At 62.9% G+C, this 55176-nt stretch carries 54 protein-coding genes and 1 pseudogene (1 of these 55 only partly in view); 30 read left to right on the top strand and 25 right to left on the bottom strand.

The genetic code is table 11. From position 1 onward, the window contains the following. The 4 genes and pseudogenes from coaBC to argB all read left to right on the top strand — a co-directional run. On the top strand, positions 1-359 hold the final stretch of the coding sequence (gene coaBC, locus CAG18_RS18205) for a bifunctional phosphopantothenoylcysteine decarboxylase/phosphopantothenate--cysteine ligase CoaBC (RefSeq protein ID WP_085721318.1). It extends 853 nt beyond the left edge of the window; the window shows 359 of its 1212 coding nt (coding positions 854-1212); the start codon falls outside the window, past its left edge; the stop codon is at positions 357-359. A 5-nt stretch (positions 360-364) separates the two neighbouring features. Beyond that, positions 365-820 (top strand): dUTP diphosphatase, encoded by a 456-nt coding sequence (gene dut, locus CAG18_RS18200; protein WP_015272329.1) that lies wholly within the window; start codon positions 365-367, stop codon positions 818-820. 144 nt (positions 821-964) lie between these two features. After that, positions 965-2332: pseudogene (locus tag CAG18_RS18195) on the top strand (phosphomannomutase/phosphoglucomutase); the annotation flags it as partial. Between the two features lie 30 nt (positions 2333-2362). Beyond that, positions 2363-3268 carry an acetylglutamate kinase gene (gene argB / locus CAG18_RS18190; RefSeq protein ID WP_003258198.1) on the top strand — a complete coding sequence of 302 codons (906 nt, stop codon included), beginning with the start codon at positions 2363-2365 and terminating at the stop codon, positions 3266-3268. 180 nt (positions 3269-3448) lie between these two features. Here argB and pyrE read toward each other — a convergent pair whose 3' ends face one another. Next, a complete protein-coding gene (gene pyrE / locus CAG18_RS18185; protein ID WP_003253405.1) occupies positions 3449-4090 on the bottom strand; it encodes an orotate phosphoribosyltransferase in 642 nt (213 codons plus the stop codon). Positions 4091-4170: 80 nt separating this feature from the next. On the opposite strand from pyrE, the gene CAG18_RS18180 reads away from it, so the two are divergent. Further along, on the top strand, positions 4171-4950 hold the full coding sequence (locus CAG18_RS18180; protein ID WP_003253401.1) for an exodeoxyribonuclease III: 780 nt from the start codon (positions 4171-4173) through the stop codon (positions 4948-4950). Positions 4951-5065: 115 nt separating this feature from the next. Here CAG18_RS18180 and CAG18_RS18175 read toward each other — a convergent pair whose 3' ends face one another. Then, complete coding sequence (locus CAG18_RS18175) at positions 5066-5434, bottom strand: DUF4870 domain-containing protein (protein ID WP_003258195.1); 369 nt, start codon at positions 5432-5434, stop codon at positions 5066-5068. A 23-nt stretch (positions 5435-5457) separates the two neighbouring features. Next, complete coding sequence (rph, locus tag CAG18_RS18170; protein WP_085721317.1) at positions 5458-6180, bottom strand: ribonuclease PH; 723 nt, start codon at positions 6178-6180, stop codon at positions 5458-5460. Between the two features lie 228 nt (positions 6181-6408). On the opposite strand from rph, the gene CAG18_RS18165 reads away from it, so the two are divergent. After that, entirely contained in the window at positions 6409-7272 is an 864-nt protein-coding gene (locus CAG18_RS18165) for a YicC/YloC family endoribonuclease (RefSeq protein WP_015272331.1), read from the top strand. Between the two features lie 13 nt (positions 7273-7285). Then, positions 7286-7906, top strand: coding sequence for a guanylate kinase (gene gmk, locus CAG18_RS18160; protein ID WP_024087917.1), 621 nt, complete (start codon positions 7286-7288; stop codon positions 7904-7906). Positions 7907-8030: 124 nt separating this feature from the next. Here gmk and CAG18_RS18155 read toward each other — a convergent pair whose 3' ends face one another. The 3 genes from CAG18_RS18155 to CAG18_RS18145 all read right to left on the bottom strand — a co-directional run bounded on the left by CAG18_RS18155 (position 8031) and on the right by CAG18_RS18145 (position 11846). Further along, positions 8031-9572 (bottom strand): APC family permease, encoded by a 1542-nt coding sequence (locus tag CAG18_RS18155; protein WP_013974795.1) that lies wholly within the window; start codon positions 9570-9572, stop codon positions 8031-8033. Positions 9573-9685: 113 nt separating this feature from the next. Next, entirely contained in the window at positions 9686-10459 is a 774-nt protein-coding gene (locus CAG18_RS18150; RefSeq protein WP_085721316.1) for a gamma-glutamyl-gamma-aminobutyrate hydrolase family protein, read from the bottom strand. A gap of 4 nt (positions 10460-10463) precedes the next feature. Beyond that, positions 10464-11846, bottom strand: coding sequence for a glutamine synthetase family protein (locus CAG18_RS18145; RefSeq protein WP_015272334.1), 1383 nt, complete (start codon positions 11844-11846; stop codon positions 10464-10466). A gap of 207 nt (positions 11847-12053) precedes the next feature. On the opposite strand from CAG18_RS18145, the gene CAG18_RS18140 reads away from it, so the two are divergent. The 5 genes from CAG18_RS18140 (at position 12054) to CAG18_RS18120 (ending at position 16814) form a co-directional block, all read left to right on the top strand. Then, positions 12054-12926 carry a LysR family transcriptional regulator gene (locus tag CAG18_RS18140; protein ID WP_013974798.1) on the top strand — a complete coding sequence of 291 codons (873 nt, stop codon included), beginning with the start codon at positions 12054-12056 and terminating at the stop codon, positions 12924-12926. Between the two features lie 261 nt (positions 12927-13187). After that, a complete protein-coding gene (rpoZ, locus tag CAG18_RS18135) occupies positions 13188-13451 on the top strand; it encodes a DNA-directed RNA polymerase subunit omega (RefSeq protein ID WP_003253383.1) in 264 nt (87 codons plus the stop codon). Positions 13452-13510: 59 nt separating this feature from the next. Then, entirely contained in the window at positions 13511-15619 is a 2109-nt protein-coding gene (gene spoT, locus CAG18_RS18130; protein WP_015272335.1) for a bifunctional GTP diphosphokinase/guanosine-3',5'-bis pyrophosphate 3'-pyrophosphohydrolase, read from the top strand. A gap of 23 nt (positions 15620-15642) precedes the next feature. Then, complete coding sequence (locus CAG18_RS18125; protein ID WP_009684531.1) at positions 15643-16023, top strand: RidA family protein; 381 nt, start codon at positions 15643-15645, stop codon at positions 16021-16023. A 59-nt stretch (positions 16024-16082) separates the two neighbouring features. Next, positions 16083-16814 carry a hypothetical protein gene (locus tag CAG18_RS18120; RefSeq protein ID WP_015272336.1) on the top strand — a complete coding sequence of 244 codons (732 nt, stop codon included), beginning with the start codon at positions 16083-16085 and terminating at the stop codon, positions 16812-16814. A gap of 141 nt (positions 16815-16955) precedes the next feature. Here CAG18_RS18120 and CAG18_RS18115 read toward each other — a convergent pair whose 3' ends face one another. Beyond that, on the bottom strand, positions 16956-17825 hold the full coding sequence (locus CAG18_RS18115; protein ID WP_015272337.1) for an NAD-dependent epimerase/dehydratase family protein: 870 nt from the start codon (positions 17823-17825) through the stop codon (positions 16956-16958). Positions 17826-18015: 190 nt separating this feature from the next. On the opposite strand from CAG18_RS18115, the gene exbB reads away from it, so the two are divergent. The 6 genes from exbB to CAG18_RS18085 all read left to right on the top strand — a co-directional run bounded on the left by exbB (position 18016) and on the right by CAG18_RS18085 (position 24735). Continuing rightward, on the top strand, positions 18016-18990 hold the full coding sequence (gene exbB, locus CAG18_RS18110; protein ID WP_085721315.1) for a tonB-system energizer ExbB: 975 nt from the start codon (positions 18016-18018) through the stop codon (positions 18988-18990). 3 nt (positions 18991-18993) lie between these two features. Continuing rightward, positions 18994-19422: a TonB system transport protein ExbD gene (gene exbD / locus CAG18_RS18105; RefSeq protein WP_013974803.1), complete on the top strand. Its 429-nt coding sequence runs from the start codon at positions 18994-18996 to the stop codon at positions 19420-19422. Next, complete coding sequence (locus CAG18_RS18100; RefSeq protein WP_015272339.1) at positions 19419-20150, top strand: energy transducer TonB; 732 nt, start codon at positions 19419-19421, stop codon at positions 20148-20150. The genes exbD and CAG18_RS18100 overlap by 4 nt, the downstream gene beginning before the upstream one ends. Before the next feature lie 94 nt (positions 20151-20244). Beyond that, positions 20245-21171 (top strand): hydrogen peroxide-inducible genes activator, encoded by a 927-nt coding sequence (locus CAG18_RS18095; RefSeq protein WP_013974805.1) that lies wholly within the window; start codon positions 20245-20247, stop codon positions 21169-21171. A 3-nt stretch (positions 21172-21174) separates the two neighbouring features. Continuing rightward, the gene (gene recG, locus CAG18_RS18090; RefSeq protein ID WP_015272340.1) at positions 21175-23253 is read left to right on the top strand and encodes an ATP-dependent DNA helicase RecG; all 2079 of its coding nucleotides are present in this window, start codon (positions 21175-21177) and stop codon (positions 23251-23253) included. A gap of 78 nt (positions 23254-23331) precedes the next feature. Continuing rightward, entirely contained in the window at positions 23332-24735 is a 1404-nt protein-coding gene (locus CAG18_RS18085; protein ID WP_015272341.1) for an aminoacyl-tRNA deacylase and HDOD domain-containing protein, read from the top strand. A 134-nt stretch (positions 24736-24869) separates the two neighbouring features. On the opposite strand, the gene CAG18_RS18080 is transcribed toward CAG18_RS18085, so the two are convergent. From CAG18_RS18080 to CAG18_RS18065, 4 genes are all read right to left on the bottom strand, one after another. Beyond that, positions 24870-25244, bottom strand: a complete 375-nt coding sequence (locus tag CAG18_RS18080) for a hypothetical protein (protein WP_015272342.1) — start codon at positions 25242-25244, stop codon at positions 24870-24872. A 148-nt stretch (positions 25245-25392) separates the two neighbouring features. Further along, positions 25393-25692, bottom strand: a complete 300-nt coding sequence (locus tag CAG18_RS18075; RefSeq protein WP_013974808.1) for an HU family DNA-binding protein — start codon at positions 25690-25692, stop codon at positions 25393-25395. A 186-nt stretch (positions 25693-25878) separates the two neighbouring features. Beyond that, positions 25879-27027, bottom strand: coding sequence for an NAD(P)/FAD-dependent oxidoreductase (locus CAG18_RS18070; protein ID WP_085721314.1), 1149 nt, complete (start codon positions 27025-27027; stop codon positions 25879-25881). Positions 27028-27043: 16 nt separating this feature from the next. Next, the gene (locus tag CAG18_RS18065; RefSeq protein WP_003253349.1) at positions 27044-27211 is read right to left on the bottom strand and encodes a rubredoxin; all 168 of its coding nucleotides are present in this window, start codon (positions 27209-27211) and stop codon (positions 27044-27046) included. 227 nt (positions 27212-27438) lie between these two features. Here CAG18_RS18065 and CAG18_RS18060 point away from each other — a divergent pair, with 227 nt between their 5' ends. After that, positions 27439-27996: a chorismate lyase gene (locus CAG18_RS18060; RefSeq protein ID WP_015272344.1), complete on the top strand. Its 558-nt coding sequence runs from the start codon at positions 27439-27441 to the stop codon at positions 27994-27996. Next, positions 27996-28886 (top strand): 4-hydroxybenzoate octaprenyltransferase, encoded by an 891-nt coding sequence (ubiA, locus tag CAG18_RS18055; RefSeq protein ID WP_085721313.1) that lies wholly within the window; start codon positions 27996-27998, stop codon positions 28884-28886. The genes CAG18_RS18060 and ubiA overlap by 1 nt, the downstream gene beginning before the upstream one ends. A gap of 113 nt (positions 28887-28999) precedes the next feature. On the opposite strand, the gene CAG18_RS18050 is transcribed toward ubiA, so the two are convergent. Then, positions 29000-29371: a hypothetical protein gene (locus CAG18_RS18050; RefSeq protein ID WP_024087921.1), complete on the bottom strand. Its 372-nt coding sequence runs from the start codon at positions 29369-29371 to the stop codon at positions 29000-29002. Positions 29372-29543: 172 nt separating this feature from the next. Here CAG18_RS18050 and phoB point away from each other — a divergent pair, with 172 nt between their 5' ends. From phoB to CAG18_RS18035, 3 genes are all read left to right on the top strand, one after another. Next, positions 29544-30233 carry a phosphate regulon transcriptional regulator PhoB gene (gene phoB / locus CAG18_RS18045; protein ID WP_003253341.1) on the top strand — a complete coding sequence of 230 codons (690 nt, stop codon included), beginning with the start codon at positions 29544-29546 and terminating at the stop codon, positions 30231-30233. A 48-nt stretch (positions 30234-30281) separates the two neighbouring features. Beyond that, a complete protein-coding gene (gene phoR, locus CAG18_RS18040) occupies positions 30282-31589 on the top strand; it encodes a phosphate regulon sensor histidine kinase PhoR (RefSeq protein ID WP_015272347.1) in 1308 nt (435 codons plus the stop codon). A gap of 229 nt (positions 31590-31818) precedes the next feature. After that, on the top strand, positions 31819-33159 hold the full coding sequence (locus CAG18_RS18035; RefSeq protein WP_013974815.1) for a hemolysin family protein: 1341 nt from the start codon (positions 31819-31821) through the stop codon (positions 33157-33159). A 32-nt stretch (positions 33160-33191) separates the two neighbouring features. Here the strand turns inward: CAG18_RS18035 and CAG18_RS18030 are convergent, their stop codons facing one another. The 8 genes from CAG18_RS18030 to CAG18_RS17995 form a co-directional block, all read right to left on the bottom strand. Next, on the bottom strand, positions 33192-34088 hold the full coding sequence (locus CAG18_RS18030) for a M23 family metallopeptidase (RefSeq protein WP_013974816.1): 897 nt from the start codon (positions 34086-34088) through the stop codon (positions 33192-33194). A 239-nt stretch (positions 34089-34327) separates the two neighbouring features. After that, positions 34328-35230 (bottom strand): response regulator, encoded by a 903-nt coding sequence (locus CAG18_RS18025; RefSeq protein ID WP_085721312.1) that lies wholly within the window; start codon positions 35228-35230, stop codon positions 34328-34330. Positions 35231-35394: 164 nt separating this feature from the next. Continuing rightward, a complete protein-coding gene (phoU, locus tag CAG18_RS18020; protein WP_013974818.1) occupies positions 35395-36165 on the bottom strand; it encodes a phosphate signaling complex protein PhoU in 771 nt (256 codons plus the stop codon). A 63-nt stretch (positions 36166-36228) separates the two neighbouring features. After that, positions 36229-37062 carry a phosphate ABC transporter ATP-binding protein PstB gene (pstB, locus tag CAG18_RS18015; protein WP_003258171.1) on the bottom strand — a complete coding sequence of 278 codons (834 nt, stop codon included), beginning with the start codon at positions 37060-37062 and terminating at the stop codon, positions 36229-36231. Positions 37063-37134: 72 nt separating this feature from the next. Continuing rightward, positions 37135-38751 carry a phosphate ABC transporter permease PstA gene (pstA, locus tag CAG18_RS18010; protein WP_170977512.1) on the bottom strand — a complete coding sequence of 539 codons (1617 nt, stop codon included), beginning with the start codon at positions 38749-38751 and terminating at the stop codon, positions 37135-37137. Between the two features lie 71 nt (positions 38752-38822). Next, entirely contained in the window at positions 38823-41111 is a 2289-nt protein-coding gene (locus CAG18_RS18005) for an ABC transporter permease subunit (protein ID WP_085721311.1), read from the bottom strand. 139 nt (positions 41112-41250) lie between these two features. Further along, complete coding sequence (locus CAG18_RS18000) at positions 41251-42249, bottom strand: phosphate ABC transporter substrate-binding protein PstS (protein ID WP_013974822.1); 999 nt, start codon at positions 42247-42249, stop codon at positions 41251-41253. A gap of 224 nt (positions 42250-42473) precedes the next feature. After that, entirely contained in the window at positions 42474-43763 is a 1290-nt protein-coding gene (locus CAG18_RS17995) for an MFS transporter (protein WP_003258167.1), read from the bottom strand. 361 nt (positions 43764-44124) lie between these two features. Between CAG18_RS17995 and CAG18_RS17990 the strand changes: the two genes are divergently transcribed. Together CAG18_RS17990 and CAG18_RS17985 are read left to right on the top strand one after the other, a co-directional pair. Next, positions 44125-44523, top strand: coding sequence for an acyl-CoA thioesterase (locus tag CAG18_RS17990; protein WP_003253317.1), 399 nt, complete (start codon positions 44125-44127; stop codon positions 44521-44523). Positions 44524-44594: 71 nt separating this feature from the next. Continuing rightward, entirely contained in the window at positions 44595-45491 is an 897-nt protein-coding gene (locus tag CAG18_RS17985; RefSeq protein ID WP_085721310.1) for a D-hexose-6-phosphate mutarotase, read from the top strand. Between the two features lie 61 nt (positions 45492-45552). Here the strand turns inward: CAG18_RS17985 and CAG18_RS17980 are convergent, their stop codons facing one another. The 4 genes from CAG18_RS17980 to purE all read right to left on the bottom strand — a co-directional run bounded on the left by CAG18_RS17980 (position 45553) and on the right by purE (position 48061). Further along, a complete protein-coding gene (locus CAG18_RS17980; RefSeq protein ID WP_371807315.1) occupies positions 45553-46086 on the bottom strand; it encodes a DUF3299 domain-containing protein in 534 nt (177 codons plus the stop codon). A 48-nt stretch (positions 46087-46134) separates the two neighbouring features. Further along, positions 46135-46380, bottom strand: coding sequence for a GlsB/YeaQ/YmgE family stress response membrane protein (locus CAG18_RS17975; protein WP_003260079.1), 246 nt, complete (start codon positions 46378-46380; stop codon positions 46135-46137). 96 nt (positions 46381-46476) lie between these two features. Further along, a complete protein-coding gene (locus CAG18_RS17970) occupies positions 46477-47559 on the bottom strand; it encodes a 5-(carboxyamino)imidazole ribonucleotide synthase (protein WP_085721308.1) in 1083 nt (360 codons plus the stop codon). A 10-nt stretch (positions 47560-47569) separates the two neighbouring features. Then, on the bottom strand, positions 47570-48061 hold the full coding sequence (gene purE, locus CAG18_RS17965; protein ID WP_003253304.1) for a 5-(carboxyamino)imidazole ribonucleotide mutase: 492 nt from the start codon (positions 48059-48061) through the stop codon (positions 47570-47572). Positions 48062-48331: 270 nt separating this feature from the next. On the opposite strand from purE, the gene CAG18_RS17960 reads away from it, so the two are divergent. After that, entirely contained in the window at positions 48332-48958 is a 627-nt protein-coding gene (locus tag CAG18_RS17960) for a hypothetical protein (RefSeq protein WP_085721307.1), read from the top strand. On the opposite strand, the gene CAG18_RS17955 is transcribed toward CAG18_RS17960, so the two are convergent. Then, a complete protein-coding gene (locus CAG18_RS17955; RefSeq protein ID WP_013974829.1) occupies positions 48950-49867 on the bottom strand; it encodes a LysR substrate-binding domain-containing protein in 918 nt (305 codons plus the stop codon). The two genes, CAG18_RS17960 and CAG18_RS17955, sit on opposite strands and share 9 nt — an antisense overlap. A gap of 182 nt (positions 49868-50049) precedes the next feature. Here CAG18_RS17955 and aspA point away from each other — a divergent pair, with 182 nt between their 5' ends. The 4 genes from aspA to CAG18_RS17935 all read left to right on the top strand — a co-directional run bounded on the left by aspA (position 50050) and on the right by CAG18_RS17935 (position 55022). Then, on the top strand, positions 50050-51474 hold the full coding sequence (gene aspA, locus CAG18_RS17950; RefSeq protein WP_003260072.1) for an aspartate ammonia-lyase: 1425 nt from the start codon (positions 50050-50052) through the stop codon (positions 51472-51474). Between the two features lie 183 nt (positions 51475-51657). Next, on the top strand, positions 51658-52650 hold the full coding sequence (locus tag CAG18_RS17945; protein WP_085721306.1) for an AraC family transcriptional regulator: 993 nt from the start codon (positions 51658-51660) through the stop codon (positions 52648-52650). Between the two features lie 225 nt (positions 52651-52875). Continuing rightward, positions 52876-53919: a histone deacetylase family protein gene (locus CAG18_RS17940; RefSeq protein WP_085721305.1), complete on the top strand. Its 1044-nt coding sequence runs from the start codon at positions 52876-52878 to the stop codon at positions 53917-53919. Next, positions 53919-55022: a polyamine ABC transporter substrate-binding protein gene (locus CAG18_RS17935; protein WP_061304774.1), complete on the top strand. Its 1104-nt coding sequence runs from the start codon at positions 53919-53921 to the stop codon at positions 55020-55022. Before CAG18_RS17940 ends, CAG18_RS17935 begins: the two co-directional genes overlap by 1 nt. The last annotated feature ends 154 nt before the right edge of the window (positions 55023-55176 follow it).

Genomic DNA, 55176 nt, shown 5'->3' with positions numbered 1-55176 from the left:
CCACGCAAAAACTGAAGAAAGATCCTACGACCGGCGACGGCATGCTGCTGCAGATGGTGCGCAATCCCGATATCCTTGCCACCATCGCTGGCCGCGCCGACCGCCCGTTCAGCGTCGGTTTCGCCGCCGAGACCGAGCACTTGCTCGATTACGCCACGCGCAAGCTAAAGGACAAGAACCTCGACCTGATCGTCGCCAATGATGTGGCCAACCCCAGCATCGGCTTCAACAGCGAGGAAAACGCCTTGACCGTGATCGACCGCCAGCAGCACCAGACCCTCTTCGCGCAGACCAGCAAGGGCAAGATTGCCCGGCAACTGGTCGCCTTCATCGCCGAACGACTCAATCAGGTTCAATAAGTTACATGCACGCTCTTCAAGCCAAGATCCTCGACCCACGCCTGGGCACCGAATTCCCCCTGCCGCAGTACGCCACCCCCGGCTCCGCCGGCCTGGACCTGCGCGCCCTGCTCAAGGAAGACACCGTCCTCGAGCCAGGCCAGACCCTGCTGATCCCCACCGGCCTGTCGATCTACATCGGCGACCCTGGCCTGGCGGCGGTGATCTTGCCGCGCTCGGGCCTGGGCCATAAGCACGGCATCGTGCTGGGCAACCTGGTCGGGCTGATCGACTCGGACTACCAGGGCGAGTTGATGGTGTCGTGCTGGAACCGCGGCAACACACCGTTCACCATCGCCGTTGGCGAGCGCATTGCCCAGCTGGTGCTGGTACCGGTGGTACAGGCCCATTTCGACATCGTCGAAGCGTTCGATGAAAGCCAGCGCGGCGCTGGCGGCTTCGGCCATTCCGGCAGCCACTGAGCCGAGAAATGACCGTTCAGGCCAAGGATGGCGAACTCTCTGGCGAAACCACCGTCCAAGCGTTCAGTTTGCGCCTGCCCAGAAAGCCTTTGACTAATGGAGCTTCCAGAGATGAACGACATGGCCCACCTGGTCCCCGCCGCACTGCCAGACAGCATTTTCCGCGCGTATGACATTCGCGGCGTGGTCGGCAAAACCCTTCACGCCGAAACCGCCTACTGGATCGGCCGCGCCATCGGCGCGCAGAGCCTGGCCCAGGGCGAACCGCAGGTTTCGGTCGGCCGCGATGGCCGCCTGTCCGGCCCGATGCTGGTCGAACAGCTGATCAAGGGCCTGGTCGATGCCGGCTGCCAGGTCAGCGACGTCGGTCTGGTGCCCACCCCCGCCCTGTATTACGCAGCCAACGTGCTGGCCGGCAAGTCCGGCGTGATGCTGACCGGTAGCCACAACCCGTCTGACTACAACGGCTTCAAGATCGTCATCGCTGGCGATACCCTGGCCAACGAACAGATCCAGGCCCTGCTGACCCGATTGAAAACCAACGACCTGACCCTCGCCGAAGGCCGCGTGGAAAAGGTCGAGATCCTTGACCGCTACTTCCAGCAGATCGTCGAGGACGTGAAGCTGGCCAAGAAGCTCAAGGTGGTCGTGGACTGCGGCAACGGTGCCGCCGGCGTGGTCGCGCCGCAACTGATCGAAGCCCTGGGCTGCGAAGTGATCCCGCTGTTCTGCGAAGTCGACGGCAACTTCCCCAACCACCACCCGGACCCGGGCAAGCCGGAGAACCTCGAAGACCTGATCGCCAAGGTCAAGGAAACCGGTGCCGACATCGGCCTGGCCTTCGACGGTGACGGCGACCGCGTCGGCGTGGTGACCAACACCGGCAGCATCGTCTACCCCGATCGCCTGCTGATGCTGTTTGCCCAGGACGTACTGTCGCGCAACCCGGGTGCCGAGATCATTTTCGACGTGAAGTGCACCCGTCGCCTGACCCCGCTGATCGAGCAGCACGGCGGCCGCGCACTGATGTGGAAGACCGGCCACTCGCTGATCAAGAAGAAAATGAAGCAGACCGGCTCGCTGCTGGCCGGCGAGATGAGCGGTCACATCTTCATCAAGGAACGCTGGTACGGTTTCGACGACGGCATCTACAGCGCCGCGCGCCTGCTGGAGATCCTCAGCAAGGCCGGGAAGAGTGCCGAAAACCTGTTCGCCGCGTTCCCGAACGATATTTCCACGCCGGAAATCAATATTGATGTGACCGACGAGGGTAAATTCAGCATCATTGATGCACTGCAACGCGACGCCGACTGGGGCGAAGCCAACCTGACCACCATCGACGGTGTGCGGGTGGACTACGCCCACGGCTGGGGCCTGGTTCGCGCCTCCAACACCACCCCGGTGCTGGTGCTGCGCTTCGAGGCTGACAGCGACGCCGAATTGCAACGTATCAAGGATGTTTTCCGTACCCAGTTGCTGCGGGTTGAGCCTGAGCTGCAACTGCCGTTCTGACCGACTATCTGTTCCTTACAGGAGCCCTGCATGACCCTCGATCGCGATGCCGCTTCCCATGTAGCCGAGGTTTTGTCCGAAGCACTGCCTTACATCCGCCGCTTTGTCGGCAAGACCCTGGTGATCAAGTACGGCGGCAACGCGATGGAGAGCGAGGAGCTCAAGACCGGCTTCGCCCGTGACATCGTGCTGATGAAGGCTGTGGGCATCAACCCGGTGGTGGTCCACGGTGGTGGCCCGCAGATCGGCGACCTGCTCAAGCGCCTGTCGATCGAAAGCCACTTCATCGACGGCATGCGCGTCACCGACTCGGCGACCATGGACGTGGTGGAGATGGTGCTGGGTGGCCAGGTCAACAAGGACATCGTCAACCTGATCAACCGCCACGGCGGCAGCGCCATCGGCCTGACCGGCAAGGACGCGGAGCTGATCCGCGCCCGCAAGCTGACCGTCAGCCGCCAGACGCCCGAGATGACCACCCCGGAAATCATCGACATCGGCCACGTGGGCGAAGTGGTGAGTGTGAACACCGACCTGCTGAACATGCTGGTGAAGGGCGACTTCATCCCGGTGATCGCGCCGATCGGCGTGGGTGCCAACGGTGAGTCGTACAACATCAACGCCGACCTGGTGGCGGGCAAGGTAGCCGAGGCGCTGAAGGCCGAGAAGCTGATGCTGCTGACCAACATTGCCGGCCTGATGGACAAGCAGGGCGAGGTACTGACCGGCCTGACCACCGAGCAGGTCAATGAACTGATCGCCGACGGCACCATCTACGGCGGCATGCTGCCGAAGATCAAGTGCGCGCTGGATGCCGTGCAGGGCGGTGTGAATAGCTCCCACATCATCGACGGCCGCGTGCCGAATGCGGTGCTGCTGGAGATCTTCACCGACAGCGGCGTGGGTACCCTGATTACCAACCGCAAGCAGCGCTGATTGGTTGGTTAGCCTGCACTGGCCCTATCGCCGGCAAGCCAGCTCCCACAGAGATCCCACAAGATATGAAACCTGTGGGGTATTTGTGGGAGCGGGCATGCCCGCGAAGAGGCCGGAACAGGCGACACAAAAAAAGGCGACCTTCACAAGAAGGTCGCCTTTTTCATTTCCAGGCCCGAATCAGATACCGTACTGCGCCCGGTAAGCCTCGACCGCCGGCAGATGCTGCTTCAGCTGCGGGTCATCGGCCAGGAACTCCAGCACCTGGGTCAGCGAAACGATGCTGACCACCGGAATACCGAAGTCGCGTTCCACTTCCTGGATCGCCGACAGCTCGCCATTGCCACGCTCTTCGCGGTTCAGCGCGATCAGCACGCCAGCGGCCTTGGCCTGCTGGGCATTGATGATTTGCATGACCTCACGAATGGCGGTACCGGCGGTGATCACGTCGTCGATGATCAGTACGTCACCGGCCAGCGGTGCACCGACCAGGCTGCCACCTTCACCGTGGTCCTTGGCTTCCTTGCGGTTGAAGCACCATGGCACATCGAGCTGATGCTGATCGGCAAGGGCCACGGCAGTTGTCGCTGCGAGCGGGATACCCTTGTAGGCCGGGCCGAACAGCACATCGAACGGGATCTTGCTGTCGACGATGGCTGCGGCATAGCAACGGCCCAGTTCGGCCAGGGCGGAACCGGTGTTGAACAGGCCGGCATTGAAGAAATACGGGCTGGTACGCCCCGATTTCAGGGTGAATTCACCGAAACGCAGTACCCCGCGATCGATGGCAAAACGGATGAAGTCGCGCTGATACGGCTGCATGGATAGTCCCGGACACCACGGATTTAGCTAAATGGGTTGAGCTCGGGTATCATACACGCACGAGATTTTTGGGGCCATTTATGCGGATCATCAGTGTGAACGTAAATGGCATTCAGGCTGCGGCCGAGCGTGGTTTGCTCAGCTGGCTGCAAGCCCAGAATGCCGACGTCATCTGCCTTCAGGATACCCGCGCCTCGGCCTTTGAACTCGATGACCCAGCTTTCCAGCTCGATGGCTATTTCCTTTATGCCTGCGACGCGGAGGTGCCTGCCCAAGGTGGTGTGGCCCTGTATTCGCGCATGCAGCCCAAGGCAGTCATCACCGGCCTGGGCTTCGAGACAGCCGACCGCTACGGGCGTTACCTGCAAGCAGATTTCGACAAAGTCAGTATTGCCAGCCTGCTGCTGCCTTCGGGTATGAACGGCGACGAAGACTTGAACCAGAAGTTCAAGTTGATGGACGACTTCGCCAAGTACCTGGACAAACAGCGTCGCAAGCGTCGCGAATACATCTACTGCGGCTCGTTCTACGTGGCGCAGCAGAAGCTCGACATCAAGAACTGGCGTGACAGCCAGCAGTCGCCGGGCTTCCTGGCGCCGGAGCGTGCCTGGATGGATGCGATCACCGGCGAGATGGGTTACGTCGACGCCCTGCGCGAAGTCAGCCGTGAAGGCGACCAGTACAGCTGGTGGCCGGACAACGAGCAGGCCGAGATGCTCAACCTGGGCTACCGGTTCGACTACCAGATCCTCACTCCAGGGCTGCGCCGCTTCGTGCGCAATGCCCGCCTGCCGCGTCAGCCGCGCTTCTCCCAGCATGCGCCGCTGATCGTCGACTATGACTGGACGTTGACCATCTGAAGGCATGGGGCCGCTTTGCGGCCCTATCGCGACACAAGGCCGCTCCCACAGGGGAATGCATATCCCTTGTAGGAGCGGCCTTGTGTCGCGATAGGGCTGCAAAGCAGCCCCAGCATTATTTGATCGGCCGCCAGATCATCGGGTAGCGATACGGCTTGCCCTCATTCGCCCGCACAGCCGCAATGATGATCAGGATCATCACCGCGACCATCAGCATGGCGAACAGCACCAGCCCGATGAACACGAACATCAGCAGGAAGCAGATGAACCCGGCAATGGTCACGCTGATCTGAAAATTCAGCGCCTCTTTGCCCTGGGCGTCGATGAAAGGGTCTTGCTCGCGCTTGAGGTGCCAAAGCACCAGCGGGCCCAGCAAGTGCCCGAGCGGCACCACCAGGCCCAGCAGCGCGGAGAGGTGGCAGAACATCGCCCACTGCCGGATTTCGGCATTGGGCGGGGTGATCGACAGGTTCGATTCGCTCATGCCCCGCACCTCCCTGGCTGGGTTCAGTCGGCCAGTGCCGCCTGCTGCAGTTCGAAGATCTCGCTCATGCCCTTCTGCGCCAGGGCGAGCATGGCGTTGAAGTCTTCAGGCTGGAACGGCGCACCTTCGGCAGTACCCTGCACTTCGATGAAACCACCGGCGCTGGTCATGACCACGTTCAGGTCGGTTTCGGCGGCGGAGTCTTCCAGGTAGTCCAGGTCGAGCACCGCTTCGCCCTGATACATGCCCACCGACACTGCGGCGATCATGTGCTTGAGCGGGTTGCCGGCTTTCAGGCCACCGCGCTTCTTGATCACCGCCAAGGCATCGCACAGAGCGACCATTGCACCGGTGATGGACGCGGTACGGGTGCCACCATCGGCCTGGATCACGTCGCAGTCGAGGTACAGGGTGATATCACCGAGCTTGCTCATGTCCAGCGCGGCGCGCAGCGAACGGCCGATCAGACGCTGGATTTCCAGCGTGCGGCCACCCTGCTTGCCACGGCTGGCTTCACGCTGGTTACGCTCGCCGGTGGAGCGCGGCAGCATGCCGTACTCGGCAGTCAGCCAGCCTTGGCCCTGGCCTTTGAGAAAGCGCGGCACACCGTTTTCCACGCTGACCGTGCAGATGACCTTGGTGTCACCGAACTCGACCAGTACCGACCCTTCGGCGTGCTTGGTGTAGTTGCGGGTAATGCGGATCGAGCGGAGCTGATCGGCGGCGCGACCACTTGGACGTTTCATCTGGGATACCTGTACTGGGACTTTGAATCTGCCGAGCATTATAGAGCCCATGGCCCGGGGAAGACATGCCTATTGTCGCGCCCGGCACAGCCCGTCGCCTTTTCCTACCGGCCAGGCCACCCGTCGGTAACATGGGTGGATTGGGCGCCGAGGCCCCACTGCGCTACAATCCTGCGCCTTGCAGCCGAGAGGCTCCCACCGTTCATTCATATACGCGAGGTACTCCCCATGGTGCACAGCATGACCGCTTTTGCTCGTGTCGAGCGCGCCGGCAGCCAAGGCACCCTGGTCTGGGAGCTGCGTTCGGTCAACCACCGTTACCTGGAGCCGCACCTGCGCCTGCCCGAGGCCCTGCGCGACCTCGAAGGCGCCGTGCGTGAAGGGCTGCGCCAAGGCCTGTCGCGGGGCAAGGTAGAATGCACCTTGCGCCTCAACGAAGACAGCAACGGCAAACCGCTGAAGGTGGACCGCGAGCGCGCCGCGCAGCTGGTTGCCGCCGCCGAGGAAGTGGCCGGCCTGATCAAGCAGCCGGCACCACTGAACCCGCTGGAGGTGCTGTCCTGGCCAGGCGTGTTGGTGGCCGACGCCAACGATCCGCAGGCATTGAATACCGAAGCCATGGCGTTGTTCGATGAGGCGCTGGCCGAGCTCAAGGCCGGGCGTCAGCGTGAAGGCCTGGAACTGGCCCGGCTGATCAACGAACGCCTGGACAACATGGCCAGCGAAGTCACCACCCTGCGCGCCCTGGTGCCGCAGATGCTGGCAGCACAGCGGCAGAAGATCCTCGACCGCTTCGGCGATATGCAGGCCGAACTCGACCCGCAACGTCTGGAGCAGGAGATGGTGCTACTGGCCCAGAAGAGCGACGTGGCCGAGGAGCTCGACCGCCTCAGCACCCACGTCACCGAAGTACGCCGGGTGCTCAAGGGTGGCGGTGCCGCCGGCCGGCGCCTGGACTTCCTGATGCAGGAACTCAACCGCGAGGCCAATACCCTCGGCTCCAAGGCCTTCGACCCACGCAGCACGCAAGCGGCGGTCAACCTGAAGGTATTGATCGAACAGATGCGTGAACAAGTACAGAACATCGAGTAAGGCCACCCCGACCATGAAGCACAGCAGCGGCACTCTCTACATCGTTTCGGCCCCTTCGGGCGCCGGCAAGACCAGCCTGGTCACCGCCCTTACCCAGGACGACTCGCAAATCCGCGTCTCGGTCTCGCACACCACCCGCGCCATGCGCCCGGGCGAGCAGCACGGGGTGAACTACCACTTCGTCGTCCACGAGGAATTCAAGGCTCTGATCGACCAAGGCGACTTCCTGGAGCATGCCGAGGTGTTCGGCAACTTCTACGGCACCTCGCGCAGCGCCATGCAGCAGACCCTGAACCAGGGTTACGACCTGATCCTGGAAATCGACTGGCAAGGCGCCCAGCAGGTACGCAAGCTGATGCCGCAGGCTTTGTCGGTGTTCATCCTGCCACCAAGCCAGCAGGCACTGCGCGAGCGCCTGGACGGCCGCGGGCAGGACAGCGAAGAAATCATCGCCGGGCGCATGAAGGAAGCGGTCAGCGAGATGGTGCACTACGACGAGTATGACTACGTGATCATCAACGATGACTTCGACGAGGCGCTGGAAGACTTGAAGGCAGTGTTCCGCTCGAACCGCCTGCTGCTGAACAAGCAGCAACAGCGCAACAGCGGGCTTCTGAAAGAACTGCTCTCCTGAAAGACCGCATGGGGCTGCTTTGCAGCCCATTCGCAGCACAAGGCTGCTCCTACAATGGCGCAATGTACGCCATCGATGTAGGAGCAGCCTTGTGCTGCGAATGGGGCGCGAAGCGCCCCCAGCCTTATTCCTGCAATGGCAAGGTAGCCTGCTGACGCAGGGTAGCCCCCAGGAAGTACGCCGGCGCGCGCAGCCGCGACAGCATCATCAGCACGATCCCCAGCACCGAGATGATCGCGGCGATCACGAACACCAGCCCCAGCCCGCCCACATGCGAGCCGCTGCCGAAGTCCGGCGAGGCGCTGTCGATGGCGGTACGCACGAAGATAACCGACAAGATCACCCCACCCACCAGCGGGCACAAGCCGCGCATCAGGAAGTGGCGCAGGCTGTCGAACAGGCTGTGGCGGAAGTACCAGACACAGGCGAAGGCCGTCAGCGAATAGTAGAAGCAGATCATCATGCCCAGTGCAGTGATGGTATCCGCCAACACGTTCTCGCTCAGGGTGCGCATGGTCACGTAGAACAGGCCCGCGGCCACGCCGGCGCAGATGGTGGCGTAACGCGGGGTCTGCGAACGTGGGCAGACGCTGGCGAACTTCTGCGGCACCGCACCGTAGTAACCCATGGCCAACAGTGTGCGCGCCGGCGACACGAAGGTCGACTGCAGCGACGCCGCGGTACTGGCCAGCACGGCGATGGACATCAGGATCGCCAGCGGCCCCATGACCGGGCCGGCCAGGTGAGCGAAGACGTTTTCCTGGATGCGCGGGTTGTTCAGGCCCAGGCCCTGTTCGCTGATACCAGCAAACTGCAGGGTGGCAATGGCGGTGAACAGGTACAGGCCGAGGATCAGCAGCACGGTCCAGGTGGCCGCCTTGCCCGGCACCTCGTCGCTGCCGACCGATTCCTCGCTGACAGTCAGGCACACGTCCCAGCCCCAGAAGATGAAGATCGACAGAGACAGCCCGGCGGCAAAGGCCGAGAAAGATTCGACGCCGAACGGGTTGAACCAGGCGAAATCGAATTCCAGCGGTGGCGGCGCTGTGGTTTCGCCGAAAGCGGCAAAGGCAAAGCCGATCAGCACCAGCAACTGCAGGGCCACCAGGCCATATTGCACCGTCATGGTGGTGGTCATGCCACGGCAGCAGATCCACACCGCCAGGGCGATGAACACGCAACAGGTGGTTATGTTGATGAGCAGGTTGTCGGCCAATGCCGCCAGTTCATGCTTGCCGGTAATCTGACCAAGGAACAGATAGAAGAAGTCGACCGCCACCCCTGCCAGGTTCGACAACACGATGGTGGTGGCGACCACCAGGCCCCAGCCACCGATCCAGCCGATCATCGGACCGAAGGCACGCGCCGACCAGGTAAACGAAGTACCACTGTCCGGCTCCGCCGAGTTCAGTTCGCGGTAGCCCAAGGCTACCAACAGCATCGGCAGGAAGCCGACGATGAATACCGCAGGCAGGTGCGCGCCCACTTCACGCACGGTCGGGCCAAGGGCGCCGGTCAGGGTGTAGACCGGGGCGATGGTGGAAATGCCTAGCACCACGCTGGCCAGCAAGCCCAGCCGGCCGGTGGCCAGCCCCTTGCTGCGCTGGGTGTTGCCCGCGTCGGCCGCCACATCGGGTGGGCGGCCGGCTTCTGTGTAATTGCTCATGAGTATTTGCCGTAAATTTTGGAATTGTTTTCACAGGCCTTGCGTACAAGGCCCGCTTTCACTCATTGAAAGCTTGCTGCCGGGAACAAGTCATCCGAGACCTTCGGGTGACGTCAGAGTGCCTCCTGCCGTGCGCCCTCCCGTGTTGCATAGGCAAAACAGGCCTCGCGAAACGCCTGGAACAGGCGCAACGAGACCGGGTTTTCGGTAAATCGCCACTCCGGGTGCCATTGCACGCCGAGCACAAAGCCCGGCGCGGCAGGCATGGACACCGCTTCGATCAGGCCATCCGGGGCCCGTGCCTCGACGCGCAGGCCCGGGGCCAGGCGGTCGATGCCCTGACTGTGCAGCGAGTTGACCTCGAACTGCGCCGCCAGGCCAAGGCGCTCGAACAACCCGCCAGGCTCGATACCGACAAGGTGACGAGGACCGTATTGCACCTCCAGAGGTGCGTCCTCTGGTTCACGGTGGTCCATGTAGCCGGGCAGTTCCTGCACGCGCTGGTGCAGGCTGCCGCCCAGGGCCACGTTCAATTCCTGGTAGCCACGGCAAATACAGAACACCGGCACACCGGCGGCAATGGCCGCCTGCAACAGCGGCAGGGTCAGGCGATCGCGTGCCAGATCGTGCCGGGTACCTGCCGCGCTGGGGGCGCCATTGTAATGATGCGGTTCGATATTTGAAGGTGAGCCGGTAAAAACAATGCCATGCAGACGGGCCAGCAGCGCCTGCGTGTCGCTGCCCCCGTCACGGGCCGGCAAGATCAATGGCAAGCCGGCAAAGCCGGCCGCCTCGACATACTTGTCGCCTACCGTATGCGACGAGTTCTTCCCCACCTGCTGGCGGCAGGCGCTGACACCGATCAAGGGGACCGCATTTGCGCTCATGGGTTTACACCGTGTGCAGGTACCAGTTGTACTCGAGATCGGAAATCGACACTTCGAACTCGGCCAGTTCGCTTTCCTTGCAGGCCACGAAGATATCGATGTAATCCGGGCTGATGTATTGGTTGAGGACTTCGCTGTCGTCCAGTGCGCGCAGGGCATCGCGCAGGTTGTTTGGCAGGCTCTGCTCCAGCTGTTCGTAGGAATTGCCTTCGATCGGTGCCTGCGGCTCGACCTGGTTGGTCAGGCCGTGGTGAACACCGGCGAGGATCGCCGCGAGCATCAGGTAGGGGTTGGCGTCGGCACCGGCCACGCGGTGCTCGAGGCGCACGTTATCGCTGCTGTCGGTGGGCACGCGCACGGCCACGGTGCGGTTGTCCAGGCCCCAGCTTGGCGCATTGGGCACGTAGAACTGCGCGCCGAAGCGGCGGTAGGAGTTGATGTTCGGGCAGAGGAAGGCCATCGACGCCGGCATGGTCTCCAGCACACCACCGATGGCATGGCGCAGCGCGTCGCTTTGCAGCGGGTCGTCGCTGGCGAAGATGTTCTTGCCGGTTTTCTTGTCCAGCAACGAAATGTGCACGTGCAGGCCATTGCCTGCCTGGCCCGGGTAGGGCTTGGCCATGAAGGTGGTGTCCATTTCATGGTCGTAGGCAACGTTCTTGATCAGGCGCTTGAGCAGGATCGCGTAGTCGCAGGCCTTCAGCGGGTCGGCAACATGATGCAGGTTGACCTCGAACTGTGCCGGGGCGCTTTCCTTGACGATGGCGTCGGCGGGCAGGCCTTGCTCCTTGGCCGCTTCGAGCATGTCCTGCAGGCAGTCGGCATATTCATCGAGGTCGTCGATCAGGTACACCTGGGTCGACTGCGGGCGTTTGCCGGAAATCGGCGAGCGCGGCGGCTGCGGGCGACCGTTGAGGTTGTCCTGGTCGATCAGGTAGAACTCCAGCTCGAACGCGGCGCAGATATCCAGGCCCAGGTCATCGAACTTGCTCACCACCTGGCGCAGTACTTCGCGCGGGTCGGCGAAGAACGGCTGGCCATCCAGTTCGTGCATGGTCATCAGCAGCTGGGCGGTGGGGCGCTTCTGCCACGGCTCGTCCGACAGCGTGCCGGGGATCGGGAAGCAGATGCGGTCGGCATCGCCGATGTCCAGGCCAAGGCCGGTGCTCTCGACGGTGGACCCGTTGATGTCCAGGGCGAACAGCGATGCTGGCAGGTTGATGCCCTTCTCGTACACCTTGTGCAGGCTGGCCCGCTCGATGCGCTTGCCACGTACCACGCCGTTCATGTCGGAGATCAGCAGGTCGACGTACTGCGTGTCCGGATGGGCCTGGAGGAAGTCATTCATCTCGCTGGAAGAACTGGCGCACGGGGTTACCGACGTCATGGCTGTACATCCTTTGATTTGCTGCGGCGATGTGGGGGATACGGCTGGCGCCTCACGGGCGACGATGGTTGCAGCTGTTGTTCTTTTCACTTTCCCATCGTGGGGATTGGTTACCCGACCGGGCGCATTGATTCCCGGGGGCCGTTTCACTATAAAATGGCCAAAACGCAACAGACATTGGCAATTCGGCAAGCAGAGCGTGCACCAATGCAATATCAGATTACCCATGCCGACCTCTCCCTGGTCCTGGCCCTGGAACGTGGCCGCTCGCTGGCCAAGGCTGCAGAGTTGCTCAAGGTCGATGTTTCGACGGTGTTCCGCTCGATCCGCCGGCTGGAGTCGGCGCTGGGCACCGCCTTGTTCGTCAAGAGCCGCAAAGGCTACCTGCCGACCGACACCGCCCAGGCCCTGGCCGAGCAGGCCGAGCGCGCCGAGCAGGCGCTGGAGGCGGCGCGCATCGCCATGACCAGTGGCGAGCAGGTGGTCAGCGGCACCGTGCGCCTGACCTGTACCGAGGCGGTGATGCACAGCCTGCTGCTACCGGCGCTGGCCGAGTTCATGCCCAACTACCCGGCCTTGTCGCTGGAGATGGGCACCTCCAACACCTTCGCCAACCTCAGCCGGCGCGATGCCGACATTGCCCTGCGCCTGACCAACACGCCGCCGGAGCACCTGGTGGGCCGCAACCTGGGGTCCACCTCCTACGTGGTCTGCGGCCAGCCGCAGTGGCGCGAGCGCCTGGCCGAGTCACCTGCCAGCGTGCCGTGGATCGCCCCCGACGACTCGATGCAGGACCACCCCACGGTGGTCTGGCGCAACCAGCAGCACCCGGGGTTGAGCCCGCGCTACCAGTGCAGCGGCATGTCGACCATCGCTCAACTGGTCACGGCCGGGCTCGGCGTGGCAGCGCTGCCGGACTACATGGTGCATGCTCTGCCCGGGGTGGATGCGCTGAGCGGGCCGCTGCCGGGTTGCGACACCCAGCTGTGGCTGCTGACCCGGCCGGACTGCCGGGCGTTGCGCTCGGTGCAGACCCTGTTCGAGGAGCTGACCCCGCGGTTGCGTGACGCGATGCTCTGAGGTTATCGTCAGGTTCAAGCGATAGGGTGTCTGTTCCGGCCCTTTCGCGGCTGAAGCCGCTCCCACAGGGTGCGGTGATGAACCGGAGGACAATGCGGTCCCTGTGGGAGCGGCTTCAGCCGCGAAGTAGGCAACACAGGGCTTGAAGGTAACCACCCGACAAAACAGCGCTTCCCTATTGGCTGGTGATTTTTTAAACTATCGAGTCCGCCTGCCCATTATCGGGCTGCACGCCCACCGCAATTGCTACTGAGGAAGACCATGGCCCGCGTAACTGTTGAAGACTGCCTGGAACACGTGGATAACCGCTTTGAGCTGGTCATGCTCTCGACCAAGCGCGCTCGCCAGCTGGCGACCGGCGGCAAAGAGCCACGCGTTGCGTGGGAAAACGACAAGCCGACCGTTGTTGCCCTGCGTGAAATCGCCGAAGGCATCGTCACCAACGAGTTCATCGCCGCTGAAGAGATCGTCACCGAGGATCCGGTGTTCGCCGCATTCGAGGACGAGAACAACGAGGCTGTCTGATTGATGCCAGGTCGACGTCGCACGGCGCAAGGCCCCCTTCCTCGGCAGGAGGTGAACCCATGCCGGGTATAGAAGCCTTGGCCGAACGGCTGTCGACCTACCTTGGCCCCGAACAGGTCAACCTGGTCCGGCGCGCCTATTTCTACGCCGAACAGGCCCACGATGGGCAGCGCCGCCGCAGTGGCGAGCCCTACGTAACCCACCCGCTGGCTGTGGCCAGCATCCTTGCCGACATGCACATGGACCATCAGAGCCTGATGGCGGCCATGCTGCACGACGTGATCGAAGATACCGGCATCGCCAAGGAAGCCCTCAGCCAGCAGTTTGGCGAGACCGTGGCCGAACTGGTCGATGGGGTCAGCAAGCTGACCCAGATGAACTTCGAGACCAAGGCCGAGGCGCAAGCCGAAAACTTCCAGAAGATGGCCATGGCCATGGCCCGCGATATCCGCGTGATCCTGGTCAAGCTGGCCGACCGCCTGCACAACATGCGCACCCTGGAAGTGCTGTCCGGCGAAAAACGCCGGCGCATCGCCAAGGAAACCCTCGAGATCTACGCCCCCATTGCCAACCGCCTGGGCATGCACACCGTGCGCGTTGAGTTCGAGGACCTCGGCTTCAAGGCCATGCACCCGATGCGTTCGTCGCTGATCCACCGTGCGGTGAAAAGCGCACGCGGCAACCGCAAGGAGATCGTCGCCAAGATCGAGCATTCGCTGGCCAACTGCCTGGCCGCCGACGGCATCGAGGGCGAGATCAGCGGCCGGCAGAAACACCTCTATGGCATCTACAAGAAGATGCGCGGCAAGCGCCGCGCCTTCAACGAGATCATGGACGTGTACGCCTTCCGCATCGTCGTGGACAAGGTCGATACCTGCTACCGCGTACTCGGTGCGGTGCACAACCTCTACAAGCCGCTGCCCGGTCGCTTCAAGGATTACATCGCGATCCCCAAGGCCAACGGCTACCAGTCGTTGCACACCACGCTGTTCGGCATGCACGGCGTGCCCATCGAAATCCAGATCCGCACCCGCGAGATGGAAGAGATGGCCAACAACGGCATCGCCGCACACTGGCTGTACAAGTCCAACGACGACGAGCAACCCAAGGGCAGCCACGCCCGCGCCCGCCAGTGGGTCAAGGGCATCCTCGAGCTGCAGCAACGTGCCGGCAACTCGCTGGAATTCATCGAAAGCGTGAAGATCGACCTGTTCCCGGACGAGGTCTACGTGTTCACGCCCAAAGGCCGCATCATGGAGCTGCCCAAAGGCTCCACGGCGGTCGACTTCGCCTACGCGGTGCACACCGACGTCGGCAACAGCTGCATCGCCTGCCGCATCAACCGCCGCCTGGCGCCGCTGTCCGAACCGCTGCAAAGCGGCTCGACAGTGGAAATCGTCAGCGCCCCGGGCGCGCGGCCGAACCCGGCCTGGCTCAACTTCGTGGTTACCGGCAAGGCGCGCACGCACATCCGCCACGCGCTCAAGCAGCAGCGTCGCTCCGAGTCCATCAGCCTGGGCGAACGCCTGCTGAACAAGGTGCTCACCGGCTTCGACAGCAGCCTGGAAATGATCCCCCAGGAGCGTATCCAGGCCATTCTCGCCGAGTACCGCCTGGAGCTGATCGAAGACCTGCTCGAAGACATCGGCCTGGGCAACCGCATGGCCTACGTGGTCGCGCGCCGCCTGCTGTCGGCCGAAGGCGAGCAGCTGCCGGCACCGGAAGGCCCGCTGGCGATTCGTGGTACCGAAGGGCTGGTGCTGAGCTACGCCAAGTGCTGCACGCCGATCCCGGGCGACCCGATCGTAGGCCACCTGTCAGCCGGCAAGGGCATGGTCGTGCACCTGGAAAACTGCCGCAACATCAGTGAAATCCGCCACAACCCGGAAAAGTGCGTACAACTCTCCTGGGCCAAGGACATCACCGGTGAGTTCAATGTCGAGTTGCGTGTCGAACTGGAACACCAGCGCGGCCTGATTGCCCTTCTGGCCAGCAGTGTCAACGCAGCCGACGGCAACATCGAGAAGATCAGCATGGACGAACGCGACGGCCGTATCAGCGTGGTCCAACTGGTGGTCAGCGTGCACGACCGCGTGCACCTGGCGCGTGTGATCAAGAAGCTGCGTACCCTGACCGGTGTGGTCCGCATCACCCGCATGCGTACGTAGTCCGCCAACCGCAAGGAGTCATCATGAGCAAGACCGTCATCAACAGCGACAAGGCCCCTGCCGCCATCGGCACCTACTCGCAGGCGATCAAGGCCGGCAACACCGTGTACATGTCGGGCCAGATCCCGCTGGACCCGAAGACCATGGAACTGGTCGAAGGCTTCGAAGCCCAGACCGTACAGGTGTTCGAGAACCTCAAGGCCGTGGCTGAAGCCGCTGGCGGTTCGTTCAAGGACATCGTCAAGCTGAACATCTTCCTCACCGACCTGAGCCACTTCGCCAAGGTCAACGAGGTGATGGGCCGCTACTTCGAGCAGCCTTACCCGGCACGCGCCGCCATCGGCGTTGCCGCGCTGCCGAAAGGCGCCCAGGTCGAAATGGACGCCATTCTGGTCATCGAATGATGCCCTCGGTGACGGGCACCCCGCCCGTCACCTTCCCTTCTTTGCAAGGTTATCCCCTCATGCGCCAAGCACTGCCCCTCGCGCTGGCAGCCCTGCTTATGGGCGGCTGCGCCAGCCACAAACCCGAAGATTTCAACGGCACCTGGATCAATCAGGACGCCATCAATGCGGCCGTCAAGGGCGGCAGCCTGCGTCAGGCGCTCAATGAGCACGGGCCGGTATTCGAGTGGAAGCTCGACGTAGCCAGCCAACAGGCCAGCTACAGCAATGGTTTCGAAGCGGCCGACGGCCAGCTGAGCGCCACCGACAAGCAATGGCAGGCCAGCTTCCAGGGTGGCCAGACCGAACAGCTGTCGCTCGATGGCGACGAACTGCAGGCGGTCGATCAACGCGGCGGCAAGCAGACCTTCGTTCGCGCCAAAGCACCAGCGGCGACCAATGCGCCACTGGGCAGCACCTTCGAGAAAGCCCTGTACCAGGCCTATCTGGGCGGCAACTGGAAGATCGTCGAAGGCCAGGGCAAAGGTGCCAGCGTGCGCTTCGGCGACACCGGCAACGTCACCGGCCTGCCAGGGCCAGACCGTTTCGCCCTGTGCCTGGCGGGTGACTGCGCGACCATGGGTGGCAGCAATGACAGCCTGTGGCTGGAGCGCAACCAGCGTGGCGCGCCGTTCATCCTCAAGCGCGATGGCGACAAGCTGGAGATCTTCCAGGCGGTGAACCGCGCGCAGCCGGATGAAATGCCAGTGTTGGCGGCCGGCAAGCGCCAGTGGGTGCTGGAACTGGACTGAAAACCTGCGCGGTCCCTGTAGGAGCGGCCTTGTGTCGCGATGGGGCGCTCAGCGGCGCCAGGATTTCAGCGTCGCCGCATAGAATGCCGGGGCTGCTTCGCAGCCCTATCGCGGCACAAGGCCGCTCCTACAGGGGGCGCATCAGGCCTGAGGCTGGTTTTTACCCTCAAGAATGGCCGCATAACCTTCCCTGTAACTCGGATACACCGGCGCCCAGCCCAATGCCCGCGCCCGGGCATTACTGCAGCGCTTGCTGCCGGTACGGCGCACCCGCTGCTCATCCGACCACTCGGTTACCCCCATGTACGCCCGCAGCCAGGCCACCACATCGGCCAGCGGCGCCGGGTCGTCGTCGACGCCGATGTAGCAATCGTCGAGCACCTTGCCGTCGGCATCGGCCTGCAGCAGGAACGCCAACAGGCTGGCAGCATCCTCAGCATGAATGCGGTTGCCATACAGCGGTGGCTCCTCGGCCACGCGGTAGCCCTGGCGCACCTGACTGAGCAGCCACTCGCGGCCGGGGCCATAGATGCCGGTCAGGCGCACCACACTGGCCGGGATGCCGCTGGCCAGTGCCAGCCGCTCAGCCTCCAGCATCAACCGCCCGGAATAACCTTCAGGCTCGGTGGCCGCGCCTTCTTCGATCCACTCGCCGTCCTTCTGTGCATACACGCTGCTGCTGGACACGAACAGCAGCCGTCGTGGGCGTTGGCCGCGCTCGGCCAGCCAGCCCAGCACATGGCGCAAACCGTCGACATAGGCTGCCTGGTAACCCGCCTCGTCATGCTGGCTCGCCGCCACGCAATACACCAGGTAGTCCGGCGCGCGCTGCGGCCAGGCGTCTGGAAGCGATGGCACCGACAAGTCCGCTGCCACAGGCACGACCCCCGCAGGCAACTGCCCGACCGAGCGACGCAGGCCGCTCACCTGCCAACCGCGCGCAAGCATCTGCCGGGCAAGGCGCCCGCCTACATCACCACATCCCACCACCATCACGGAAAGGTCTGACATCTCTAAACTCCCTAGACCAATTGATCAGCCCGACCACGCTACACGATGGATGGCTAGACCATAGGCGAAAAAAGCAACAAGATTACTTTTGTTAACAAGAATTACTTGCAATAATGGCCGCCAAATTGTTCTCGGCCTACCTCGAGGCCTTGGAGAACGTTAACTTCATTCTTCATCAGGTCCGGCCAGCATGACACGTACTCAACCTTCCGCTTCGCCAACCCCGTTGCGCGCCTGGCGCGCCATCGCCGCGCTGACACTCAGCCTGGTGCTGGCCCCAGTGGCCATGGCCGATGAGCCAACCGCCAATGCTGCCGCGCCTGCTGCCGCTACCGCACCGGCTGCTCCGGCAGTTGCTCCAGCCGCAGCACCGGCCGGCGGTGCAGTTGCCGCCAACCCGGTTGATGCCCCGGTCGCTGCAGACCCGAGCGTCGAGGCTCTGGTTGAAGACACCTCGCTGGGCATGGCCCACGACCTGTCCCCTTGGGGCATGTACAAGAACGCCGACGTGGTGGTGAAGGCGGTGATGATCGGCCTTGCCATCGCCTCCATCATCACCTGGACCATCTGGATTGCCAAAGGCTTCGAGCTGATGGGCGCCAAGCGTCGCCTGCGTGGTGAAATCGCCCTGCTGAAGAAATCCGCCAGCCTCAAGGAAGCCAGCGACGTTTCCAACAAGGAAGGCACCCTGGCCCACACCCTGGTCCACGACGCACTCGAAGAGATGCGCCTGTCGGCCAACGCCCGCGAAAAAGAGGGCATCAAGGAGCGCGTCAGCTTCCGCCTGGAGCGCCTGGTACACGCCAGCGGTCGCACCATGAGCAGCGGCACCGGCGTACTCGCCACCATCGGCTCCACTGCGCCATTCGTCGGCCTGTTCGGTACCGTATGGGGCATCATGAACAGCTTCATCGGCATCGCCAAGACCCAGACCACCAACCTGGCCGTGGTTGCCCCAGGTATCGCCGAAGCCCTGTTGGCCACCGCCCTGGGTCTGGTCGCCGCAATTCCGGCCGTGGTCATCTACAACGTCTTCGCCCGCTCCATCGCCGGCTACAAGGCCCAGGTGTCCGACGCCTCCGCCCAGGTGCTGCTGCTGGTCAGCCGTGATCTGGACCACCAGGGCAGCGAGCGTGTTGCCCCGCACATGGTGAAAGTGGGGTAAGCCATGGGCCTGCATCTCAACGAAGGTGGCGACGATCTCGCCGAAAACCACGAAATCAACGTTACGCCGTTCATCGACGTAATGCTGGTGCTGCTGATCATCTTCATGGTCGCAGCCCCCTTGGCCACGGTCGACATCAAGGTCGACCTGCCGGCCTCGACCGCCAAGCCGGCGCCGAGGCCCGAGAAACCGGTGTTCGTCAGCGTCAAGGCCGACCAGAAGCTGTACGTCGGTGATGATCAGGTCCCTGCCCCCGACCAGCTTGGCCCGATGCTCGACGCCAAGACCAAGGGCGACAAGGAAACCACCATCTTCTTCCAGGCTGACAAAGGCGTGGATTACGGTGACCTGATGGAAGTGATGAACAACATGCGCGCGGCCGGCTACCTGAAAGTCGGTCTGGTAGGTCTAGAGACGGCAGCCAAGAAATGACAAGAACGCGCTCGAACATGGCGCGCTACGGTGGCAGCCTGGCGATCGTGCTGGGCGTGCACGTGGTCGCCGTGCTGCTGACGCTCAACTGGTCGGTGCCCCAGGCCATCGAACTGCCACCGGCAGCCATGATGGTCGAGCTGGCGCCGTTGCCGGAGCCTGCGCCACCACCGCCCCCGAAAGCGGCGCCGCAGCCACCGGCACCGGTCGAGGAACCGCCGCTGCCGAAGCTGGCCGAGGCACCCAAGCCCAAGATCGCCATTCCCAAGCCGCCCAAGCCAAAGGCCAAGCCACAGCCGCCCAAGCCCGAGAAAAAGCCTGAGCCGCCGAAGGAAGCACCGCCGACCGAACAAACGGTAGACGCACCGCCCAGCAACACGCCACCGCAGAAGTCCGCGGCACCGGCACCGAGCATTGCGTCCAACAGCAAAGCCCTGCCGACCTGGCAGAGCGACCTGCTGCGTCACCTGGCCAAGTACAAGCGTTACCCGGAAGACGCGCGCCGTCGCGGGCTGCAGGGCATAAACCGCTTACGTTTCGTGGTCGACGCCGAAGGCAAGGTGGTGTCGTACTCCATGGCCGGAGGTTCGGGTAGTGCCGCCCTGGACCGGGCGACCCTGGAAATGATCCGTCGGGCCGGCACGGTACCCAAGCCGCCACCCGAGTTGTTGAACAATGGCACGATCGAAGTCGTGGCCCCGTTCGTCTACTCGCTGGACCGCCGCTGAGACTTTTGTTTCTGTCACAAATCGGCAAGTCTGATAACGTGCGTCTATCGATTGCAGCCGCTATGCTGGGCTCGCAACTTCATGGACGCACGTTATGACCCTCACAGAATTACGCTACATTGTCACACTCGCCCAGGAACAGCATTTCGGCCATGCCGCCGAACGCTGTCACGTGAGCCAGCCGACCCTGTCGGTCGGTGTGAAGAAGCTCGAGGATGAGCTTGGCGTGCTGATCTTCGAGCGCAGCAAGAGCGCGGTCCGCCTGACCCCGGTCGGCGAAAGCATCGTCGCCCAGGCGCAAAAGGTACTGGAGCAGGCCCAGGGCATTCGCGAGCTGGCCCAGGCCGGCAAGAACCAGCTGACTGCGCCACTCAAGGTCGGTGCCATCTACACCGTCGGCCCGTATCTGTTCCCGCACCTGATTCCGCAGCTGCACCGCGTGGCACCGCAGATGCCGCTTTACATCGAAGAGAACTTCACCCACGTACTGCGCGAAAAGCTGCGCAACGGCGAACTGGACGCGGTGATCATCGCCCTGCCGTTCAACGAAGCCGACGTGCTGACCCTGCCACTGTACGATGAGCCGTTCTGCGCCCTGATGCCGGCTGACCACCCGTGGACAGCGAAAAAGACCATCGACACCGCCATGCTCAACGACAAGAGCCTGTTGCTGCTCGGTGAAGGCCACTGCTTCCGTGACCAGGTACTGGAGGCCTGTCCAACGCTGAACAAGGGCGGTGAAGGCTCCAAGCACACCACGGTGGAGTCCAGCTCGCTGGAAACCATCCGTCACATGGTGGCCTCGGGCCTTGGCGTGTCGATCCTGCCGCTGTCGGCGGTGCACAGCCACCACTACGCCCCCGGTGTCATCGAGGTTCGCCCACTGACCGCACCGGCACCATTCCGCACCGTAGCCATCGCCTGGCGCGCCAGCTTCCCGCGGCCGAAGGCCATCGAGATCCTCGCCGACTCGATCCGCCTGTGCTCGGTCGCCAAAGCCCCTGCGGAACAACCGGCCTGAGTCATGAGTGAGCTGTCGAAGGTCCCGGTGACGGTACTCAAGGGGGTTGGCGAGGCCATGGCGGAGAAGCTCGCCAAGGTCGGCCTGGAGAACCTGCAGGACGTGCTGTTCCACCTGCCCCTGCGCTACCAGGACCGCACCCGCGTGGTGCCGATCGGTCAACTGCGCCCTGGCCAGGACGCGGTGATCGAGGGCGTGGTCAGCGGCGCCGACGTGACCATGGGCAAGCGCCGCAGCCTGGTGGTGCGCCTGGGTGACGGCAGCGGTGTGCTGAGCCTGCGCTTCTACCACTTCAGCAACGCGCAGAAGGAAGGCCTCAAGCGTGGCACCCACCTGCGCTGCTACGGCGAAGCACGCCCCGGCGCTTCGGGCCTGGAAATCTACCACCCGGAATACCGGGCGCTGAACGGCGACGAACCGCCGCCACCGGTCGAGCAGACCCTGACGCCGATCTATCCGTCCACCGAAGGCCTTACCCAGCAACGCCTGCGGCTGCTGTGTCAGCAGAGCCTGGGCCTGCTGGGCCCGCGCAGTCTGCCGGACTGGCTGCCCGACGAACTGGCCCGGGACTACCAACTGGCGCCGCTGGACGATGCCATCCGCTACCTGCACAACCCGCCGGCCGATGCCGACCTCGACGAGCTTGCCGAAGGCCAGCACTGGGCCCAGCACCGCCTGGCCTTCGAAGAGCTGCTGACCCACCAGTTGTCGCAGCAACGCCTGCGTGAAAGCCTGCGCAGCCTGCGCGCGCCAGTGCTGCCCAAAGCCCAGCGCCTGCAGGCACAGTACCTGGCCAACTTGGGTTTCCAGCCGACCGGCGCACAGCAGCGGGTGGCCAACGAAATTGCTTACGACCTCAGCCAGCAAGAGCCGATGATGCGCCTGGTGCAGGGCGATGTGGGTGCCGGCAAGACCGTGGTCGCCGCCCTGGCCGCGCTGCAGGCCCTGGAAGCCGGCTACCAGGTGGCCCTGATGGCACCCACCGAGATCCTCGCCGAACAGCACTACATCACCTTCAAGCGCTGGCTCGAACCGCTGGGCATCGAAGTCGCGTGGCTGGCCGGCAAGCTAAAGGGCAAAGCCCGGGCAGCCGCCCTGGAGCAGATCGCCAATGGCGCGCCAATGGTGGTCGGCACCCATGCGCTGTTCCAGGAAGAGGTGAAGTTCAAGCACCTGGCCCTGGCGATCATCGATGAACAGCACCGTTTTGGCGTGCAGCAACGCCTGGCCCTGCGCAAGAAGGGCGTGGCCGGGGAATTGTGCCCGCACCAGCTGATCATGACCGCCACACCCATTCCGCGCACCTTGGCCATGAGCGCCTACGCCGACCTGGACACCTCGGTGCTCGACGAACTGCCACCCGGACGCACCCCGGTGAACACCGTGCTGGTGGCCGATAGCCGCCGCTTCGAAGTGGTCGAGCGGGTGCGCGCCGCCTGCGCCGAAGGGCGCCAGGCCTACTGGGTGTGCACACTGATCGAAGAATCCGAAGAGCTTACCTGCCAGGCCGCCGAAAGCACCTACGAGGAGCTGGGCAGCGCCTTGGGCGAGCTGCGGGTGGGGCTGATCCACGGGCGCATGAAGCCGGCGGAAAAGGCTGAGATCATGGCTGAGTTCAAGGCCGGCAACCTGCAGTTGCTGGTCGCCACCACGGTCATCGAGGTGGGCGTGGATGTGCCCAACGCCAGCCTGATGATCATCGAGAACCCAGAGCGCCTGGGCCTGGCACAGTTGCACCAGTTGCGTGGCCGGGTTGGCCGGGGCAGCGCCGTCAGCCATTGCGTGCTGCTGTACCACCCGCCACTGTCGCAGATCGGCCGCGAGCGGCTAGGGATCATGCGGGAAACCAACGACGGCTTCATCATCGCCGAAAAGGACCTGGAGCTGCGTGGCCCGGGCGAGATGCTCGGCACCCGCCAGACAGGCCTGTTGCAGTTCAAGGTCGCCGACCTGATGCGTGACGCCGACCTGCTGCCGGCCGTGCGCGACGCCGCCCAGGCCCTGATCGCACGCTGGCCGGAGCACGTCAGCCCGCTGCTCGATCGCTGGCTGCGTCATGGCCAGCAATATGGCCAAGTGTGACGCTGGTCCCATAATGGATCCAGATTTGCCCAGAGGCTGGTTATACTTCGCGTTTAAAGGAATCAGTGGATACGGACCATGACTGAAGTTGCCCTGGACACCGCAACCCCACACGCTCCCTCGGTCATCCGGCTGCTGCTCGACAAACTCGGCGTGGCCTACCGCGAGGTGGTCGAACATCCGCACCTGCCGGCAGCGTCGCGGGTACAGGCCGTGCTGCTCGACGACGAGGTCGGCGCCCTGATGGTGCTATTCCCGCAGAGCCAGCTGCTGGACCTCAACCGCCTGGCCGAACTGACCGGTCGCAAGCTCACTGCGGTGTCGGTGCCTCGCCTGAAGCAGATGCTGGACAAGCACCAGCTCAAGGCCCTGCCGGGCATCCCGGCGCTGACCAGCTCGCCGTGCCAGTACGAAAAGAGCCTGCTCGACGCCGAAACCGTATTTATCCAGTCTGGCGAAGCCGGCCTGCTGCTGGAAATCGAACGCGCACACTTCAAGCGGATGCTGGCCAAGGCCAGCGCCAGCAGCTTTGGTCAGGAAGTCGAGGCAATCAACCCCAACCTCGACCGCCCCGATGATGACACCCGGGAAATCACCAACGCCGTCCAGGCCTTCACTGCCCGGCGCATCCAGAAGCGCCTGGAAGAAACCATCGAAATCCCGCCGCTGGCCGACACCGCGCAAAAGATCATCAAGCTACGTGTAGACCCCAACGCCAGCATCGACGATATCACCGGCGTGGTCGAAACCGACCCGGCGCTGGCGGCACAGGTGGTAAGTTGGGCGGCATCGCCCTACTACGCCTCCCCTGGCAAGATCCGCTCGGTGGAAGACGCCATCGTGCGTGTGCTGGGCTTCGACCTGGTGATCAACCTGGCCCTGGGCCTGGCGCTGGGCAAGACCCTGAGCCTGCCGAAAGACCACCCCCAGCAGGCCACGCCGTACTGGCAGCAGTCGATCTACACCGCCGCGATCATCGAAGGCCTGACCCGCGCCATGCCACGGGCCGAGCGCCCCGAGGCCGGCCTGACCTACCTGGCCGGGCTGCTGCACAACTTTGGCTATTTGCTGTTGGCGCACGTGTTCCCGCCGCACTTCTCACTGATCTGCCGCCACCTGGAGGTCAACCCGCACCTGTGCCACACCTATGTGGAACAACACCTGCTGGGCATCAGCCGCGAGCAGATCGGTGCCTGGTTGATGAAGCTGTGGGACATGCCGGAAGAACTGTCCGCCGCACTGCGCTTCCAGCACGACCCGGCCTATGAAGGCGAGTTTTCGGCGTTCCCCAACCTGGTGTGCCTGGCTACCCGCCTGCTGCGCTCGCGGGGGATTGGCTCTGGGCCACAGCAGGAGATTCCTGACGAGCTGCTGGAACGGCTGGGGATTACCCGGGACAAGGCCGAGGATGTGGTGAACAAGGTGCTCGAGGCAGAGAGCCTGCTGCGTGAGCTGGCTTCGCAGTTCCACGCACCGCACTGATATCAAAAGGGGCCGCTTTGCGGCCCAATCGCCGGCAAGCCGGCTCCCACAGGTTCGACACAGGCCTGAGGGCAGTGCTATCCCTGTGGGAGCTGGCTTGCCGGCGATTGGGCTGCAAAGCAGCCCCTTCAATTTCAGGCCTTCTTCTTCGGCTTCAGGTACTTCATCAACCCCTGGAACCACATCACCAGCGCCGGGTTGCCCTTGATCTGGATGTGCTTGTCCTGAATCCCCTGCATGAACGCCAACTGCTTGTTACCTGCCTGCATGGTGGTGAAGCCATAGGCGGCGTCCTTGAAGGCAATGGCGAACGCTGGCTGCGGGTGCGCACCGCCTTTGCTGCTGACGCGTTCGTTGTTGACTATGAAGTGCCGGGCGACCTTGCCGTCCAGGGTCTGCATCTGGAACACCAGGTCCTTGCCCTTGAGCTGCTGCTGGAACGCCGGGTTGTTGCGGCTGGCCCTGGCCATCAACAGCCCCATGGCCCAGAGAAGAAAGCGGAACTTCATCAACGCGCCTCGAATTAAAAGTGACTAAGGCGCGCAGTCTATCCTTTTCCAGAACTATTTATGCAAGTTCGAAACCTTTTGCCTTCAGAAAGCACAACGGGCGCCCTGGGGCGCCCGCTTGGCTGACACTGGAGTTGTCAGGGAGCGATCACTTGCCTTTCTTGGCCGGCTTGACGGGGGCGTTGACGCTGTCGCGCAGGTTCTTGCCTGGCTTGAAAGCCACGGTATTGCTGGCCTTGATCTTGACCGGTTCACCGGTTTGCGGGTTCTTGCCGGTACGCGCACCGCGATGACGTTTTTCGAAGGTGCCGAAACCGACCAGGGTCACGGTGTCCTTGTCCAGGGCACCCGTGATGCTGTCGAGAATCGCGTTCAAAACCTGATTGGCCTTTTCCTTGGTCAGATCGGCCTTTTCGGCGATGACGGCGGCGAGTTCTGGTTTGCGCATAGTGAAGCCTCTTTGACGGAATTCTTGTTGTTATGCCGTGCTGCCCTGGGAGCAGCGCTCAAGGCACCGCAGGCTCTAATCTGCGGCAGACGGAAGTGAGGATGGCACGTGCACAGGGGCCGCGCCAGTATCTGGGCGGCCATTGTGCAAGCAACAACAGGATAAATCCGACAGAACGCCAGCTATTTACGCCATCACGGCCGGCAGCTGGCGATTCAGGGCCAGCTTTTCCATCACGGCCGCCCCGGTGAGGGCATAGCCCAGCAGCTTGCCCTCTGCATCAAGGCAGAGCACCTTGAGGTCACTGCCCTGCCCCTCTACCTGCCAGGTGCCTTCGTGGCCCTGGGGCGGCGGCGAGACCACCAGCGGGCAGGCCGGGGTTTTCACGGTGATCGGCATCGGCCCGTAGGCGACCGTTGTCGGCTTGCCGGCCAGGGTTTGCGCCAGGGCCCGGGCACAGCTCATCAGCGGCATCACATAAAGCAGGTTGATGCCATCGACTTCGGCACAGTCGCCAAGGGCAAAGATATTGGCGTGGGACGTGCGCAACTGGCGGTCCACGCAAACGCCGCGGTTGGTCTGCAGGCCAGCAGCGGCAGCCAGGTCGGTGCGCGGGCGCAGGCCGATGGCCGAAACCACCAGGTCACAGGTGATCACGCTGCCGTCGGACAAGTGCGCCTCCAGGCCCTGCGCCACCTGCTGCAGGCGGGTCAGTACCGGACCGAGGTGAAAACGCACGCCCAGGCCTTCCAGCCCGGCCTGCACGGCAGTGGCAGCAGCCGGGTGCAGCAGGGTCGGCATGACTTGCTCGCACGGCGCTACCACATCGACCTGGAAGCCGCCCAGGCTCATGTCGTTGGCGAATTCGCAGCCGATCAGGCCGGCACCGAGGATCAGCACACGCTGTTTGCCGACGGCGGCGGCACGGAAGCGCGCGTAGTCTTCCAGATCGTTGATCGGGAACACCCGATCGCCGCCATCACCTTCGATCGGCACCTGCACCGTCTGCGCACCCCAGGCCAGCACCAGATCGCGGTATTCCACTGCCTCTTCACCTATCCACAAGCGCTTGTGGCCCGAATCGATGCCACTGATACGGGTATGGGTGCGAATCTCGGCATTCAGTTGCTCGGCCATGGCGCCCGGCTCGGCCATGCACAGGCCGTCGGCGTCCTTCTGCTTGGCAAAGCCGGTGGACAACATGGGCTTGGAGTAGGAACGACCGTCATCGGCGGTGATCAGCAGCAGCGGCGTCTGCGCATCGAGCTTGCGAAATTCACGGGCCAGGTTGTAGCCCGCAAGGCCGGTACCGATGATTACCACAGGGGACGTCATGTCGTGCTTTCCTCGATTAGCCGATGGAGATCATTTCAAAGTCGCTCTTGCCCACGCCGCAGTCGGGGCACAGCCAGTCTTCAGGCACGTCTTCCCAGCGTGTGCCGGGGGCGATGCCGTCGTCGGGCCAGCCTTCGGCTTCGTCGTAGATCAGGCCACAGACAATACATTGCCACTTCTTCATCAGGTCTTTTTCCTCGGTTCAAGCTGGAGCTTTGTGCTGCTGCTGATGGCCTCTTCGCGGGTGAACCCGCTCCTACAGCGACCGCGTAGCCTGTGGGAACGGGTTTACCCGCGACGAAGCATGCGCGCAATTCGTGGGGCTTTGTAGCGGCCCTGTCCGCAGTATGCAAGCAGTCCGGGCAATCATGCTAAGCTCGCCGCCTCTCTGGTTGTAACAAGCAGACCGACGTGTCGTACGAATCCCCGCAAGCAGCCGCTGTCGCGTGGCTGCCGTATTCACGGCTGGCGACCGACATCGACCAGCCCACCCTTGACTGGCTGTTCGACGAGGGCTCGCTGACCCGCCGCCTGACCCGCCTGTCCAACGACCACTTCTCCGTTACCCCGCTGTTCGAGGGCTGGCAACCGCTGCGCGATGACGAATGCCAGGCACTGGGCATCGCAGCCGGTGCCGAAGGCTGGGTGCGCGAGGTATACCTGCGCGGCCATGGCCAACCCTGGGTGTTCGCCCGCAGCGTCGCCAGCCGCAGCGCCCTGGAGCGCGGCGGGCTGGACCTTGAAACCTTGGGCAGCCGTTCGCTGGGCGAGTTGCTGTTCTGCGACCAGGCATTCATCCGCCACCCCATCGAGGTGTGCAGTTATCCACAGGCCTGGCTGCCGAGCGAGGCCGCCCATACTGCGCTGTGGGGCCGCCGGTCGCGCTTCGAACGTGGCGGCCTGGACCTGCTGGTGGCAGAGGTGTTTCTGCCGGCATTGTGGCAAGCGGCCAAGGAGGAAAACCGCTGATGTACCTGCAACTGCTGAAGTCTCTCAACCGCCTGCACCCACGGGCCTGGGACTTTGTCCAGCTCAGCCGCATGGACCGGCCAATTGGTATCTACCTGCTGCTGTGGCCGACCTTGTCGGCGGTGTGGATTGCTGGCAACGGTTCACCAACCCTGGCCAACGTGCTGATCTTTGGCCTCGGTGTGGTGTTGATGCGCGCCGCAGGTTGCTGCATCAACGACTTTGCCGACCGCAAGGTGGACGGCCACGTCAAACGCACCGCCGACCGCCCCCTGGCCAGCGGCCGGGTCCGCCCGCGCGAAGCATTGGCGCTGTTCGCCATCCTGGTCGGAGTGAGCTTCCTGCTGGTGCTGTGCACCAACAGCCGCACGGTGTGGCTGTCGTTCGGTGCGGTAGCTCTGGCGTTCTGCTACCCGTTCATGAAGCGCTACACCTATTACCCGCAGGTGGTGCTGGGGGCGGCGTATTCCTGGGGCATTCCCATGGCCTTCACCGCAGCGGGTGGCGAGCTGCCGGCCAGCGCCTGGCTGCTGTATATCGCCAACCTGCTGTGGACGGTGGGCTACGACACCTACTACGCCATGGTCGACCGTGATGACGACCTGAAGATTGGCGTGAAGTCGACCGCCATCCTGTTCGGCGATGCCGACCGCACCATCATCCTGACCTTGCAGCTGCTGTCGCTGGGCTGCCTGTTGCTGGCCGGCAGCCGCTTCGAGCTGGGTGGCTGGTTCCACCTGGGGCTGCTGGGCGCGGCGGCGTGCTTTGCCTGGGAGTACTGGTCGACGCGCAAGCTGGACCGGGAGTCGTGCTTCAAGGCGTTTCTGCACAATCACTGGGCGGGGATGCTGGTGTTCGTCGGGGTGGTGCTGGATTACGCACTGCGCTGAATATTCTGGGGCCTTGCAGCCCATCGCGACACAAGGCCGCTCCTACAGGGTATCGCGCATTCCTGTAGGAGCGGCCTTGTGTCGCGATGGGCCGCAAAGCGGCCCCGGCAATCTCAAGGCTTGGCAACGTGCCAGACGTCCTTCATGCCGTCACCGGTCATGTCGCCGGCCTTTTTGTCCTTGATGAAGGTGTACAGCGGCTTGCCGTCATAGGCCCACTGCTTGCTGCCATCATCGCGCATCACTACTGTCCACTTGTCCTTGGCCGGTTCGTCATTGGCCTTGACCATCAGCGGCGGCCAGTTTTTGGCGCATTCGCCATTGCACATCGACTTGCCGCCCGCATCCTTGTCGAAGGTGTACAGGGTCATGCCGGCATGATCGACCAACATGCCGCCCTTCTCCATCGCATGGTCGGCCAAGGCCACCCCCGGGAGCGCCAGCGCAGTGAAAAGGGCCATCCAGCTCAGCGTTTGTCGTGTCATTGGATTCACCATTGTTTCGGGGGGATTGGGTTCAAGTTGCCGCAACCACGGCCCTTTCAAGCCTAGTTCAGTCACGGAATGTCGCCAGAACGGCCAACACCCTGTCACACAGCTGCAATAATTCCGTTATCTAATGCGGGCCAAGACACCGTATCCAGGAGAGGTTTTGAGCATGGTTGGCAGGAACATTCTGATCGTCGACGACGAAGCACCAATTCGCGAGATGATCGCCGTTGCCCTGGAAATGGCCGGCTATGACTGCCTGGAAGCGGAAAATTCCCAACAGGCCCACGCGATCATCGTCGACCGCAAACCGGACCTGATACTGCTCGACTGGATGCTGCCGGGCACCTCCGGCATCGAGTTGGCCCGCCGCCTCAAGCGCGACGAGCTGACCGGCGACATCCCGATCATCATGCTCACCGCCAAGGGTGAAGAGGACAACAAGATCCAAGGCCTGGAAGTGGGTGCCGACGACTACATCACCAAGCCGTTCTCACCACGCGAGCTGGTCGCCCGCCTGAAAGCCGTGCTGCGCCGCACCGGCCCGAGCGACAGCGAGGCACCGATCGAAGTCGGTGGCCTGCTGCTCGACCCGATCAGCCACCGCGTGACCATCGACGGCAAGCCAGCCGAGATGGGCCCTACCGAATACCGCCTGCTGCAGTTCTTCATGACCCACCAGGAGCGCGCCTACACCCGTGGCCAACTGCTGGACCAGGTATGGGGCGGTAACGTCTATGTCGAGGAACGCACCGTCGACGTACACATCCGCCGCCTGCGCAAGGCGCTGGGTGAAGCCTACGAAAATCTGGTACAAACCGTCCGGGGCACCGGCTACCGCTTCTCGACCAAGAGCTGATCGAGCTGAAAGGCGCCAAGCTGCACGTCGTTGTACAAGGACCGTCAATTGAACCAGAACTGGCACGCGACCCTGATTCGCCACCTGCTACTGCTGATTACCGTCTGCCTGATCGGTGGGCTGCTCAGTGGCTACTATGGCTGGAGCCTGGCCATCGGCCTGGCGCTCTACCTGGGCTGGACCCTCAAGCAACTGCTGCGCCTGCATGACTGGCTGCGCAACCACCAACCCGACGAAGCACCGCCCGATGGCTACGGGCTGTGGGGCGAGGTGTTCGACAGCATCTACCACTTGCAACGCCGCGACCAGCGTGTACGCGGCCGCCTGCAGGCGGTGATCGACAGGGTGCAGGAGTCTACTGCCGCACTGCGAGACGCAGTGATCATGCTCGACAGCGATGGCAACCTGGAATGGTGGAACCGCGCCGCCGAGACCCTGCTGGGCTTCAAGACCCCACAGGACGGCGGCCAGCAGGTGACCAACCTGGTGCGCCACCCGCGCTTCAAGGAGTACTTCGAGGCAGGAAACTACCTCGAGCCGCTGGAAATCCCTTCGCCGATCAACGACCGCATGCGCGTGCAGTTGCACATCACCCGCTACGGCAACAACGAGCACCTGATGCTGGTGCGCGACGTTACCCGCATCCACCAGCTGGAGCAGATGCGCAAGGACTTCGTCGCCAACGTGTCCCACGAGCTGCGCACGCCGCTGACGGTCATCACCGGCTACCTGGAAACCCTGCTGGACAACGTCGAGGACGTGAACCCGCGCTGGAGCCGAGCCCTGCAACAGATGAGCCAGCAAGGCTCACGCATGCAGACACTGCTCAACGACCTGTTGCTGCTGGCCAAGCTTGAGGCCACCGACTATCCGTCGGACAACCACCCGGTGGCGGTCGATGCCTTGCTCTGCGCGATCAAGAACGACGCCCAGGCTCTGTCCGGGCCCCGCAAACAGCGCATCACCCTTGAAGCCGCGCCCGGTGTGCAGTTGAAGGGCAGCGAGTCAGAGCTGCGCAGTGCCTTTTCCAACCTGGTGTTCAACGCGGTCAAGTACACCCAGGACGAAGGCAGCATCCGGATTCGCTGGTGGGCCGATGCCCAGGGCGCACACCTGTCGGTGCAGGACTCGGGGGTGGGCATCGATGCCAAGCACCTGCCACGTCTGACCGAGCGCTTCTACCGGGTCGACTCCAGCCGTGCGTCGAATACCGGGGGCACCGGGCTGGGGCTGGCGATCGTCAAGCATGTGCTGATGCGCCACCGCGGCAAACTGGAGATCAGCAGCGTGCCGGGGCATGGCAGTACCTTTACCTGTCACTTCGCGCCGGCACAATTGGCCAACGGCAAGGCTTGAGGGCCTCGGGGGCTGCTTTGCAGCCCATCGCGACATAAGGCCGCTCCTACACGGGATCGTGGTCTCCTGTAGGAGCGGCCTTGTGTCGCGATGGGGCGCAAAGCGCCCCCAAAAAATCCATCGCCCTTTGCTTTTACGGCACCAGCCGCTACATTGGACCCCCTGTGCCAGCAAGAGCTGGCACTTTTTTTCTCTCTATCTCGAAGACGGACCCCGTAAAAACTCCATCATGGACCCTTCCCCTGGTATCAGCCTCACCTCGTTATTCGCCGATTTCGGCATGATCATCTTTGCCTTGCTCCTGGTGCTGCTCAACGGCTTCTTCGTTGCCGCCGAGTTCGCCATGGTCAAGCTGCGCGCTACCCGCGTCGAGTCCATCGCCGAGTTGCATGGCTGGCGTGGCAGCATCCTGCGCAAAGTACACAACCAGCTCGACGCCTACCTGTCGGCCTGCCAGCTGGGGATCACCCTCGCCTCGCTGGGCCTGGGCTGGGTCGGTGAACCGGCGTTCGCCCACCTGCTCGAGCCGCTGCTGGCATACCTTGGCGTGGACACGCCCGAGCTGATCAAAGCGATCTCGTTCTTCGTCGCCTTCTTCGTCATTTCGTACCTGCACATCGTGGTCGGTGAGCTGGCGCCCAAGTCCTGGGCCATCCGCAAGCCAGAACTGCTGTCGCTGTGGACCGCCGTGCCGCTGTACCTGTTCTACTGGGTGATGTACCCGGCCATCTACCTGCTCAATGCCAGCGCCAACACCATCCTGCGCATTGCTGGCCAGGGCGAGCCCGGCCCGCATCACGAGCACCACTACAGCCGTGAAGAACTCAAGCTGATCCTGCACTCCAGCCGTGGCCAGGACCCGAGCGACCAGGGCATGCGCGTGCTGGCCTCTGCCGTGGAAATGGGCGAGCTGGAGGTGGTCGACTGGGCCAACTCGCGCGAGGACATGGTCAGCATCGACGCCCATGCGCCGTTGAAGCAGATACTGGCGCTGGTACGCCGCCACAAGTTCAGCCGCTACCCGGTGTACGACGCCGAGCGTGAGGAGTTCACCGGCCTGCTGCATATCAAGGACCTGCTGCTGGAACTGGCCGAACTCGAGCACCTGCCCGAAACCATCGACCTCGACGACCTGGCCAGGCCGCTGGAGCGTGTGTCGCGGCACATGCCGCTGGCGCAGTTGCTGGAGCAGTTCCGCAAGGGCGGCGCGCACTTCGTGCTGGTGGAGGAAGCCGATGGCAAGGTGATTGGCTACCTGACCATGGAAGACGTGCTGGAAGTGCTAGTGGGCGATATCCAGGACGAGCACCGCAAGACCGAGCGCGGCATCCTCGCCTACCAGCCGGGCAAGCTGCTGGTGCGTGGCGACACGCCGCTGTTCAAGGTCGAGCGCCTGCTGGGCGTCGACCTTGACCATATCGAGGCGGAAACCCTCGCAGGTCTGGTCTACGAGACGCTCAAGCGCGTGCCTGAAGAAGAGGAAGTGCTGGAGGTCGAAGGGCTGCGCATCATCATCAAGAAGATGAAAGGGCCGAAGATCGTGCTGGCCAAGGTGCTCAAGCTGGATTGAGGGCCAGGGGCTGCAAAGCAGCCCCAAAAATCTCAAGGGTTACCCGCAGTGAAGTCAGGCAACCCTCCGATCGGCCTGTCGAACCGATAAGGTATCGATTCCAGCGCCAACCCCACATTGCGCTGTACCACGAAATGCAGGTGCGGCCCGGTGCTGTTGCCGGTATTGCCCGACTTGGCCAGCATCTGCCCCTGCCGCACCCGTTGCCCCTCTGCCACCACCACCGAACCGCGCATCAGGTGCAGGTACACACCCATGGTGCCGTCCGGGTGCAGGATCCTGACGAAATTGCCCGAGGGGTTGGGGCCGCGCCCGCTCTGGCTGTTCTCCGTCTTCACCACCACCCCTTCCCGCGCCGCGATGATGGTAGTGCCTTCGGGCATGGCGATGTCCATGGCGTAACGCCCCTTGGGCCCAAAATGACTGACCCGGCCATTGGGGCCCTGGGTCACGCGGAACGGCCCGCCAATCCAGGGGAATGCATAGCGGAAGCCCTGGGGCCGCTTGCCCGGGTCGCCCATGGCCTGTAGCAGGGTCGAGCGGTAGTTCAGCAGCATCCCGGGGCGCCCCCTGAGCACGCTGAGCATTTGCGTGGTGCGCGGCGGCAGTACGCGGCGCACGGTACGCGGGGCATTGCCACCTTGTGCGTTCACCAGGTTGTCCAGGCGCAACTCCACCTCCACTGGCACGTGTAGCTGGTTGCGGGCCGAAAAGCTCACGCCGCCGTTGAAGGTTATCGCGTTCAGCAGAACCTGGCCTTCGGGCACCTCGACCATAGGTACGCGCCGCACAAAGGTTTTGGCACCGGGGCCGGGCCGGTCGGAATAGGAGGTCACACGGCCATCATCGGTGATCTCGTAAATGGTCATGCCCAGGCTCGACGCCGAGGCCATGAGCAATGCACAGAACAGCAGCAGGCGGGCGGGCATGATAGTGGCTTTTTGACAGTTACGATCTGTCGAAGCCTAGCAGGGGGTTTTGCGGCGGGTATGACAGTTGGTCGGATGGCCCTGGGATGCGCAGTTTTTTGTAGGAGCAGCCTTGTGCTGCGAATGGGCTGCAAAGCAGCCCCGGCAATGCTTGCGGCGGCATTCATGCCTGGGGGCTGCTCCGCAGCCCATTCGCAGCACAAGGCTGCTCCCACAAAAAATGCGGTGTGAGACTGGGATCAGGCACCAGGGGTAAAGTGCTTCTGCGCCGTCCCGCGGGCAATCAGCCGCGACAGGTAGTCGAGCTTCTGGGCATCCTGGTCGACGAACTTGAAGGTCAGTTGCAACCAGTCACTGTCGGGCTTGGGTTCCAGTGCCGCGACGGCATGCAGGTAGCCGTTCAGGCGCGCAACTTCGGCGTTCTCGCCCTGCTCCAGGTCCAGCACCGCGCCTTCCAGCACCTGTGGCAGCGCTTCACCACGGCGCATCACCAGCAGCGCCTCTTTCAGGCTCAGCGCCTTGATCACGCACGGCTGCATGCCGCCGGCCAGGCGCAACTGGCCCTGGCCACGGCCGGTCGGCGCGGGAGTGGCGGGCAGGGGGGTATTGGCCAATGGCCTGGCGGGTGCGGTTGCAGATGCCGGAGCTGGCGCCGCGACCTTCACCGCTTCAGGCTTGCCGGCTGTCAGCGCATTCAGCGAGTCATTGGCGAACGCCGAGTTGACCCGTGCCGGGCCGCTGGACATCAGGCTGTCGAGCTTGCCGATCTTGGTCAGGGCCTTTTTCACCTTGGTCAGCAATTGCTCGTTGGTGAATGGCTTGCCGACAAAATCGGAAACGCCCGCCTGAATCGCCTGGATGACGTTTTCCTTGTCGCCACGGCTGGTCACCATGATGAATTGCAGGTTCTTCAACTCAGGCTGCTGGCGGCACCAGGTGAGCAGTTCCAGGCCGGACATTTCCGGCATTTCCCAGTCGCACAGAACCAGGTCGAACGCTTCCTTGCCCAGCATGGCCATTGCCTTGCGACCGTTGACGGCGTCGTCGATGGTCATGCCCGGGAAGGCATTGCGCAGGCATTTGCGGACCAGATCACGGATAAACGGGGCGTCATCCACGACCAGCACATTCACTTTACTCATCGATACTCCTTCTGAATCCCGACTAGCCTACCGCCGAATAATGGCCACTTGCTACAACCTGGTCACGCCGGGACTTCTTCACATCGTTCGCGGGTGCCTGCCGGCTCCTCGACCGCAAACGAAAACGCCCGGCCAAGGCCGGGCGTCGATGCTCGGGAGCAACCTTACTTATCGTCAGGTTCAGCCGGAACATTAGCGTTTTCGCCGTCGGAAACAGCAGTGCCTTGCACTTCTGCCGTCATGCGCTTGAGGCCCATGTGACGCACGTCGGTGCCGCGCACCAGATAGATCACCAGCTCGGAGATATTGCGCGCATGGTCGCCGATACGCTCCAGCGAACGCAGGACCCAGATCACGCTCAGTACTCGCGAGATCGAGCGCGGGTCTTCCATCATGTAGGTCACCAGCTCACGCAGGGCGGTCTTGTATTCGCGGTCGATGGTCTTGTCGTACTGGGCCACCGACAGTGCCAGGTCGGCGTCGAAGCGGGCAAAGGCGTCCAGCGCGTCACGGACCATGTTGCGTACCTGGTCGCCGATGTGGCGCACCTCGACATAGCCGCGCGGTGACTCGCCTTCCTCGCACAGCTGGATGGCGCGGCGGGCGATCTTGGTCGACTCGTCACCGATGCGCTCCAGGTCAATCACCGACTTGGAGATGCTGATGATCAGACGCAGGTCGGAGGCCGCCGGCTGACGACGGGCGAGGATGCGCAGGCACTCCTCGTCGATGTTGCGCTCCATCTGGTTGATCTGCTCGTCTACTTCGCGCACTTGCTGGGCCAGGCCCGAGTCGGCTTCGATCAGCGCAGTGACTGCGTCGTTGACCTGTTTTTCGACCAGGCCGCCCATGGCCAGCAGGTGGCTACGCACCTCTTCGAGCTCGGCGTTGAACTGCTGGGAAATGTGATGCGTAAGGCTTTCTTTGTTGATCATCGTTCGCTCCGCGAAGAAGCTGCAAGCTTCAAGTAGTTCGTGTCGTGCCCTGGCTGGCCAGGCTTAGCCGTAGCGACCGGTGATGTAATCTTCGGTCTGTTTCTTCGCCGGGTTGGTGAACAGGGTGTCGGTATCCCCGAATTCGACCAGTTTGCCCATGTACATGAACGCGGTGTAGTCCGAAACACGGGCCGCCTGCTGCATGTTGTGGGTCACGATGACGATGGTGTACTTGGATTTCAATTCGTAGATCAGTTCCTCGACTTTCAGGGTCGAGATCGGGTCCAGTGCCGAGCACGGTTCGTCGAGCAGCAGCACTTCCGGCTCCACGGCGATGGTGCGGGCGATGACCAGACGCTGCTGCTGGCCACCGGACAGGCCCAGTGCCGAATCGTGCAGGCGGTCCTTGACCTCGTCCCACAGTGCCGCGCCCTTCAGCGCCCATTCGACCGCTTCGTCCAGCACGCGCTTCTTGTTGATGCCCTGGATCCGCAGGCCGTAGACCACGTTTTCGTAGATGGTCTTTGGGAACGGGTTGGGCTTCTGGAACACCATGCCCACACGACGGCGCAGCTCGGCCACGTCTTCGCCCTTGCGGTAGATGTTATTGCCATACAGGTTGATGGCGCCCTCCACGCGGCAACCATCAACCAGATCGTTCATGCGGTTGAAGGTGCGCAGCAGGGTCGACTTGCCGCAGCCGGACGGGCCGATAAAGGCGGTCACGCGCTGCTTGGGAATGTTCATCTGCACATCGAACAGCGCTTGTTTGTCACCGTAGAACAGGCTCAGGCCCGGTACTTCGATGGCTACGGTTTCTTCGGCCAGGCGCAGGCTCTGCTTGTCGCGGCCCAGGGCAGACATGTCGATGCCGTGGGTATGGGATTCTTGCTGCATGGTCAACTCCATACGCTAACAATTCGTTTCTAAGGGCCGCCCGTTTAACGGGCGGCACGCTTGCAATCAGGATCAGCTGTCGAGGGCCTTGTACTTCTCGCGCAGGTGGTTACGGATCCACACGGCCGAGAGGTTGAGGGCCGCGATCACCAGCACCAGCAGCAACGCCGTGGCGTATACCAGCGGCCGCGCGGCTTCTACGTTGGGGCTCTGGAAGCCGACGTCATAGATATGGAAGCCCAGGTGCATGATCTTCTGGTCCAGGTGCAGGTACGGGTAGTTCCCGTCCACCGGCAGGGATGGAGCCAGCTTTACCACACCCACCAGCATCAGCGGCGCCACTTCACCGGCGGCGCGGGCCACAGCGAGGATCATGCCGGTCATCATCGCCGGGCTGGCCATCGGCAGGACGATCTTCCACAGGGTCTCGGCCTTGGTAGCGCCCAGGGCCAGCGAGCCTTCGCGCACGGTGCGCGGGATACGCGCCAGGCCTTCCTCGGTGGCCACGATCACCACCGGCACGGCCAGCAGCGCCAGGGTCAGCGATGCCCACAACAGGCCTGGGGTACCCAGGGTTGGCGCCGGCAGTGCTTCGGGGAAGAACAGGCGGTCGATCGAGCCACCCAGCACGTAGACGAAGAAGCCCAAGCCGAACACGCCGTAGACGATCGCCGGCACACCCGCCAGGTTGTTCACCGCGATGCGGATCAAGCGGGTCACCGGGCCCTGTCTGGCGTATTCGCGCAGGTACACGGCAGCCAGCACACCGAACGGGGTGACGATCACGGCCATGATCAGGGTCATCATCACGGTACCGAAGATGGCCGGGAAGATACCGCCCTCGGTGTTGGCTTCACGCGGGTCATCGCTGAGGAACTCCCAGACCTTGGTGAAGTAGGTGCCCAGCTTGGTGAACCCCGACATGGCGTTAGGCTGGATGGCGTGCACCACCTTGCTGAGGTTGATTTCCACTTCACGGCCGTTGCCATCACGGGCCACCAGGCTGTCGCGGGCGAAGGCCTGGTGCAGACCGGTCAGGCGGTCTTCGATGGCCTTGTAGCGACTGTTCAGCTCGGCGCGCTCGGCGTCCATATCGGCCTGGGCGGCGGCGTCCAGCTTGCCGTCCAGCTCCAGCTTGCGCGCCTGCAGACGCAGGCGCTCGAGGCCATGGTTGATGGCGCCGATGTCTTTCTTTTCGAGGCTTTGCAGTTCGCTGTTGAGCTGGTTGGCGCGCTTGAGGCGGGCCTGCAGCTCGGCCCAGGCCGCAGCGCCTTCGGCGACCACGCGGCCTTCTTCCTTGACGCTGACCAGGTAGCCGTAGAAGTTGCCCCACTCGCGGCGCTCCAGGGCGACCAGGTCGGTCGGGTGCCTTTCGTCGACCAGCCAGTCGCCGACCACCCAGGTGAAGTCGCTGCCGTTGAGGTCGCGGTTGCCCACCTTGATCAGCTCACGGGTCATGAACTCCGGGCCTTGGTCAGGCACTGGCAGGCCAGCGCCCTTCAGGCGGGCACGGGGTACTTCTTCCTTTTGCACCACTTCGCCAATGACGACATGGTCGGCCTGGCCCGGCACCTTGTAGGTAGCCTGGACAAGATCGGCCGGCCAGAAGTGGCCCAGGCCGCGCACGGCAATCACCGCCAGCAGGCCAACGGTCATGATCACTGCCATGGCCACCGCGCCGCCGCTCATCCAGACGCCTGGGGCGCCGCTCTTGAACCAGCCTTTGAGGGAATCCTTTTTCACGGATCGCTACCTTTCTATCAAAGCGACGAGTATTTCTTGCGCAGACGCTGGCGAATCAGCTCGGCCAAGGTGTTCATGATGAAGGTGAACATCAGCAGCACCAGCGCGGCCAGGAACAGCACGCGGTAGTGGCTGCCGCCGACTTCCGATTCCGGCATTTCCACCGCCACGTTGGCGGCCAGGGTGCGCATGCCCTCGAACAGGTTCAGCTCCATCACCGGGGTGTTGCCAGTGGCCATCAACACGATCATGGTCTCGCCCACCGCACGGCCCATGCCGATCATCAGCGCCGAGAAGATACCTGGGCTGGCGGTGAGGATGACCACGCGGGTCAGGGTCTGCCAGGGCGTCGCCCCCAGCGCCAGGGAGCCCAGGGTCAGGCTGCGTGGCACACTGAACACGGCGTCTTCGGCGATGGAGTAGATGTTCGGGATGACCGCGAAGCCCATGGCGATACCCACGACCAGGGCATTGCGCTGGTCGTAGGTTATCCCCAGGTCGTTGGTGATCCACAGGCGCATGTCACCGCCAAAGAACCAGCTCTCGAGGTGCGGGCTCATGGTCAGGGCGAACCACCCGGTGAACAGGATGACCGGGATCAGGATCGCCGCTTCCCAGCCATCCGGGATACGCAGGCGAATCGACTCGGGCAGGCGGGTCCAGGCGAAGCCGGCCAGCAGGATACCGAGCGGCATCAGCAGGAACAGGCTGAACACGCCCGGCAGGTGGCCTTCCAGATACGGGGCCAGGAACAGGCCGGCGAAGAAGCCGAGGATCACCGTCGGCATCGCTTCCATCAGTTCGATCACCGGCTTGACCTTGCGGCGCATGCCCGGGGCCATGAAGTAGGCAGTGTAGATGGCCGCGGCAATCGCCAGCGGGGCCGCCAGGATCATGGCGTAGAACGCAGCCTTGAGGGTACCGAAGGTTAGCGGCGACAGGCTCAGTTTGGGCTCGAAGTCGGTGTTCGAAGCGGTCGATTGCCAGACGTATTTCGGCTCGTCGTAGTTCTCGTACCACACCTTGCCCCACAGCGCGCTGAAGGAAATTTCCGGGTGCGGGTTGCGCAGGCTAAGTGGCAGCAGCTTGCCACCTTCCTCGATGATGATGCGGTTGGCACGTGGCGACAGGGCCAGGATGCCTGGGCCTTCGGCGGCCGGCTCGACCAGCAGGGTACGGTGCGCGGTGCTGTGGAACACGCCCAGCTCGCCTGCGGCGTCGAGGGCCACGAAGCCCTTGCGACGCTCTTCGGCGTCGATCTGCACGACTGCGGCCTTGCCCATCTGGAAAGTGCGGATCAGCTTGAAGCGCGATTCACCATCCGGGTCACGGGCCATGAACCACTGGGCCAGGCCGCCCTTGGAATCACCGATGATCAGCGAGATGCCGCCGACCAGCTGGGCGGTGGCGGTAATTTCGGTGTCGGCGCTTTCAGACAGTTTGTAGCGGCCGTTGAGGCTCTTGTCGCGCAGGTTGAACACGTCCGCGGTGGCACGGCCGTTGATCACGTACAGCCACTGCTGACGCGGGTCGATGAAGATGTTCTTCACCGTTTCGGTCATCTGCGGCAGTTCGATGCGGTTCTGCTCGGTCGTGACCTCTTCGGTCATCATGTTCTCGGTGCGGGTCAACTCGACCGCCTGCAGGTGCGCGCCGGTGGAAGCAGCCAGCAGCAGGGTGTCGCCATTGACGTTTACGCTGACATGATCCAGCGCACGCCCCTGCTCGTCGAGCACGAACGGCTGCTCGCCGTACGGGTAGTCGATGCCGGGGGCGATGGTTTTCTTGTTGTCCGGGTAGGTGATCTTGTAGGTGTGGTGAAACACCAGCGCCTGGCCATTGGACAAGCCCAGCACCACCAGCGGGCTACCCGGCTGGTCGGCACTGATCGAAGTGACCTGGGTGCCTGCCGGCAGTGGCAGGTCGACACGCTTGAGCTCGTTACCGGTCTTGGTATCGAAGAACAGTGCCTGGCCCTTGTCCGAAACACGCATGCCCACCAGGTTCTGCTCTTCAAGCGCGATCATCAGCGGCTTGCCGGCATCCTGTTGCAGCCAGGTCGGCTCCAGGGCTTTTTTGCTGGTCAGCTCGGCCCCCTGGAACAGCGGCAGCACCACATAGGCCAGATAGAAGAAGATCAGGGTGATAGCCGCCAATACGGCAAGCCCGCCTACCAGTACATACCAGCGGGTCAGGCGGTCCTTTAGCGCGCGCATGCGGCGCTTGCGTTGCAACTCCGGCGTATTGAAATCAATCCGCACGGGCTGGGAGTTTTGGGTCATGTTGGAATTGGCCAGATCATTCATGCGCACACCCTAGCGGTCCCGCGTGACAAAAACATTACAAATTTGTGACGCACGAAAGCCCGCCGCACAGGAAACCTGGCTTCGGACTGAAATTTCGTGGAAGAGGCCGGGCATCAGCGCCGGCCTCCCCCTCAGTTACTTACTTCTTTGCGACGTTACCTGCGTGGGACAGGCCCAGGTCAGCCAAGGTCTTGTCGACGACTTTGGCCGGCAGCGGGATGTAGCCATCCTTCACCACGACCTGCTGGCCGGCTTGCGACAGCACCAGCTTGACGAACTCGGCTTCCAGCGGGGCCAGAGGCTTGTTCGGCGCCTTGTTGACATAGACGTACAGGAAGCGCGACAGCGGGTAGGTGCCGTTCAGAGCGTTGGCTTCGTTGTCTTCAACGAACTCGCCACCTTCCTTCTTGGCCAGGGCCACAGTCTTGACGCTGGCGGTCTTGTAGCCGATGCCCGAGTAGCCGATGCCGTTCAGCGAGGAGCTGATCGACTGCACGACCGAAGCCGAGCCAGGCTGTTCGTTGACGTTAGGCTTGAAGTCGCCTTTGCACAGGGCTTCTTCCTTGAAGTAGCCGTAGGTGCCCGATACCGAGTTACGGCCGAACAGCTGTACTGGCTTGTTGGCCAGGTCGCCGGTCACGCCCAGGTCACCCCAGGTCTTGACGTCGGCTTTGCCACCGCACAGGCGGGTGGAAGAGAAGATGGCGTCGACCTGGGCCATGGTCAGGCCTTTGATCGGGTTGTCCTTGTGCACGAACACAGCCAGGGCGTCTACGGCGACCGGGATGGCGGTCGGTTTGTAGCCGTACTTCTGCTCGAAGGCCTGCAGCTCGACGTCCTTCATCTTGCGGCTCATCGGGCCGAGGTTGGCGGTGCCTTCGGTCAGCGCGGGTGGCGCGGTGGAGGAGCCGGCAGCCTGGATCTGGATGTTTACGTTCGGATATTCCTTCTTGTAGGCCTCGGCCCACAGAGTCATCAGGTTGGCGAGGGTGTCCGAACCGACGCTGGAGAGGTTGCCCGAAACACCAGTGGTCTTGGTGTAGGTCGGGATCGCAGGATCGACAGCGGCTACCGCGTTGGCGGTTGCAACGCCAGCGGCGGCAAAGGTGAGGGCCGCCATCAAACGCTTCAGTTTCATGCCTTGCTCCTAGCAGGAATATTGGGGTGTTGGATGGAACGGGCCCAAGTATCTGCAGGCCGCATGAATACGATATGACTTGAATATGACAATTGGATGAAAGGCCATCATCAAAAGCAGGTCTGGCCTCTTCGCGGCTAAAGCCGCTCCCACAGGTGCGGCATTGCCTTGAAGCCGGTGCGATTTCTGTAGGAGCGGCTTTAGCCGCGAAGAGGCCAGCAGCCTTAACGCTTGTTGGCCAGGAGGTACAGGCCAACAACCAGACCAACGGCACACAGCCCCGCCACATAGTAGGCCGGCGCCATCGGGCTCACTTTCAACAGCGCAGTCACCACCATCGGCGTCAGCCCGCCAAAGATCGCGTAGGCCACGTTGTACGAGAACGACAGCCCGCTGAAGCGCACCACCGCCGGGAACGCCTTGACCATCACATAAGGCACCGCGCCAATCACGCCCACGCACAGGCCGGTCACTGCATACAGTGGGAACAGCAGTTCGGGCCGGGTCGGCAGGCTGTGGTAGAAGGTCCAGGAGGTCGCCAGCAGCAGCAGGCTGCCGATCACGAACACCCGGCCCGCGCCGAAGCGATCGGCCAGGCTGCCAGCGCCGATGCAGCCGAAGCTGAGCAGCACGATGGCCAGGCTGTTGGCCTTGAGCGAGTCGGTGGGGCTGATGTGGTAGATGCTCTGCAGCAGCGCCGGAGTCATCAGGATGAGCACCACGATGGCGGCTGACAGCATCCAGGTCAGCAGCATCGACAGTATGATCGCGCCGCGATGGTCACGCAGCACCGCGCGCAACGGCAGCTCCTCGGCCAGCGCCTTGCGCTGCTGCATCTCGGCGAACACCGGGGTTTCGTGCAGCCAACGGCGCAGGTACACCGAGAACAGGCCGAATACACCGCCAAGCAGGAACGGGATACGCCAGGCGTAATCGGCCACTTCCTGTGCGCTGTAGACGCTGTTGATCAGGGTCGCCACCAGCGAACCAAGCAGGATGCCCGCGGTCAGGCCTGCGGTGAGGGTGCCGCAGGCGTAGCCGGTGTTGCGCTCTGGCACGTGCTCGGACACGAATACCCAGGCGCCCGGTACCTCGCCACCGATGGCCGCGCCCTGGATCACGCGCATCAGCAGCAACAGGATCGGCGCCCACATGCCGATCTGTGCATAAGTGGGCAGCAGGCCCATGATCAGCGTCGGCAGGGCCATCATGAAGATGCTCAGGGTGAACATCTTCTTGCGCCCGAGCAGGTCACCGAAGTGGGCCATGATGATGCCGCCCAGCGGCCGCGCCAGGTAGCCGGCGGCGAAAATGCCAAAGGTTTGCATCAGGCGCAGCCATTCGGGCATGTCAGCCGGGAAGAACAGCTTGCCGACCACTGTGGCGAAGAACACGAAAATGATGAAGTCGTAGAACTCCAGCGCGCCGCCCAGGGCGGACAGTGAGAGGGTCTTGTAGTCACTGCGGGTCAGCGGCCGCGAAGGCTGCTCGATACTGCTCGGCACGGAAGTCATCGCTCATTGTTCTCTTTGTGGGCATGCAGGCCGCTTGGCATGCGGCTTCTGGATTGGGAGACAGGCGAAGATAGCAAATTGCTGAGCTGCGCCGAAAGCGATACAAAATCCCTACACATATTCATGAATGCGCGGTCGTCGCTGGCCGTTATGCTCTATATACTGGCACTTCGTAGGAAAAGGTTGCTCCTAACGTGGGATGTTGTGCGAAAACGCCGGTCATTACTGTCAGGCGGTTTCGCAGAGTTTCCCTACGGCCGCCCAGTGAAACGAAATCGGCGTAGTATGTTTCAAGCTGAATCGTTTACCCGGCCTTTGCGCCACACCAACGAAAAGCGTCACGGGTCAGAGGCCCCATCGCATGATTGAGCTCGAACAAGAAGATCCAATCCCGCAAGGCGACCTGGCCTTGCAGATCACCGCACTCCCGCGCGAAACCAACGGGTTTGGCGACATCTTCGGCGGCTGGCTTGTCGCCCAGATGGACCTGGCCGGCACCGCCATGGCCAGCCGTGTCGCCGGCGGCCGCGTGGCCACCGTGGCCATCGACCGCATGGCCTTTCTGGTCCCGGTCGCCGTCGGCGCGCAGCTATCGTTCTATACCCAGACCCTGGAAATCGGCCGCAGCTCGATCCAGATGATGGTCGAAGTGTGGAGCGACGACCCTCTGTCCAGCGAATGGCGCAAGGTCACCGAAGCAGTCTTCGTCTTCGTCGCTATCGACGGCAGTGGCCGCACCCGCTCCGTACCTCGTCGCTGAGCCACGCCGGCGGTAAACTCATTGCATGTGCCCGGGTCCAAGGCCCACTGGCAATCAATGAGATGAATGCAATGGCTACCTTCCAGGTCGTAACCGAGCAACATGGCGAACTCAACTGCTGGCGTATCAGCAGTGACCACGCCGAACTACTGATCGCCCAGCAGGGCGCGCAGATCCTCAGCTACCAGCGCGTTGGCCAGCCACCGCTGCTGTGGCTGAGCGACCAGGCCATCTTCCGTAAGGGCAAGTCGGTACGCGCCGGTGTGCCGGTGTGCTGGCCGTGGTTCGGCAACCTGCAGCGCAACCCCCAGGCCGTGCAGGCCATGTACCACGGCGAACAGGCACCCGCCCACGGCCTGGCGCGCGCGCGCGACTGGCAATTGCTGGGTATCGAGGAGGCGGGCGAAGGCCTGCGCATCGAATTCGAACTGCCGGAAGCGCAGGGTGACCTGCCTGGCTGGCCTCATGACGTCGAGCTGAAGCTGGTGGTGGAGCTGGGCGAGGACCTGCAGCTGAACCTGACCAGCCGCAACATGGGCAATACCCCCGTGACCATCAGCCAGGCCCTGCACAGCTACTTCGCGGTCAGTGACGTTCGCCAGGCGCGGGTCGAAGGGGTGGAGGGGCTGAGCTATATCGAGACCCTGGCTGACTGGGAGCAGTGCCAGCAGAAGGGGCCGCTGGCGTTTGCCGGGGAGACTGACCGGATCTACCTGGCGACACCGCAAACCCTGAGCATCGTCGACCCGCACTGGAAGCGGCGCATTACCTTGACCAGCAGTGGGTCGCGCTCGGCGGTGATCTGGAACCCTTGGACTGAACGGGCCAGGGAACTGCCAGACATGGCCGACGATGGGTGGCAGCGGATGCTGTGCATCGAGACGGCGAATGTGTGGGATGACCTGGTGGAATTGAAGCCTGGGGGCAGCAGCTCGCTGGGGGTCAGGATTGGCTGTGAAATGATCTGAGTCTTGCAGTGCCTATGCGGGCCTCTTCGCGGGCTTGCTTGCGAAGAGGCCAGTGCAGGCGTCAGAGGTCTGCGTCCTCCACCACCCTCACCTTCCCGGCATCCAGCGCATAGGCCGCATCGGCCAGGTCATTGCTGACCTTCTCCACCTTCAGCTTGCCGCTGACCCACAGCGGTGTGTAGATATCATCGATCTTCAGACCCTTCGGGTAGCGCACCAGCACCAGCTGGTTCGGCGGTGGCGGCGGCACATGGATGCACGCGCCTGGGTACGGCACCAGGAGGAACAGCGTGCTGTTGCCCTTGGCATCGCTCTCCAGCGGCACCGGGTAGCCCCCAAGGCGAATATCCTTGCCATTCATGGCCGCCACCGTCTTGGTCGAGTACATCACCGCCGGCAGGCCCTTGCTCTGCTTCAGGCCGCCCTTGTCGGTAAAGGTACCCATGGCTTCCGGCGAGTTGTGATCGATCTCGGGCATTTGCTCGAGGGCCTGCTGGTCCGACTCGGGCATCAGCTCCAGCCAGTCGGTTTCAGGCAGTTCGGCATGGGCCAGGGCGCTGGCCAGCAACAGTGGGGCGAGGAAAAAGGCACGCATGAAAATGCTCGGCAACTCCAATGAATTGCCGGGCATTCTAACCACTAATCAGCGCTTCTTGATGAATCCGTAAATCACCAGAAGGATCACGGCACCGACCAGCGCGCCAAGGAATCCCGCAGCCTGCCCGGCCTGATAGATGCCCAGTGCCTGGCCGCCGTAGGTGGCCAGCAGGGAGCCGGCAATCCCCAGCAGGATGGTCATGATCCAGCCCATGCTGTCGTCGCCCGGCTTGATGAAGCGGGCCAGCAGGCCAACGATGAGGCCGATGAAGATGGTTCCAATGATACCCATGGCAATCCCTCTGCAGTGAAGATGGAACAAGCCAAAGCCTAGACAGCGCTTTGGCTCGTTGCCATTTCAGAGGGCAAGCCGCTGGTAGAAGTTCGATCAGTTGCCGATCAGGGCTTCTACTTCGGCAATCTTGCGCTCGAGGGTGGCCATGTCGTGGCAGCGCAGGGTGGCGTGGCCAACCTTGCGACCGGCCTTGAACGCCTTGCCGTAGTGATGCAGGTGGCAGTCACCGATGGCAACTACCTTTTCCACCGCCGGCACTTCACCGATGAAGTTGAGCATCGCGCTCTCGCCGACCTTGGCGGTCGAGCCCAGCGGCAGGCCGGCGACGGCGCGCAGGTGGTTCTCGAACTGGCTGCATTCGGCGCCTTCGATGGTCCAGTGCCCTGAGTTGTGCACGCGCGGGGCAATTTCGTTGGCCTTCAGGCCACCGTCCACTTCGAAGAACTCGAAGGCCATGACGCCTACGTAATCCAGCTTTTGCAGCACACGGCCGACGTAGTCTTCGGCCAGGGCCTGCAGCGGATGCGCCTGGCTGGCGACCGACAGGCGCAGGATGCCGCTTTCGTGGGTGTTGTGCACCAGCGGGTAGAAGCGGGTTTCACCATCACGGGCACGCACGGCTACCAGAGATACCTCACCGGTGAACGGCACGAAGCCTTCCAGCAGGCAAGGTACGCTGCCCAGCTCGGCAAAGGTACCGACCACGTCCTCAGGCGAGCGCAGCACCTTCTGACCCTTGCCGTCGTAACCCAGGGTGCGGGTTTTCAGCACGGCCGGCAGGCCGATGCTGGCCACCGCGGCGTCCAGGTCGGCCTGCGAGAGGATGTCGGCGAAGGCCGGGGTAGGGATACCCAGGTCACGGAACATGCTCTTTTCGAACAGGCGGTCACGGGCGATGCGCAGCGCTTCGGCGCTGGGGTACACCGGCACGAACTGCGAGAGGAAGGCCACGGTCTCGGCCGGGACGCTTTCGAACTCGAAGGTGACCAGGTCGACTTCGTCGGCCAGCTGACGCAGGTGGTCCTGGTCGCCGTAGTCGGCACGCAGGTGCTCGCCCAGCGGCGCGGCGCAGGCGTCCGGCGCCGGGTCGAGGAAGGCGAAGTTCATGCCCAGCGGGGTACCCGCCAGGGCCAGCATGCGGCCCAGCTGGCCGCCACCGATTACACCGATCTTCATGGGTTGAGCCTCAAGCCTGGCGCGGGTCTGGGTTGTCCAGAACGGTGTCGGTCTGTTCCGTGCGGAACTGCTTGAGCGCCGCGTGGTACTGCGGGTACTTGGCGCCGAGGATGCTGGCCGACAGCAGCGCCGCGTTGACCGCACCGGCACGACCGATGGCCAGGGTGGCAACCGGCACGCCGGCTGGCATCTGCACGATCGACAGCAGCGAATCGACACCCGACAGCATCGACGATTGCACGGGCACACCCAGCACCGGCAGGTGGGTCTTGGCGGCGCACATGCCTGGCAGGTGGGCAGCGCCACCGGCACCGGCGATGATCACCTCGATGCCACGACCCTCAGCCTCCTCGGCATACTGGAACAGCAGATCCGGGGTACGGTGGGCGGAAACCACCTTCACCTCGTAGGGAATGCCGAGTTTTTCCAGCATATCGGCGGTGTGGCTAAGGGTGGACCAATCGGACTTGGAGCCCATGATCACGCCAACCAGTGCACTCATCGTCGAGCCTCTCCTGCAAGCGCCTTCTGGCGCGCTAAAAGCAACAAGCCACGCAGGTGGGCCGGCGTGGCTTGTCATACGGATTCTAAATCGACCAGGTCGGCCGAAGGCGCGGGATTGTAGCGTATTTCAAGGCCCTGCGCCCACCCCCGCAAGCACATGTCTGATCAAAGGGCAAGCTGTCTCGCAGGACAACTTTTTCCTGCCGCCTCTGGCTCGGCGAATACCAGACGCTTGTATCCCCGATCTCGAAAATTCAGGTACGTACATATGAGTGTTTCACGCCTCTTCGCGCTTTCGTGTGGCCTGGTACTCAGCTTGCAACTGCCAGTTGTTTCTGCTGCCCGCTCGCTGACCGTCACCGTCTATGTTCACGACGACCTTGCCGACATGAGCAATGAGCAATTGAACAAGGACTTCTTTCAGCATTGGCTGGACGAGATGCGCAGTTTCAGCCAACAGTCCATCGAGGTCATATTTCAACGCGAGGTAGAACACATTACCGATATTGCTTATGCAGGAATGCCGTCCGCTCAACTACTCGAGGCCTTCGCCCGGCAACTACATGAACAACAGCGCCACCCATCCTTTTCCTTTATGGATAAACAGCTGCTGCTGACGCGCAACAGCTATGATCACAGCGGCCTGAACTACAACGCAGGCCTTGCCTATCAGAAGCAAAACACGGCTATTGCGTCGGCAGGTGCATACGGTGCTCCAGCCCATGAAATCGGTCATTTGCTAGGCGCCACGCACGAAGATGCCGAACTGAAATTCAATGGCTGGGTGTGTGAAACGTACACCCACCCCCGTGTACCGGCCCGATCCAATTGCTACCGCTACAGCGACAAGAATCGCGCGAATATCGCGGACTACTTGAAATACAACTCAAACTGAAGCCTCACCTTGTGCGCCTGACGACTCAAGCTTGCGCCACAACAAGCGGACGTTAGCCTTGCGCACCAGTGCGCAGCGGTACAGACGAATTTCCAGTGGCACATGCCACTGGCTGCCGCCGCAGATCGCCAGTTCGCCCCGCTCCAGTTCGCCACGCATCGACAGGCGCGGCACCCAGGCGATGCCCATGCCCTCCAACGCCATGCTCTTGAGGCTGTCGGCCATGGCGGTTTCGTAGACGGTGGTATAGCGCAGGTTTCGCTGGCGCAGCAGCAAATTGACCGACCGACCGAGGAAAGCGCCGGCGGTATACGCCAGCAGCGGCACACTGCCCTCGCCTTCCAGGTCGAACAACGGCTTGCCGTCGGCATCCACGGCGCACACCGGCAACATTTCAGTGGTGCCCATGTGCAGCGACGGGAAGATTTCGGCATCCATCTGCAAGGCGGCATCCGGGTCATAGAAGGCCAGCATCAGGTCGCAGCCACCTTCACGCAATGCATGCACGGCATCTCCGACGTTGGTCGCAACCAGGCGGGTGGCGATGTTCAAGCCATCGTTGCGCAACTGGGCCACCCAACGCGGGAAAAAGCCCGACGCCAGCGAGTGTGCAGCGGCCACCTGTACCACTTCACCCTGCCCGCCCTCCAGGTGATGCAAATGGCGGAGAATTTCGCTCAATTGGTCGACAACAGTACGCGCGGTGACGAGAAACAGCTGCCCGGCCTCGGTCAGTTCAATTGGCGTGCGGGAACGATTCACCAATTGCAGGCCCAAAGCTGCTTCTAGACTGCGTATACGCCGGCTGAAGGCAGGTTGGGTAACGAAACGCCGCTCTGCCGCCTGGGAAAAACTGCGGGTCGCAGCCAGCGCGCTGAAGTCTTCCAGCCATTTGCTTTCAAGGTTCACGAAGCACATCTCCTGGCGTGCACCAAAATGGAACACGCTCGAATATCAATTGGCGTCACATGAAACACTATGCCGTTTGTGCATAGGTTAGCGTGCAACAGCATTGGCCGCAAAATCACCTTCAGGCCTAGGATTGGCGCCATTCCGGCATGTGCCGGGTCAAAATCGAGATGATATACATCATGTCCTCCGCTGCATCGTTCCGCGTCGAAAAAGATTTGTTGGGTACCCTTGAAGTTCCTGCAGATGCCTACTACGGCATCCAGACCCTGCGCGCTGCCAACAACTTCCACCTCTCCGGTGTTCCGCTGTCGCACTATCCGAAGCTGGTCGTGGCCCTGGCCATGGTCAAGCAGGCTGCTGCTGACGCCAACCGTGAGCTGGGCCACCTGAGCGATGCCAAGCACGCTGCCATCACCGCAGCCTGCGCCCGTCTGATCAAAGGCGATTACCACGACCAGTTCGTGGTGGACATGATCCAGGGCGGTGCTGGTACTTCTACCAACATGAACGCCAACGAAGTAATCGCCAACGTTGCGCTGGAGGCCATGGGCCACCAGAAGGGTGAGTACCAGTACCTGCACCCGAACAACGACGTGAACATGGCGCAGTCGACCAACGACGCCTACCCGACGGCTATCCGCCTGGGCCTGCTGCTGGGCCACGACGCGCTGCTGGCCAGCCTCGACAGCCTGATCCAGGCCTTCGCTGCCAAGGGTAAAGAGTTCGACCACGTACTGAAGATGGGCCGTACCCAGCTGCAGGACGCCGTACCGATGACCCTGGGCCAGGAATTCCGTGCCTTCGCCACCACCATGACCGAAGACCTGCAGCGCCTGCGCTCGCTGGCCCCGGAACTGCTGACCGAAATCAACCTGGGCGGTACCGCCATCGGTACCGGCATCAACGCCGACCCTGGCTACCAGGCCCTGGCCGTACAGCGCCTGGCTGCCATCAGCGGCCAACCGCTGGTACCGGCTGCCGACCTGATCGAAGCCACCTCCGACATGGGCGCCTTCGTACTGTTCTCCGGCATGCTCAAGCGTACTGCAGTCAAGCTGTCGAAGATTTGCAACGACCTGCGCCTGCTGTCCAGCGGCCCACGCACCGGCATCAACGAAATCAACCTGCCAGCGCGTCAGCCAGGCAGCTCGATCATGCCAGGCAAGGTCAACCCGGTTATCCCGGAAGCCGTCAACCAAGTGGCCTTCGCCATCATGGGCAACGACCTGGCCCTGACCGTCGCCGCCGAAGGTGGCCAGCTGCAGCTGAACGTGATGGAGCCGCTGATCGCCTACAAGATCTTCGACTCGATCCGCCTGCTGCAACGTGCCATGGACATGCTGCGCGAGCACTGCATCGTCGGCATCACCGCCAACGAACAGCGCTGCCGTGAACTGGTCGAGCACTCGATCGGCCTGGTCACCGCCCTGAACCCGTACATCGGCTACGAAAACGCCACCCGTATCGCCCGCGTTGCCCTGGAAACCGGCCGCGGCGTACTGGAACTGGTGCGCGAAGAGAAGCTGCTGGACGACGCGATGCTCGACGACATCCTGCGTCCGGAAAACATGATCGCTCCCCGTCTGGTTCCGCTGAAGGCGTAACCAGGCTGCTGTAAACAGTCTCACCAGGTCGAGGGACTAGACACCTCTCAACCTTTCAAAGGCCCGAGCCTATGCTTCGGGCCTTTTTTTTGCCTGAAGGATTTTGGGGCTGCTTTGCGGCCCCCCGAACAACGGCACACAACTTGCTCCATAATGCGTCCCAGGCCAACGGGATTACCCAGCATGCTGCACAGCCACCTGACCACCCTCAACGCGGTTTCGCTGATCCTCAACGTCTTCCAGGCAGACGGTTGCGAGGCGTCGGCGCTGCTGGCCGGCAGCGGCATCGGCCCGGCAGACCTGGGCCATGCCGATGCGCGTATCACCACCCAGCAGGAACTGCAGGTGTGCGCCAACGCCGTTGCCCGACGCGAAGATATAGGCCTGGAGCTGGGCCAGCGCATGCATGTGTCGTGCTACGGCATGCTCGGTTACGCCCTGCTCTCCAGTGCCACTTTGGGTGACGCCTTGCGCTTGGCACTGCAGTATCCGGCACTGCTGGGAACAATCTTCAAGCTGCGTTTGCTCGATGACGGCCAGCGTGTCTGGTTCAGCGCCAGCGATTACCACGACAGCCCGGCGCTGACCGCCTTCAATGCAGAGTTCTGCCTGGTGTCGCTGAAGGTCATCTGCGACGACCTGCTCGGCCGCCCGCTGCCCCTGCTGGCAGCCCGTTTCGAACACCCACGGCCCGGTTACCACGCACTCTATGCCGAGGCATTCCAGTGCCCGGTCGGTTTCGAGGCCGAGGACAATGCCTTTGCCTTCGAACGGCGCTGGCTGGACACGCCACTGCCGCTGGCCGACCCGATTACCCACAAGGCAATGAGCGAACGCTGCCGGCGCCTGAACCTGGAATTCACCGGCCGCCAGGCCTGGCTGGGGCGGATTCGCCAACTGCTGGCGCAGCAACTGGATGCAGCGCCCGGGCTGGAAGGGCTGGCACGGCAGATGAACTGCTCATCGCGCACCCTGCGCCGGCATTTGCAGGCGTTGGGCAGCAGTTATCAACAGCTGCTGGATGAACTGAGGTTCGAGCGGGCCAAGCAGTTGCTGGCTGATGAGCAGATGCCGATCTATCGGATTGCCGAGTGCCTGGGGTTCAGCGAGACCGCCAGTTTTCGGCATGCCTTCCAGCGTTGGAGTGGCGTCGCACCCAGTCACTTCCGCGGTTGACCTGTACCGGCCTCTTCGCGGGCTTGCCCGCTCCCACAGGATCTGCACAACTCCCCAGTGTTGTGGGATACCTGTGGGAGCGGGCGCGCCCGCGAAGAGGCCGGTACAGGAAAAGCGGGCCAAAGAGCTTGGCCACATCGATCCCCTTTTGGCCACTTGCGTCGTTCTCCCCCACTGGCCCGCCCATGAGAATGGGCCCACGCCAGTACCTACCGGAGAACAACAATGCTGACGATCTATTCCGATGACCACCGCCTGCACCATGGCCGCTGCGAGCTGATCGACGGCAAGCTGATGCCCTGTTTCGAAATGCCGTCACGCGCCGACCATGTGCTCGACCAAGTGAAAAAGCGCAACCTTGGCGACATCCAGGGCCCCACCGACTATGGCCGTGCACCGTTGCTGCGCATCCACAGTGCCGATTACCTGAATTTCTTCGAAGGTGCCTGGGCGCGCTGGGCAGCACTGGGTCAGGATGGCGACCTGCTGCCATTCACCTGGCCCGCACGCACCCTGCGCCAGATAAAACCCACCGGCCTGCACGGTGAACTGGGCTACTACAGCTTCGACGCCGGCGCACCGATCACCGCCGGTACCTGGCAGGCTGCCTACAGCGCCGCCCAGGTCGCCCTCACCGCCCAGGCGGCGATCCAGCAAGGCGCCCATTCCGCCTTCGCCCTGTGCCGCCCGCCAGGGCACCATGCGGCTGGCGAAGTCATGGGCGGCTATTGCTACCTGAACAACGCCGCCATCGCCGCCCAGGCCTTCCTTGACCAGGGCCGGCGCAAGGTCGCAATCCTCGATGTCGACTATCACCACGGCAACGGCACCCAGGACATCTTCTACAGCCGCAACGATGTGTTCTTCGCCTCGATCCATGGCGACCCGCGCGACGAGTTCCCGTTCTTCCTCGGCTATGCCGATGAAACCGGCGAGGGTGCCGGCGAAGGCTGCAACATCAACTACCCACTGCCGGCTGGCAGCGACTGGGCCGCCTGGAACGCCGCCCTGGAGGACGCCTGCCAGCGCATCGCCGCCTATGACGCTGAAGTGCTGGTGATCTCGCTGGGTGTGGATACCTTCAAAGACGACCCGATCTCGCAGTTCAAGCTGGACAGCCCGGACTACCTGGAAATGGGCAAGCGCATCGCCCAGCTCGGCAAGCCGACCCTTTTCGTGATGGAAGGCGGCTACGCTGTGGAAGAAATCGGTATCAACGCGGTCAATGTGCTGGAAGGCTTCCAGCAGGCCCAGCCAGGAGCCCGATAATGGTTCGACTCAAGCGTCTGCTCGCCCCGTTCATCGCCGCTACCCTGTTCACCGGTGCCCTGCAGGCCCAGGCCGAACAGCGCACCCTGCGGGTGTTCAACTGGTTCGACTACATCACTCCGCAAACTCTCACCGAGTTCCAGAAAGACAGCGGAGTGAAGCTGGTCTACGACATCTTCGACACCAACGAGGCGCTGGAAGCGAAACTGCTGACCGGCAACTCCGGATATGACGTGGTAGTGCCATCCAACGTGTTCCTCGCCAAGCAGATCGAAGCGGGTGTGTTCCAGCCGCTGGACCGCAGCAAGCTGCCGAACTGGCAGCACCTGGACCCGGCGCTGATGAAGCTGATCGAAGCCAACGACCCCGGCAACAAATTTGCCGTACCCTACATGTACGGCACAGTGCTGATCGGCTTCAACCCGGCCAAGGTCAAGGCTGCGCTCGGCGAGAACGCCCCGGTGGACAGTTGGGACCTGATCTTCAAGGAAGAGAACATCGCCAAGCTCAAGCAATGCGGCGTGGCCCTGCTCGACTCGCCGTCGGAGATCATGCCGCTGGCCCTGCAGTACCTGGGCCTGCCACCGAACAGCGACAAACCGGCTGATTACAAGAAAGCCGAAGCGCTGATGCTGAAGATCCGCCCGCACATCACCTACTTCCATTCCTCGAAGTACATGGCTGACATCGCCAACGGCGATATCTGCGTGGCAGTGGGCTACAGCGGCAGCTTCTCTCAGGCAGCCAACCGCGCCCGCGAGGCGAAGAATGGCGTGGTGGTGGACATGCGCCTGCCCAAGGAAGGTGCACCGATCTGGTTCGACATGCTGGCGATTCCGAAGAACGCGACCAACCCGGAAGATGCCCACGCGTTCATCAACTACTTACTGCGGCCTGAGGTGATTGCGCCTATCAGCGACTTTGTCGGGTACCCGAACCCGAACAAGGATGCGACCGACAAGGTCGACCCGGCGATTCGCAACAACCCCAACCTGTATCCGACAGCGGAGGCGATGGCCAAGCTGTATACCCTCAAGCCCTTGGCGCGGGATGCCGAGCGAGCTCGGACCAGGGCCTGGACACGGATCAAGTCTGGTACCTGATTTAGAGCCGGGGCTGCTTTGCAGCCCAATCGCCGGCAAGCCAGCTCCCACAGGATGGACTGCCCCCAAGAAGTTGGACAAAAAATCCAACCCTTGGGGGACCTATGGGCAAATACACAGAGCAATTCAAGCTCACAGCCATCTCAGCCTATTT

This window comes from Pseudomonas sp. B22(2017) (assembly GCF_002113105.1).
In the GTDB taxonomy this organism is placed as follows: Bacteria; Pseudomonadota; Gammaproteobacteria; order Pseudomonadales; family Pseudomonadaceae; genus Aquipseudomonas; species Aquipseudomonas asiatica.
The sequence above is the reverse complement of the archived record's forward strand: the minus strand, read 5'-3'. Positions and strand labels throughout refer to the sequence as shown.

What these genes read in the sequence shown, in the direction of transcription:
- rph (WP_085721317.1), bottom strand. Translation starts at nt 6,180, where the DNA reads ATGAAACGTCCAAGTGGTCGCGCCGCCGATCAGCTCCGCTCGATCCGC.
- CAG18_RS17945 (WP_085721306.1), top strand. Translation starts at nt 51,658, where the DNA reads ATGCTGCACAGCCACCTGACCACCCTCAACGCGGTTTCGCTGATCCTC.
- exbB (WP_085721315.1), top strand. Translation starts at nt 18,016, where the DNA reads ATGACACGTACTCAACCTTCCGCTTCGCCAACCCCGTTGCGCGCCTGG.
- CAG18_RS18005 (WP_085721311.1), bottom strand. Translation starts at nt 41,111, where the DNA reads ATGAATGATCTGGCCAATTCCAACATGACCCAAAACTCCCAGCCCGTG.
- aspA (WP_003260072.1), top strand. Translation starts at nt 50,050, where the DNA reads ATGTCCTCCGCTGCATCGTTCCGCGTCGAAAAAGATTTGTTGGGTACC.
- CAG18_RS17985 (WP_085721310.1), top strand. Translation starts at nt 44,595, where the DNA reads ATGGCTACCTTCCAGGTCGTAACCGAGCAACATGGCGAACTCAACTGC.
- CAG18_RS18120 (WP_015272336.1), top strand. Translation starts at nt 16,083, where the DNA reads ATGCGCCAAGCACTGCCCCTCGCGCTGGCAGCCCTGCTTATGGGCGGC.
- CAG18_RS18025 (WP_085721312.1), bottom strand. Translation starts at nt 35,230, where the DNA reads ATGAGTAAAGTGAATGTGCTGGTCGTGGATGACGCCCCGTTTATCCGT.
- gmk (WP_024087917.1), top strand. Translation starts at nt 7,286, where the DNA reads ATGAAGCACAGCAGCGGCACTCTCTACATCGTTTCGGCCCCTTCGGGC.
- CAG18_RS18050 (WP_024087921.1), bottom strand. Translation starts at nt 29,371, where the DNA reads ATGACACGACAAACGCTGAGCTGGATGGCCCTTTTCACTGCGCTGGCG.
- CAG18_RS17995 (WP_003258167.1), bottom strand. Translation starts at nt 43,763, where the DNA reads ATGACTTCCGTGCCGAGCAGTATCGAGCAGCCTTCGCGGCCGCTGACC.
- CAG18_RS18075 (WP_013974808.1), bottom strand. Translation starts at nt 25,692, where the DNA reads ATGCGCAAACCAGAACTCGCCGCCGTCATCGCCGAAAAGGCCGATCTG.
- CAG18_RS18095 (WP_013974805.1), top strand. Translation starts at nt 20,245, where the DNA reads ATGACCCTCACAGAATTACGCTACATTGTCACACTCGCCCAGGAACAG.
- spoT (WP_015272335.1), top strand. Translation starts at nt 13,511, where the DNA reads ATGCCGGGTATAGAAGCCTTGGCCGAACGGCTGTCGACCTACCTTGGC.
- pstA (WP_170977512.1), bottom strand. Translation starts at nt 38,751, where the DNA reads ATGAGCGGCGGCGCGGTGGCCATGGCAGTGATCATGACCGTTGGCCTG.
- CAG18_RS18080 (WP_015272342.1), bottom strand. Translation starts at nt 25,244, where the DNA reads ATGAAGTTCCGCTTTCTTCTCTGGGCCATGGGGCTGTTGATGGCCAGG.
- CAG18_RS18125 (WP_009684531.1), top strand. Translation starts at nt 15,643, where the DNA reads ATGAGCAAGACCGTCATCAACAGCGACAAGGCCCCTGCCGCCATCGGC.
- CAG18_RS17980 (WP_371807315.1), bottom strand. Translation starts at nt 46,086, where the DNA reads ATGCGTGCCTTTTTCCTCGCCCCACTGTTGCTGGCCAGCGCCCTGGCC.
- CAG18_RS17975 (WP_003260079.1), bottom strand. Translation starts at nt 46,380, where the DNA reads ATGGGTATCATTGGAACCATCTTCATCGGCCTCATCGTTGGCCTGCTG.
- dut (WP_015272329.1), top strand. Translation starts at nt 365, where the DNA reads ATGCACGCTCTTCAAGCCAAGATCCTCGACCCACGCCTGGGCACCGAA.
- CAG18_RS18175 (WP_003258195.1), bottom strand. Translation starts at nt 5,434, where the DNA reads ATGAGCGAATCGAACCTGTCGATCACCCCGCCCAATGCCGAAATCCGG.
- phoB (WP_003253341.1), top strand. Translation starts at nt 29,544, where the DNA reads ATGGTTGGCAGGAACATTCTGATCGTCGACGACGAAGCACCAATTCGC.
- CAG18_RS18000 (WP_013974822.1), bottom strand. Translation starts at nt 42,249, where the DNA reads ATGAAACTGAAGCGTTTGATGGCGGCCCTCACCTTTGCCGCCGCTGGC.
- CAG18_RS18150 (WP_085721316.1), bottom strand. Translation starts at nt 10,459, where the DNA reads ATGAGCGCAAATGCGGTCCCCTTGATCGGTGTCAGCGCCTGCCGCCAG.
- CAG18_RS17960 (WP_085721307.1), top strand. Translation starts at nt 48,332, where the DNA reads ATGAGTGTTTCACGCCTCTTCGCGCTTTCGTGTGGCCTGGTACTCAGC.
- exbD (WP_013974803.1), top strand. Translation starts at nt 18,994, where the DNA reads ATGGGCCTGCATCTCAACGAAGGTGGCGACGATCTCGCCGAAAACCAC.
- CAG18_RS18070 (WP_085721314.1), bottom strand. Translation starts at nt 27,027, where the DNA reads ATGACGTCCCCTGTGGTAATCATCGGTACCGGCCTTGCGGGCTACAAC.
- ubiA (WP_085721313.1), top strand. Translation starts at nt 27,996, where the DNA reads ATGTACCTGCAACTGCTGAAGTCTCTCAACCGCCTGCACCCACGGGCC.
- rpoZ (WP_003253383.1), top strand. Translation starts at nt 13,188, where the DNA reads ATGGCCCGCGTAACTGTTGAAGACTGCCTGGAACACGTGGATAACCGC.
- CAG18_RS18145 (WP_015272334.1), bottom strand. Translation starts at nt 11,846, where the DNA reads ATGACGTCGGTAACCCCGTGCGCCAGTTCTTCCAGCGAGATGAATGAC.
- CAG18_RS17940 (WP_085721305.1), top strand. Translation starts at nt 52,876, where the DNA reads ATGCTGACGATCTATTCCGATGACCACCGCCTGCACCATGGCCGCTGC.
- CAG18_RS18065 (WP_003253349.1), bottom strand. Translation starts at nt 27,211, where the DNA reads ATGAAGAAGTGGCAATGTATTGTCTGTGGCCTGATCTACGACGAAGCC.
- CAG18_RS18035 (WP_013974815.1), top strand. Translation starts at nt 31,819, where the DNA reads ATGGACCCTTCCCCTGGTATCAGCCTCACCTCGTTATTCGCCGATTTC.
- CAG18_RS17970 (WP_085721308.1), bottom strand. Translation starts at nt 47,559, where the DNA reads ATGAAGATCGGTGTAATCGGTGGCGGCCAGCTGGGCCGCATGCTGGCC.
- pstB (WP_003258171.1), bottom strand. Translation starts at nt 37,062, where the DNA reads ATGCAGCAAGAATCCCATACCCACGGCATCGACATGTCTGCCCTGGGC.
- phoU (WP_013974818.1), bottom strand. Translation starts at nt 36,165, where the DNA reads ATGATCAACAAAGAAAGCCTTACGCATCACATTTCCCAGCAGTTCAAC.
- CAG18_RS18100 (WP_015272339.1), top strand. Translation starts at nt 19,419, where the DNA reads ATGACAAGAACGCGCTCGAACATGGCGCGCTACGGTGGCAGCCTGGCG.
- CAG18_RS18180 (WP_003253401.1), top strand. Translation starts at nt 4,171, where the DNA reads ATGCGGATCATCAGTGTGAACGTAAATGGCATTCAGGCTGCGGCCGAG.
- CAG18_RS17935 (WP_061304774.1), top strand. Translation starts at nt 53,919, where the DNA reads ATGGTTCGACTCAAGCGTCTGCTCGCCCCGTTCATCGCCGCTACCCTG.
- CAG18_RS18140 (WP_013974798.1), top strand. Translation starts at nt 12,054, where the DNA reads ATGCAATATCAGATTACCCATGCCGACCTCTCCCTGGTCCTGGCCCTG.
- CAG18_RS18155 (WP_013974795.1), bottom strand. Translation starts at nt 9,572, where the DNA reads ATGAGCAATTACACAGAAGCCGGCCGCCCACCCGATGTGGCGGCCGAC.
- CAG18_RS17990 (WP_003253317.1), top strand. Translation starts at nt 44,125, where the DNA reads ATGATTGAGCTCGAACAAGAAGATCCAATCCCGCAAGGCGACCTGGCC.
- CAG18_RS18085 (WP_015272341.1), top strand. Translation starts at nt 23,332, where the DNA reads ATGACTGAAGTTGCCCTGGACACCGCAACCCCACACGCTCCCTCGGTC.
- purE (WP_003253304.1), bottom strand. Translation starts at nt 48,061, where the DNA reads ATGAGTGCACTGGTTGGCGTGATCATGGGCTCCAAGTCCGATTGGTCC.
- argB (WP_003258198.1), top strand. Translation starts at nt 2,363, where the DNA reads ATGACCCTCGATCGCGATGCCGCTTCCCATGTAGCCGAGGTTTTGTCC.
- pyrE (WP_003253405.1), bottom strand. Translation starts at nt 4,090, where the DNA reads ATGCAGCCGTATCAGCGCGACTTCATCCGTTTTGCCATCGATCGCGGG.
- CAG18_RS18115 (WP_015272337.1), bottom strand. Translation starts at nt 17,825, where the DNA reads ATGTCAGACCTTTCCGTGATGGTGGTGGGATGTGGTGATGTAGGCGGG.
- recG (WP_015272340.1), top strand. Translation starts at nt 21,175, where the DNA reads ATGAGTGAGCTGTCGAAGGTCCCGGTGACGGTACTCAAGGGGGTTGGC.
- CAG18_RS18165 (WP_015272331.1), top strand. Translation starts at nt 6,409, where the DNA reads ATGGTGCACAGCATGACCGCTTTTGCTCGTGTCGAGCGCGCCGGCAGC.
- CAG18_RS18030 (WP_013974816.1), bottom strand. Translation starts at nt 34,088, where the DNA reads ATGCCCGCCCGCCTGCTGCTGTTCTGTGCATTGCTCATGGCCTCGGCG.